Annotated in this window: 63 protein-coding genes, 2 tRNA genes and 1 pseudogene (2 of these 66 only partly in view); 55 read left to right on the forward strand and 11 right to left on the reverse strand. The window is 46.6% G+C overall.

Features of this window, described 5'->3' with window-relative positions:
• The 4 genes from EXW93_RS04275 to EXW93_RS04290 all read right to left on the reverse strand — a co-directional run.
• Positions 1-669 carry the 5' portion of a GGDEF domain-containing protein gene (locus EXW93_RS04275; protein ID WP_052017187.1) on the reverse strand. It extends 411 nt beyond the left edge of the window, so the window shows 669 of its 1,080 coding nt (coding positions 1-669); its start codon is at positions 667-669; the stop codon falls past the left edge of the window.
• A gap of 98 nt (positions 670-767) precedes the next feature.
• Complete coding sequence (locus tag EXW93_RS04280; protein WP_023467532.1) at positions 768-1,337, reverse strand: 5' nucleotidase, NT5C type; 570 nt, start codon at positions 1,335-1,337, stop codon at positions 768-770.
• 99 nt (positions 1,338-1,436) lie between these two features.
• Entirely contained in the window at positions 1,437-2,546 is a 1,110-nt protein-coding gene (gene ispG / locus EXW93_RS04285; RefSeq protein WP_023467533.1) for a flavodoxin-dependent (E)-4-hydroxy-3-methylbut-2-enyl-diphosphate synthase, read from the reverse strand.
• A 167-nt stretch (positions 2,547-2,713) separates the two neighbouring features.
• Positions 2,714-3,199 carry a hypothetical protein gene (locus tag EXW93_RS04290; protein ID WP_055966894.1) on the reverse strand — a complete coding sequence of 162 codons (486 nt, stop codon included), beginning with the start codon at positions 3,197-3,199 and terminating at the stop codon, positions 2,714-2,716.
• Between the two features lie 223 nt (positions 3,200-3,422).
• Here EXW93_RS04290 and EXW93_RS04295 point away from each other — a divergent pair, with 223 nt between their 5' ends.
• The 22 genes from EXW93_RS04295 (at position 3,423) to EXW93_RS04400 (ending at position 25,634) form a co-directional block, all read left to right on the forward strand.
• Entirely contained in the window at positions 3,423-5,066 is a 1,644-nt protein-coding gene (locus EXW93_RS04295; RefSeq protein ID WP_050678386.1) for a Na/Pi cotransporter family protein, read from the forward strand.
• A gap of 126 nt (positions 5,067-5,192) precedes the next feature.
• Positions 5,193-5,266 (forward strand) — tRNA-Met (locus EXW93_RS04300).
• Between the two features lie 11 nt (positions 5,267-5,277).
• A tRNA-Ile gene (locus tag EXW93_RS04305) sits at positions 5,278-5,351 on the forward strand.
• 116 nt (positions 5,352-5,467) lie between these two features.
• On the forward strand, positions 5,468-6,928 hold the full coding sequence (locus EXW93_RS04310) for an alpha-amylase (protein ID WP_023467536.1): 1,461 nt from the start codon (positions 5,468-5,470) through the stop codon (positions 6,926-6,928).
• A 93-nt stretch (positions 6,929-7,021) separates the two neighbouring features.
• Positions 7,022-7,630 carry a superoxide dismutase gene (locus EXW93_RS04315; RefSeq protein ID WP_016404085.1) on the forward strand — a complete coding sequence of 203 codons (609 nt, stop codon included), beginning with the start codon at positions 7,022-7,024 and terminating at the stop codon, positions 7,628-7,630.
• Positions 7,631-7,765: 135 nt separating this feature from the next.
• A complete protein-coding gene (locus EXW93_RS04320) occupies positions 7,766-9,838 on the forward strand; it encodes a peptidoglycan D,D-transpeptidase FtsI family protein (RefSeq protein ID WP_023467537.1) in 2,073 nt (690 codons plus the stop codon).
• Between the two features lie 225 nt (positions 9,839-10,063).
• On the forward strand, positions 10,064-11,008 hold the full coding sequence (locus tag EXW93_RS04325) for a PstS family phosphate ABC transporter substrate-binding protein (RefSeq protein WP_023467538.1): 945 nt from the start codon (positions 10,064-10,066) through the stop codon (positions 11,006-11,008).
• Between the two features lie 90 nt (positions 11,009-11,098).
• Entirely contained in the window at positions 11,099-12,040 is a 942-nt protein-coding gene (gene pstC / locus EXW93_RS04330) for a phosphate ABC transporter permease subunit PstC (protein ID WP_023467539.1), read from the forward strand.
• Position 12,041: 1 nt separating this feature from the next.
• The gene (pstA, locus tag EXW93_RS04335; protein ID WP_023467540.1) at positions 12,042-12,950 is read left to right on the forward strand and encodes a phosphate ABC transporter permease PstA; all 909 of its coding nucleotides are present in this window, start codon (positions 12,042-12,044) and stop codon (positions 12,948-12,950) included.
• A 99-nt stretch (positions 12,951-13,049) separates the two neighbouring features.
• Complete coding sequence (pstB, locus tag EXW93_RS04340; RefSeq protein WP_053454494.1) at positions 13,050-13,826, forward strand: phosphate ABC transporter ATP-binding protein PstB; 777 nt, start codon at positions 13,050-13,052, stop codon at positions 13,824-13,826.
• Positions 13,827-13,844: 18 nt separating this feature from the next.
• Positions 13,845-14,507, forward strand: coding sequence for a phosphate signaling complex protein PhoU (gene phoU / locus EXW93_RS04345; RefSeq protein WP_023467542.1), 663 nt, complete (start codon positions 13,845-13,847; stop codon positions 14,505-14,507).
• Positions 14,508-14,614: 107 nt separating this feature from the next.
• A complete protein-coding gene (locus EXW93_RS04350) occupies positions 14,615-15,337 on the forward strand; it encodes a DUF4912 domain-containing protein (protein WP_035398333.1) in 723 nt (240 codons plus the stop codon).
• A 32-nt stretch (positions 15,338-15,369) separates the two neighbouring features.
• On the forward strand, positions 15,370-17,553 hold the full coding sequence (locus EXW93_RS04355) for a 1,4-alpha-glucan branching protein domain-containing protein (RefSeq protein ID WP_023467544.1): 2,184 nt from the start codon (positions 15,370-15,372) through the stop codon (positions 17,551-17,553).
• A 104-nt stretch (positions 17,554-17,657) separates the two neighbouring features.
• Positions 17,658-17,807: a 50S ribosomal protein L33 gene (rpmG, locus tag EXW93_RS04360; protein ID WP_012369771.1), complete on the forward strand. Its 150-nt coding sequence runs from the start codon at positions 17,658-17,660 to the stop codon at positions 17,805-17,807.
• Between the two features lie 57 nt (positions 17,808-17,864).
• Positions 17,865-18,410 carry a 5-formyltetrahydrofolate cyclo-ligase gene (locus tag EXW93_RS04365; RefSeq protein ID WP_174316061.1) on the forward strand — a complete coding sequence of 182 codons (546 nt, stop codon included), beginning with the start codon at positions 17,865-17,867 and terminating at the stop codon, positions 18,408-18,410.
• Entirely contained in the window at positions 18,404-19,183 is a 780-nt protein-coding gene (locus EXW93_RS04370) for a DUF92 domain-containing protein (protein ID WP_174316062.1), read from the forward strand. The genes EXW93_RS04365 and EXW93_RS04370 overlap by 7 nt, the downstream gene beginning before the upstream one ends.
• 165 nt (positions 19,184-19,348) lie before the next feature.
• A complete protein-coding gene (locus EXW93_RS04375; RefSeq protein WP_023467547.1) occupies positions 19,349-20,305 on the forward strand; it encodes an L-lactate dehydrogenase in 957 nt (318 codons plus the stop codon).
• Between the two features lie 257 nt (positions 20,306-20,562).
• Positions 20,563-21,072 carry a GNAT family N-acetyltransferase gene (locus tag EXW93_RS04380; RefSeq protein ID WP_023467548.1) on the forward strand — a complete coding sequence of 170 codons (510 nt, stop codon included), beginning with the start codon at positions 20,563-20,565 and terminating at the stop codon, positions 21,070-21,072.
• Between the two features lie 161 nt (positions 21,073-21,233).
• Positions 21,234-22,271 (forward strand): M42 family metallopeptidase, encoded by a 1,038-nt coding sequence (locus EXW93_RS04385; RefSeq protein WP_023467549.1) that lies wholly within the window; start codon positions 21,234-21,236, stop codon positions 22,269-22,271.
• Entirely contained in the window at positions 22,255-22,458 is a 204-nt protein-coding gene (locus tag EXW93_RS04390; RefSeq protein WP_023467550.1) for a YqgQ family protein, read from the forward strand. The genes EXW93_RS04385 and EXW93_RS04390 overlap by 17 nt, the downstream gene beginning before the upstream one ends.
• Positions 22,459-22,541: 83 nt before the next feature.
• The gene (locus EXW93_RS04395; RefSeq protein ID WP_023467551.1) at positions 22,542-23,492 is read left to right on the forward strand and encodes an ROK family glucokinase; all 951 of its coding nucleotides are present in this window, start codon (positions 22,542-22,544) and stop codon (positions 23,490-23,492) included.
• Between the two features lie 216 nt (positions 23,493-23,708).
• The gene (locus EXW93_RS04400; RefSeq protein ID WP_023467552.1) at positions 23,709-25,634 is read left to right on the forward strand and encodes an LTA synthase family protein; all 1,926 of its coding nucleotides are present in this window, start codon (positions 23,709-23,711) and stop codon (positions 25,632-25,634) included.
• A gap of 535 nt (positions 25,635-26,169) precedes the next feature.
• Here EXW93_RS04400 and EXW93_RS04405 read toward each other — a convergent pair.
• Positions 26,170-26,349, reverse strand: coding sequence for a DUF2759 domain-containing protein (locus EXW93_RS04405; RefSeq protein WP_023467553.1), 180 nt, complete (start codon positions 26,347-26,349; stop codon positions 26,170-26,172).
• A 168-nt stretch (positions 26,350-26,517) separates the two neighbouring features.
• Between EXW93_RS04405 and EXW93_RS04410 the strand changes: the two genes are divergently transcribed.
• Positions 26,518-27,135: an MBL fold metallo-hydrolase gene (locus EXW93_RS04410; RefSeq protein ID WP_050678399.1), complete on the forward strand. Its 618-nt coding sequence runs from the start codon at positions 26,518-26,520 to the stop codon at positions 27,133-27,135.
• A gap of 42 nt (positions 27,136-27,177) precedes the next feature.
• Here EXW93_RS04410 and EXW93_RS04415 read toward each other — a convergent pair whose 3' ends face one another.
• Positions 27,178-27,441 (reverse strand): DUF2626 family protein, encoded by a 264-nt coding sequence (locus EXW93_RS04415; protein ID WP_023467555.1) that lies wholly within the window; start codon positions 27,439-27,441, stop codon positions 27,178-27,180.
• A gap of 224 nt (positions 27,442-27,665) precedes the next feature.
• Between EXW93_RS04415 and EXW93_RS04420 the strand changes: the two genes are divergently transcribed.
• The 13 genes from EXW93_RS04420 (at position 27,666) to gcvPB (ending at position 36,470) form a co-directional block, all read left to right on the forward strand.
• Complete coding sequence (locus EXW93_RS04420; RefSeq protein WP_023467556.1) at positions 27,666-28,052, forward strand: Spx/MgsR family RNA polymerase-binding regulatory protein; 387 nt, start codon at positions 27,666-27,668, stop codon at positions 28,050-28,052.
• 62 nt (positions 28,053-28,114) lie between these two features.
• A complete protein-coding gene (locus EXW93_RS04425) occupies positions 28,115-28,957 on the forward strand; it encodes an ATPase, T2SS/T4P/T4SS family (protein ID WP_058713644.1) in 843 nt (280 codons plus the stop codon).
• 14 nt (positions 28,958-28,971) lie between these two features.
• Positions 28,972-29,913, forward strand: coding sequence for a type II secretion system F family protein (locus EXW93_RS04430; protein ID WP_058265105.1), 942 nt, complete (start codon positions 28,972-28,974; stop codon positions 29,911-29,913).
• 17 nt (positions 29,914-29,930) lie between these two features.
• Positions 29,931-30,242 (forward strand): competence type IV pilus major pilin ComGC, encoded by a 312-nt coding sequence (locus tag EXW93_RS04435; RefSeq protein ID WP_023467559.1) that lies wholly within the window; start codon positions 29,931-29,933, stop codon positions 30,240-30,242.
• Positions 30,211-30,672 carry a type II secretion system protein gene (locus EXW93_RS04440; protein WP_023467560.1) on the forward strand — a complete coding sequence of 154 codons (462 nt, stop codon included), beginning with the start codon at positions 30,211-30,213 and terminating at the stop codon, positions 30,670-30,672. Before EXW93_RS04435 ends, EXW93_RS04440 begins: the two co-directional genes overlap by 32 nt.
• A 5-nt stretch (positions 30,673-30,677) precedes the next feature.
• Positions 30,678-31,037, forward strand: coding sequence for a type II secretion system protein (locus tag EXW93_RS04445; protein WP_023467561.1), 360 nt, complete (start codon positions 30,678-30,680; stop codon positions 31,035-31,037).
• A complete protein-coding gene (locus tag EXW93_RS04450; RefSeq protein WP_023467562.1) occupies positions 31,030-31,323 on the forward strand; it encodes a hypothetical protein in 294 nt (97 codons plus the stop codon). The genes EXW93_RS04445 and EXW93_RS04450 overlap by 8 nt, the downstream gene beginning before the upstream one ends.
• On the forward strand, positions 31,320-31,592 hold the full coding sequence (locus tag EXW93_RS04455; RefSeq protein WP_231925701.1) for a hypothetical protein: 273 nt from the start codon (positions 31,320-31,322) through the stop codon (positions 31,590-31,592). The genes EXW93_RS04450 and EXW93_RS04455 overlap by 4 nt, the downstream gene beginning before the upstream one ends.
• Complete coding sequence (locus EXW93_RS04460; RefSeq protein ID WP_023467564.1) at positions 31,585-32,070, forward strand: shikimate kinase; 486 nt, start codon at positions 31,585-31,587, stop codon at positions 32,068-32,070. The genes EXW93_RS04455 and EXW93_RS04460 overlap by 8 nt, the downstream gene beginning before the upstream one ends.
• Entirely contained in the window at positions 32,067-32,381 is a 315-nt protein-coding gene (locus EXW93_RS04465) for a hypothetical protein (protein WP_023467565.1), read from the forward strand. Before EXW93_RS04460 ends, EXW93_RS04465 begins: the two co-directional genes overlap by 4 nt.
• A gap of 184 nt (positions 32,382-32,565) precedes the next feature.
• Positions 32,566-33,648, forward strand: a complete 1,083-nt coding sequence (gcvT, locus tag EXW93_RS04470; RefSeq protein WP_023467566.1) for a glycine cleavage system aminomethyltransferase GcvT — start codon at positions 32,566-32,568, stop codon at positions 33,646-33,648.
• 13 nt (positions 33,649-33,661) lie between these two features.
• The gene (gene gcvPA / locus EXW93_RS04475) at positions 33,662-35,008 is read left to right on the forward strand and encodes an aminomethyl-transferring glycine dehydrogenase subunit GcvPA (protein WP_056060214.1); all 1,347 of its coding nucleotides are present in this window, start codon (positions 33,662-33,664) and stop codon (positions 35,006-35,008) included.
• Positions 35,001-36,470: an aminomethyl-transferring glycine dehydrogenase subunit GcvPB gene (gcvPB, locus tag EXW93_RS04480; protein WP_029341085.1), complete on the forward strand. Its 1,470-nt coding sequence runs from the start codon at positions 35,001-35,003 to the stop codon at positions 36,468-36,470. The genes gcvPA and gcvPB overlap by 8 nt, the downstream gene beginning before the upstream one ends.
• 66 nt (positions 36,471-36,536) lie before the next feature.
• Here the strand turns inward: gcvPB and EXW93_RS04485 are convergent, their stop codons facing one another.
• Positions 36,537-36,917: a rhodanese-like domain-containing protein gene (locus EXW93_RS04485; protein WP_023467569.1), complete on the reverse strand. Its 381-nt coding sequence runs from the start codon at positions 36,915-36,917 to the stop codon at positions 36,537-36,539.
• Between the two features lie 138 nt (positions 36,918-37,055).
• Between EXW93_RS04485 and EXW93_RS04490 the strand changes: the two are divergent.
• The 3 genes and pseudogenes from EXW93_RS04490 (at position 37,056) to hpt (ending at position 39,009) form a co-directional block, all read left to right on the forward strand.
• A pseudogene (locus EXW93_RS04490) lies at positions 37,056-37,885 on the forward strand (lipoate--protein ligase family protein).
• A 24-nt stretch (positions 37,886-37,909) separates the two neighbouring features.
• Positions 37,910-38,332 carry a transcriptional regulator MntR gene (gene mntR / locus EXW93_RS04495; protein WP_035398709.1) on the forward strand — a complete coding sequence of 141 codons (423 nt, stop codon included), beginning with the start codon at positions 37,910-37,912 and terminating at the stop codon, positions 38,330-38,332.
• 149 nt (positions 38,333-38,481) lie between these two features.
• Positions 38,482-39,009: a hypoxanthine phosphoribosyltransferase gene (gene hpt, locus EXW93_RS04500; protein WP_064300287.1), complete on the forward strand. Its 528-nt coding sequence runs from the start codon at positions 38,482-38,484 to the stop codon at positions 39,007-39,009.
• 57 nt (positions 39,010-39,066) lie between these two features.
• Here hpt and EXW93_RS04505 read toward each other — a convergent pair whose 3' ends face one another.
• Both EXW93_RS04505 and EXW93_RS04510 read right to left on the reverse strand, forming a co-directional pair.
• Positions 39,067-39,468: an SA1362 family protein gene (locus tag EXW93_RS04505; RefSeq protein WP_023467573.1), complete on the reverse strand. Its 402-nt coding sequence runs from the start codon at positions 39,466-39,468 to the stop codon at positions 39,067-39,069.
• A 20-nt stretch (positions 39,469-39,488) separates the two neighbouring features.
• On the reverse strand, positions 39,489-40,421 hold the full coding sequence (locus tag EXW93_RS04510) for a DUF1385 domain-containing protein (RefSeq protein ID WP_174316063.1): 933 nt from the start codon (positions 40,419-40,421) through the stop codon (positions 39,489-39,491).
• A 156-nt stretch (positions 40,422-40,577) separates the two neighbouring features.
• Here EXW93_RS04510 and aroQ point away from each other — a divergent pair, with 156 nt between their 5' ends.
• The 15 genes from aroQ (at position 40,578) to spo0A (ending at position 54,376) form a co-directional block, all read left to right on the forward strand.
• Positions 40,578-41,024: a type II 3-dehydroquinate dehydratase gene (aroQ, locus tag EXW93_RS04515; protein ID WP_023467575.1), complete on the forward strand. Its 447-nt coding sequence runs from the start codon at positions 40,578-40,580 to the stop codon at positions 41,022-41,024.
• The gene (locus EXW93_RS04520; RefSeq protein WP_174316064.1) at positions 41,021-42,085 is read left to right on the forward strand and encodes a M24 family metallopeptidase; all 1,065 of its coding nucleotides are present in this window, start codon (positions 41,021-41,023) and stop codon (positions 42,083-42,085) included. Before aroQ ends, EXW93_RS04520 begins: the two co-directional genes overlap by 4 nt.
• Positions 42,086-42,120: 35 nt before the next feature.
• A complete protein-coding gene (efp, locus tag EXW93_RS04525) occupies positions 42,121-42,687 on the forward strand; it encodes an elongation factor P (protein ID WP_023467577.1) in 567 nt (188 codons plus the stop codon).
• Between the two features lie 168 nt (positions 42,688-42,855).
• Entirely contained in the window at positions 42,856-43,305 is a 450-nt protein-coding gene (gene accB / locus EXW93_RS04530; protein WP_023467578.1) for an acetyl-CoA carboxylase biotin carboxyl carrier protein, read from the forward strand.
• A gap of 15 nt (positions 43,306-43,320) precedes the next feature.
• A complete protein-coding gene (gene accC, locus EXW93_RS04535; protein ID WP_023467579.1) occupies positions 43,321-44,673 on the forward strand; it encodes an acetyl-CoA carboxylase biotin carboxylase subunit in 1,353 nt (450 codons plus the stop codon).
• A 120-nt stretch (positions 44,674-44,793) separates the two neighbouring features.
• A complete protein-coding gene (gene nusB / locus EXW93_RS04540; RefSeq protein WP_023467580.1) occupies positions 44,794-45,198 on the forward strand; it encodes a transcription antitermination factor NusB in 405 nt (134 codons plus the stop codon).
• 69 nt (positions 45,199-45,267) lie between these two features.
• Complete coding sequence (gene folD / locus EXW93_RS04545) at positions 45,268-46,101, forward strand: bifunctional methylenetetrahydrofolate dehydrogenase/methenyltetrahydrofolate cyclohydrolase FolD (RefSeq protein ID WP_082627410.1); 834 nt, start codon at positions 45,268-45,270, stop codon at positions 46,099-46,101.
• Positions 46,098-47,420, forward strand: a complete 1,323-nt coding sequence (gene xseA, locus EXW93_RS04550; protein WP_023467582.1) for an exodeoxyribonuclease VII large subunit — start codon at positions 46,098-46,100, stop codon at positions 47,418-47,420. Before folD ends, xseA begins: the two co-directional genes overlap by 4 nt.
• A gap of 2 nt (positions 47,421-47,422) precedes the next feature.
• Positions 47,423-47,644, forward strand: coding sequence for an exodeoxyribonuclease VII small subunit (xseB, locus tag EXW93_RS04555; protein WP_023467583.1), 222 nt, complete (start codon positions 47,423-47,425; stop codon positions 47,642-47,644).
• Positions 47,641-48,510 (forward strand): polyprenyl synthetase family protein, encoded by an 870-nt coding sequence (locus tag EXW93_RS04560; protein ID WP_023467584.1) that lies wholly within the window; start codon positions 47,641-47,643, stop codon positions 48,508-48,510. The genes xseB and EXW93_RS04560 overlap by 4 nt, the downstream gene beginning before the upstream one ends.
• A gap of 117 nt (positions 48,511-48,627) precedes the next feature.
• Positions 48,628-50,514, forward strand: a complete 1,887-nt coding sequence (dxs, locus tag EXW93_RS04565; protein WP_023467585.1) for a 1-deoxy-D-xylulose-5-phosphate synthase — start codon at positions 48,628-48,630, stop codon at positions 50,512-50,514.
• Between the two features lie 6 nt (positions 50,515-50,520).
• Positions 50,521-51,327 (forward strand): TlyA family RNA methyltransferase, encoded by an 807-nt coding sequence (locus EXW93_RS04570; RefSeq protein WP_058265112.1) that lies wholly within the window; start codon positions 50,521-50,523, stop codon positions 51,325-51,327.
• Between the two features lie 154 nt (positions 51,328-51,481).
• Complete coding sequence (gene ahrC / locus EXW93_RS04575) at positions 51,482-51,931, forward strand: transcriptional regulator AhrC/ArgR (protein WP_023467586.1); 450 nt, start codon at positions 51,482-51,484, stop codon at positions 51,929-51,931.
• Between the two features lie 12 nt (positions 51,932-51,943).
• The gene (gene recN / locus EXW93_RS04580) at positions 51,944-53,650 is read left to right on the forward strand and encodes a DNA repair protein RecN (protein ID WP_055966852.1); all 1,707 of its coding nucleotides are present in this window, start codon (positions 51,944-51,946) and stop codon (positions 53,648-53,650) included.
• Between the two features lie 3 nt (positions 53,651-53,653).
• On the forward strand, positions 53,654-54,376 hold the full coding sequence (spo0A, locus tag EXW93_RS04585; protein ID WP_023467588.1) for a sporulation transcription factor Spo0A: 723 nt from the start codon (positions 53,654-53,656) through the stop codon (positions 54,374-54,376).
• A 36-nt stretch (positions 54,377-54,412) separates the two neighbouring features.
• Here the strand turns inward: spo0A and EXW93_RS04590 are convergent, their stop codons facing one another.
• Both EXW93_RS04590 and EXW93_RS04595 read right to left on the reverse strand, forming a co-directional pair.
• Positions 54,413-54,991: a dihydrofolate reductase family protein gene (locus EXW93_RS04590; protein ID WP_055966849.1), complete on the reverse strand. Its 579-nt coding sequence runs from the start codon at positions 54,989-54,991 to the stop codon at positions 54,413-54,415.
• Positions 54,992-55,666: 675 nt separating this feature from the next.
• Entirely contained in the window at positions 55,667-55,921 is a 255-nt protein-coding gene (locus tag EXW93_RS04595; protein WP_023467590.1) for a DUF2627 family protein, read from the reverse strand.
• 122 nt (positions 55,922-56,043) lie between these two features.
• On the opposite strand from EXW93_RS04595, the gene EXW93_RS04600 reads away from it, so the two are divergent.
• Positions 56,044-56,803: the start of a sigma-54-dependent Fis family transcriptional regulator gene (locus EXW93_RS04600; protein ID WP_023467591.1), read on the forward strand. It continues 896 nt past the right edge of the window; 760 of the gene's 1,656 nt are visible here — the first part of the coding sequence; the start codon lies at positions 56,044-56,046; its stop codon lies off the right edge, out of view.

Consider the following 56,803-nt stretch of genomic DNA (forward strand, 5'->3'; position numbering starts at 1 on the left):
GAGCGTCGTTACTTTTTCTAAAATGACATGTCGATTCGCAAGCCGTGTCAACTGATCGGTCGATGCGAGGTAGGATTGATAGGAGTACAGAACAAAGTGCTGTTGAAGGAGCGAGGATAACCGATAAAACAAAATCGCTCCACCAATCGTTAGGATAAAATAGGGAATATAGATCGTTTCCCATGCATCGACAGGAGAATTGCTTATGATCAGTCGCCAAAGAACAAGTAATGAACCGACCGTGACGATGGCGGAAAAGAAGTACCCTTGTCGTGTGATAAATCGGCGACAAATAAACGAAAGAATTAAAAAACCAAGTAGTGTGATGACAGAACTAAGTAGAACATTCAGTGAAGCGCCGTCATGAATCAAGAACCGATAAAATAGAAGCATCGTTCCTGTCACTGCGATACTGACGTTACCGCCAAATAGGGCGGATAAAGCGAGAGGTAACAATCGTAAATCGATCAGTGCCCCATTTAAATCGATGGCGTGGTGCATAAGGAGAATTCCTGTTACTCCATTCGCGAGTCCGAAATACAGGCGAGTGGACATCATCGAGTCCGGGTGAATCGGTAAGCGATCACGCAACAGATAAAAAGTGAATGTAGAGACAAGAAAGATAATACAGATATTGACGAAAAAGATATTCACTGTCGTAAGCATCATGAAACCCTTTCTATTAGAAAATCTAAATCTAATGCCATTGTATGCTATCTCATCGGATAATGGCATAGAAAATGGAAAAAACAGCCTAATCGGCTGTTTTAACGAATCGGTGCAAATTTTTGAATCTCTTGAACGGCCTCATTCCAGGAAGCGACACGAATGACATTATTCGGTACGGCTTTACGGTTATAAGGTGCATCGAACAAGATTACAGGAATAGAGGTGTCTTCTGCGATTTGTACAGCATTCTCTAATCGATCTTCCATGAATAAATCGAGTGATAAATCACGGACGACTTGTACTTTGTCGTGTGATCCCGTCATGATCAAGGAATCAAGAGGAAGTTCGTGTTGTTTGATCCACTCTTCTGTTACAGGACGAACGAGCTCCGATCGTGCTGTTACGTAATGGAGATCATATTGCTTCCGCAAATTCCATAAGTGATGACGAACATGTTCTTGAGGGATGGATTCACGATAAATGCCTGTCTCGTGACCAGAGTTCACCATGTAGTCCCAAAATTCGATTTGATTCATATCGGTATACGTATGCAATTCATACTCGGACGCCTGATTGAAGTCAATCGACGTTCCGAGATGTTTATTCATGTAAGTGAAGCAAGAGGATGGATGTGTGATCGTTCCATCAATGTCGATTCCAATTTTCATTTACAGTCACCCACGTTCTAAAAATTTTTCTTCACTTAGTATAACATAGTCGAAATCGAGATAGGAAAAAAGACTCCTCGCGAGGGAGGAGTCTTCCACTTATGCGTGATTTGCTTTTTCGGCTTCTTTTTCAGCCTGTTTTTCGAGAACGATTGCATCAATCTCTTTCTTCAATTCTTCGACCATCGTTGCTTCCGGTACTTTACGGATGATTTCTCCGTGACGGAACAATAATCCTTCGTTGCGTGCGCCAGCGATACCGATATCAGCTTCACGTGCTTCACCAGGACCGTTGACCGCACATCCAAGAACCGCGACTTTGATGTTCGCTTGGATGTTTTCGATATAGTCTTCGATTTCTGCAGCGATCGACATCAAATCGATTTCGATCCGACCACATGTTGGGCATGAGATCAATGTCGCCGCATTCGCCGCGAGACCAAATGATTTCAAGACTTCTTTTGCGACTTTTACTTCTTCGACAGGATCCGCTGAAAGAGATACACGAACCGTGTTTCCGATTCCGCGTGACAAGATCGCGCCAAGTCCCGCTGCTGATTTTAATGAACCAGAGCGAAGTGGACCAGATTCCGTGATCCCGACGTGAAGTGGATAGTCGAACGATTCAGAAGCAAGTTGATACGCTTCAAGCGCCAACTGTACGTCTGATGCCTTAAGCGAGACGATGATGTCATGGAAGTCGAGATCTTCGAGGATCTTAATGTGGTGCAACGCACTCTCGACCATACCACGTGCTGTCGGGTAGCCGTATTTTTCAAGAATGTGCTTTTCAAGTGAACCGGCGTTTACTCCGATCCGGATTGGGATGTTTTTCGCTTTGGCTGCTGTCACGACGGCTTCGACCTTTTCGCGGCGACCGATGTTACCAGGGTTGATCCGGATTTTATCGACGCCAGCTTCGATTGCCATGAGCGCAAGTTTATAGTTGAAGTGGATGTCTACGACAAGCGGAATGTTGATTCGGCTTTTGATTTCTGCAAGTGCGAGCGCATCACGTTCTTCTGGACAAGCGACGCGGACGATTTGGCAACCAGCTTCTTCAAGACGTAGAATTTCAGCGACTGTCGCTTCGACGTCGTGTGTTTTAGTTGTCGTCATACTTTGGATGATGACTTCATTATTTCCACCAATGACAAGGTCCCCTACACGAACAGGACGAGTCTTAGAGCGATGGACCATTTTCGGCATATCGAAAATCTCCTTTTGTGGCATACCGCCATATTGTTTATGTTTACCCTTCCTATCATATCGAACTATTCCCTAAAAATCGAGAAACAAGAACGAAAATCGAACATTTACAATTGTTTAATGAAAGAAGGACGTCCGTCAATCCGTCGGACGCCTGATTTTGATACTCATTGAGGTTTGCGTGAAGCGCGTGGCTTCGCGGAACGGGCAATCCATAATGGCACTAATGTGTAGACGAGGTGTCCGATTACGAGTATCCCGATTCCGAAGCGAGGATAATCGAGTTGGTATAGAAGCATACCGAGTGGGAAAGACCAGAGATTCGTCGCAACTGTGTAAGGAAACGTTTGGCGATACGCCCACGGACGGGGAAGTAACAATCGGACAAATCCCTTCGTTAGATACGCCATAAACAATACGTAAAGTAATACAGCGATTGCGATAAAGATGAAATGAAGGATGAACCAGACGACGATTGGGATGTTTTTTTGTAAAAAGAAGGAATCAATGACCGTCGTCCAAAATGAAATCCAAGCTAATCCACAAAAATAAAGGGAAACATCTGCCAAACGAAGACGCAAAAACGGACGATTTGGAATTAAAGAAGTTTGTAAGTAATTAATTAGTTGACGTAAAAATGACAAGAAAATCACTCTTTCTAATGTTTTATAACAGATTTTATTTATTCGATTTTGATTGGTAATAAAGGTTTTTTGTGTAATGGTACAGATTAATAAAACCTTAACAAACGGATGTCTCAAAAACTATTTACAAGTTCAAAAGACCTTTACATAATGGGGGAGTTGAGAAAATAAACTTTACAAACACATCAATCCACATGCACATCAATCCACATGAAATAAAGGAGCTGGCAAGATGAACTATGATTTGCAGGAAATGATTTTCACCTTCATCGGTGGACTCGGGATTTTCCTATTCGGTATTAAGTATATGGGAGATGGGCTCCAAAAAACAGCAGGAGACCGATTACGTTATATCCTCGATAAATATACGACGAACCCACTGTTAGGTATCCTAGCAGGTATCGTCGTCACGATTTTGATACAGTCGTCGTCAGGGACGACCGTCATCGTCGTCGGACTCGTTAGTGCAGGTCTGATGAATTTACGACAGGCGATTGGAGTCGTCATGGGGGCTAACATCGGAACAACGATTACGGCCTTCATCATCGGCTTTAACGTCAAGGAAGCTGCGCTTCCAGCAATCGCAATTGGTGCTTTCTTGATCTTCTTCTTCAATAAAGAACGGGTTCAATACATCGGACAGATTTTCTTTGGCTTCGGTGCATTGTTCTATGGTTTGACATTGATGGGCGACGGAATGGCTCCACTTGAGTCAAGTGTCTGGTTCCGTGAGTTGACGGTATCGATGTCGGATAACCCATTGCTTGGTGTATTCGTCGGAACGATCTTTACCGTTCTTGTTCAGTCGTCGTCAGCAACGATCGGTATCTTACAAGAGCTATACGCTGGTGGCATGATCGATATCAAAGCAGCACTTCCCGTCTTGTTCGGTGATAACATCGGAACGACAATCACAGCAGTACTCGCAGCACTTGGTGCGTCGATTGCAGCTAAACGAACAGCAGCAGCACACGTCATCTTCAATATCATCGGAACAGTATTGTTCCTGATTGCATTACCAATCTTCTCAAGCTTCATTACTTGGATCACAGGCGCGCTTGATTTAGGTCCAAAAATGCAAATCGCCTTTGCACACGGGACATTCAATGTCGTCAATACGTTGATTCAATGTTGGTTCATTGCGCAAATCGCATGGCTTGTACAAAAAATCGTACCGGGTACGGATACGACGATTGATTCAAAACCGCGTCATCTGGATCAAAATATCTTGAACCAATCTTCGGCACTAGCATTAAACCAAGCGAAGCTCGAAGTGTTGCGAATGGGAGAATTCTCGAAAGACGCACTTGCAAAAGCACACCGTTACACGCAATCGCATGATAAGAAAGATGTATCGGAATCACAACAGATTGAATATGCGATCAACCATTTAAATACAGAAGTCACGAGTTATCTCGTTAAAGTAGCGGCACATGATTTATCAGAGCGTGAATCAAATGAGCACTCGTTACTGATGCATGCCGTCAACGATTTTGAACGGATTGGTGACCACGTTGAAAACATCGTCGAATTGGTTGACTTCCAAATCGTCAACCGGATTCAGTTCACATCATCAGCGAAGCAAGAACTTGATGACATGTACGCTTTGACACAAGAAATCGTCGATTGTGCCGTTCGCGCTGTCGAAGAGGATGATGTCACACGGGCTCGAAAAGTTCTTGAACTCGAAGGTAAACTCGATGCACTCGAACGGTCATTCCGTAAGCATCACGTCCTTCGTGTTAACGCTGGCGAATGTACGGGACAAGCAGGGATGATCTTCGTCGATCTCTTGTCGAACCTCGAACGAATTGGCGATCACGCTGTCAACATCACGGATCTCGTCCTTGAACAGCGGACGGCTTTAACGAACTAAGTGAAATACGATTTATCTATGACAGCTGATTTCAAAAAATGAAATCAGCTGTTTATTTTTTGAAATAGCATATTGACAAGTTTCGCCACATCTCGTAATCTAGTAAGAGTAAGAAACATACATCATGGCGGTGTAGCTCAGCTGGCTAGAGCGTACGGTTCATACCCGTGAGGTCGTGGGTTCGACTCCCTCCGCCGCTACTATTACTTAAGGACCCTTAGCTCAGCTGGTCAGAGCAGACGGCTCATAACCGTCCGGTCGCAGGTTCGAGCCCTGCAGGGTCCATTCAGTAGAACGCTTCTCGTTGAAAAACGAGGAGCGTTTATTTTTGTTCCCCCGGGGAATAGTAAAGATATTGTAATAATATTCATACTATAGTAACTAAGGGAGAGCGAAGAGAGATGGAACGTAACCATACGATGATGCAGTTTTTTGAGTGGCATGTAGAGAATGATGGGAAGCACTGGCAACGCTTGAAAGAGCGGGCGCCTGAATTACGTGCTGCCGGCATCACGTCCGTGTGGATTCCACCGGCGTCAAAAGGTCAATCGGATGAAGATACAGGATATGGCATCTATGACGTCTATGATTTAGGCGAATTTGATCAAAAAGGAACGGTCCGTACGAAATACGGTACGAAAGATGAACTCGTCGAAGCGATCCAGGTTGCTCGTGAGAACGATATCGCTGTTTACGCGGATGTCGTCATGAACCATAAAGCAGCAGCCGATGAACTCGAGACAATCAATGTCGTCGAAGTCCATCCGGAAGATCGTTCGAAAGAAATTTCAGAAGAGTTTGAAATCGAAGCTTGGACGAAGTTTACGTTCCCGGGACGTAACGGAAAATATTCAGATTTCATCTGGACACATGAATTTTTCAATGGAACGGATTTTGATGCTCGTGAAGAAAAGACGGGTGTCTTTAAAATTTCCGGTAAAAATAAAGATTGGAATGATCAAGTTGATGATGAATTCGGAAACTATGACTATTTGATGTTCGCGAACATCGATTATAATCACCCTGAAGTCCGAGAAGAAATGATCCGCTGGGGACATTGGTTCCAAGAAACAATTGATTGCCAAGGTTTCCGACTCGATGCCATCAAACATATCAACTATGAATTCGTTCATGAATTCGCAAAATCAATGATTGAAAAAAGTGAAGGTGACTTCTATATGGTCGGTGAGTTCTGGAAATCAGATCTCGATGATTGTCGTCATTTCCTCGATAGCGTCGACTATACGATCGATTTATTCGATGTTCCGCTTCATTACAAGTTCCATGAAGCTTCGAAGCAGGGGCAAGACTTTGATATGACGACGTTGTTTGCGGATACCCTTGTCGAATCACACCCGACGAATGCCGTCACGTTCGTCGATAATCACGATTCACAACCGGGCGAATCACTGGAGTCGTGGGTGGATGACTGGTTTAAACAACATGCTTACGCGGCGATTTTACTTCGTAAAGATGGTTATCCATGTGTCTTCTACGGTGACTATTATGGTGTGCAAGGACCACATCCGGTAGAAGGAAAAAAAGAAATGATTGATGCCTTACTCTATGCACGGTATCACAAAGCGTATGGTGAACAAGAAGATTATCTCGATGATCCACATTGTGTCGGTTGGGTTCGTCGTGGAGTTGAGGAAATTGAGAACTCCGGCTGTGCGGTCTTATTGTCGAATGCCGATATGTGTGAAAAACGGATGTTTGTCGGTGAAGAACGTGCAGGTCAAGAATGGTTTGACTATACGAACCATCAAGATCACCCTGTTGTGATCGACGATGAAGGATTTGGTGTCTTCCCAGTTCCAGGTGGTGGTGTATCAGTTTTTGCTCCACGAGAAGTCGAGTAAATCCGAGGGTCTTGACTTGCGTCAACACAGGTTCTTTTGCTAGTCTTAAAGGGTATTGAAGTTTTCGAAAATAGTACAAAGGGGGACATGAACATGTCAAAATTTGAATTACCAGAACTCGGCTACGCTTATGATGCGCTTGAGCCACATATCGATGCTCGTACGATGGAGATTCACCACACGAAACACCACAACACGTATGTCACGAACGTGAATGCGGCGCTTGAGGGTACAGAACATGAAGGAAAGTCACTTGAAGAACTTCTTCAAAACTTGGATGCTCTCCCAGCAAACATTCAAACTGCAGTCCGTAACAACGGTGGCGGTCACTGGAACCACTCATTCTTCTGGAAACTGTTGAAGAAGAACGATGGTGCTGCTCCAACAGGGGAACTCGCGGCAGCAATCGACGAAGCATTCGGATCATTCGATGCATTCAAAGATGCATTCGCGAAAGCAGCAACAACTCGTTTTGGTTCAGGTTGGGCTTGGTTAATCGTTGATGGTGGGAAATTGGCAGTCGTTTCGACACCAAACCAAGATACACCAGTCATGGAAGGCAAAACACCAATCCTCGGTCTTGATGTTTGGGAACATGCATACTATCTCAACTACCAAAACCGCCGTCCTGATTACATCAATGCGTTCTTCAACGTCGTTGATTGGGATCACGTAGCGAAGCTTTACGCTGACGCGAAGTAATGTGAAAACGAGCGTATCGTTCAATTGTGAACGATACGCTTTTTTTAATGCGGAAAATGATGGGATAGGTTGTTATGGAAAGTTTCCTTCTATATAATGAAACAAGATGACTTTTGAACGATAGGGGAGTACGCCATGGCTAAACGAATCACCGTACGAGGAAGACGGCGTAATCATCTGCCGCTTCGTCTGAATTTAATGTTCTTCGTCGTTTTTTTATTGTTTGCGATTTTGATTTTCCGTTTAGGAGTCGTGCAAATCGTCAATGGTGAGAAAATTTCGCGGGAAGTTCAAAAAACAGAAATGATCGCATCAAAATATGAAGTGCCACGCGGAAAGATTTATGACCGGGATGGTCGTCTTTTGGTTGATACGATTTCTAAATACTCCATCGTCTACCGTCGCGCACAAACGACGAAAGTCGATGAACGCATTGAGATTGCACAGCGTCTTGCGGCAATCATTGATCTACCGAAAAAAGATTGGAAAGTCACGGAACGGGACATCAAGGATTTTTGGGTGGCGACGAATACAAAAGAATCGGATCGTCGATACCAAGAGGCAGTAAAAAAGAAGTATCCTTCAACAGAAGCACAAAGTAAGCTCTCGATTCCGGAGCAAGATAAAATTCGTTTAGATGCCATCACAAAAGAGGATATCGATTATGATGATCAGACAATGGAAGTCATCGCGATCAAACATAACATGGAAGTTGGTTATGCACTTGATCCGCAGCTCGTCAAACTCGGTGCATCTGCAAAAGAGATGGCGATCATCGATGAAAATCTAGAAGATTTAAAAGGTGTATCGGTGGAACCGTTTTACGAGCGTTCTTATCCATATGAAGGAACACTTCGGAATATCTTTGGGAAGTACTCGAAGATTCCAGCAGAACAACAAGCAGAGTTCAAAGCAAAAGGTTACAGCTTGAATGACCGTGTCGGAACATCATTCCTTGAACAACAGTATGAAGATCTACTGCGTGGGAAACCCGCGTACGATGTGTATGAGACGTTTAACGGAGAGCCGGTCGGTGATCCAAAACGCGAGGAAGGCGAGTCTGGTAAAGATCTCGTTTTAACTGTTGATGCAGAGTACAACAAACAAGTCGACAAAATCATGCAACAAGCCATTAAAATGGGGCGTGGCATGGGTAGTCGTTATCTAAAAGAAGGTTACGCCGTCGTCATGAATCCACAGACAGGTGAGATTCTTGCGATGTCTGGTCAAAAGTTGGATCCAGCAACCGGCAAGTTCTCAGATGTCGCAATCAATAACGTCTTGACGTCGCTTCAAATCGGTTCGACGATCAAAGGTGCAACGGTTGCGATGGGACTTGAGGAAGGTGTTATCCGTCAAAACGAAGTCATCAATGATGCTCCGATCACGATTGGTGGTACGAAAAAAGCATCGTACGTCAACATGGGAGCAATCACGGATTTGACGGCACTTGAGCGTTCATCAAACGTTTACATGTTCAATATTGCGATGCGGATGGCGAAATATCCAAGTAATGGGATCGCTGGAGCAAGTGTAGATGCAGCGGCTGCGATCATGCAGAATTACTACAGTCAGTTCGGGCTCGGAGTGACGACCGGTGTCGATTTACCGTACGAAGCAAAAGGTGTTCAAGGGACACCGGACCGTGTCACGCTACTCATGGACCGAGTCATCGGACAGTACGATGCCTTTACACCGCTACAAGTTGCACAGTATATTTCAACACTTGCCAATGGTGGCTATCGTGTTCAACCGCACTTCTTAAAAGAAGTTCTCGCGTCGAATTCGATTGAAAAAGGAACGAAACAAGTGGATTATAGCTTCAAGACGAATTACCTGAATCGGATTGAGGTCAGTCAAGATAACATTGATCATGTCCGCGAAGGATTGCATCGTGTCGTTAAAGGAGAGCGTGGTACAGCAAAAATCATTGCCCAAACCGGTATTGATGCAGCTGCGAAAACAGGTACAGCGCAGGTCAGTGTCTATGGTGATGATGGAATCGCCTTACGTGACGGAAGTGGTCAACCGGTTCGTTCATTGAACTCGAACCTTGTCGGCTGGGCACCGTATGACAATCCAGAGATGGCATGGGCCGTGTTCCTTCCTTATATGGAACAAGAAACCGTCAACTCAAAAATCGGTCACGATCTTGTCAAAGCGTATTTCAATGTGAAGGACGTACCATGGCAAACTAAGCCAAATTAACTAGAAATAAAGCGAGAGTGAGCAATCACTCTCGTTTTTTTGTTTGTATTGACCTTTTTTTCTAATGGATTTCGAATTGTAAACACTAAAAAACACGCCTTTACAATTCTTTTACGTTGGATTCATTTCGTTTTAATAGTTCATCCGTAGTATAAGTCTTGTAAGGAAAACGGATAAAAAGTCGTGACATCGTCAGCGACATACTTTCGAGGAGGAAAATTAATCATGTCTTGGATGAAAAAAACAGCACTCATCACAACGGTAGCATCAATCGCAGTAGTGGGGGCAGCATGTGGTAACGATAAAGGCGGTTCTGCTAGTTCATCTGATTTAAAAGGAAAAATCGCAATCGACGGTTCTTCTACAGTCTTCCCGATCATGGAAGCTGTCGGTGAAGAATATTCGATGGAACAACCTGACGTAGATGTCACAGTCGGTGTCTCTGGTACAGGTGGCGGATTCAAACGCTTCGTCGTTGGGGAAACAGATCTTTCAAACGCATCGCGTGAAATTAAAGAAGAAGAAGCAGCTGAAGCGAAAAAGAACAACATTGAATTCACAAAAATGGCACTCGCATATGACGGTTTGACTGTCGCTGTCAGCAAAGAAAATACATGGGTAAAAGAACTCACAATGGAGCAACTCGAGAAAATCTGGCTCGACCCGAACATCAAGACTTGGAAAGATGTCGATTCTTCTTACCCGGCTGAACCATTGAAATTCTTCAGCCCAGGGAAAGATTCAGGAACATTCGATTTCTTCTCTGAGGAAGTACTTGAGAAAAAAGACATGCGTAAAGATGTTCAATTATCAGAAGACGATAACGTTCTCGTCAAGGGTGTTGAAGGAACGAAAGGCGCAATCGGATACTTCGGTTATGCGTACTACGCTGAGAATAAAGATAAGTTGAAGGAAGTACCACTTTCTGCTGAAGGAAAAGACGCAGTCGATCCAACACCAGAAACGATCAAAGATCTCTCTTATCCACTATCACGTGAAATCTACACGTACATCAATAACAAATCGATGAAAGACAAAAAACAAGTCGCTGACTTCGTTCAGTTCACGAACGAAAACGCTGGTGATCTTGCTGAAGAAGTCGGATATATCAAAATGCCGCAAGATCGTTACGATGAAAACGCAAAAGCAATTGAAGACGCAATGAAATAAATCATCGAGTCATGAGGATGGCCCAACCGGGGAAGTCTGTACCGGTTGGGTCCCGTTCTCATGTCAAGAAGGAGTAGGGAGTGAAGAAGGATGAGTTCAACACAAAATAAATCGGTTCGCGAGCTGATTCAACAGAACCGACAGCAAAAATATAGTATGAAAAACGTCATGGAACGCGTCATGCCGATCGTGTTATTCCTTTGTGCGTTCGTCTCGGTCGTTACGACCATCGGCATCATTCTCACGTTAGTCATTGAAACAGAGCACTTCTTCGAAGTCGTTCCGTTCAAGGAATTCTTCGGCAGTACGAGCTGGTATCCACTCAACTCACAACCAGAGTATGGAATTTGGCCGCTTGTCGTCGGGACGCTTGAGATTACCGTGATTGCGATGCTAGTTGCCGTGCCGATCGGTCTCACATCAGCGATTTATTTAAGTGAGTACGCGTCAGACCGCGCACGCCGTATCTTAAAACCAATTCTTGAAGTGTTAGCAGGTGTTCCAACGATCGTCTTCGGATTCTTCGCGTTGACGTTCGTCACACCAGTACTCGTAAAATTGATTCCAGGTATTCAAATTTACAATGCGCTCAGTCCGGGGATCGTCGTCGGGATCATGATCATTCCAATGATTGCTTCGATTTCTGAGGATGCGATGAGCTCTGTTCCGAAAAAAATTCGTGATGGTGCACTTGCACTCGGTTCGACACGTCTTGAAGTCGCTTTGAAAGTCGTCGTTCCAGCTGCCTTATCAGGTATCATTGCGTCGATCGTACTCGGTATGTCACGTGCAATCGGTGAGACGATGATCGTAACGATCGCTGGTGGTTCGAATCCGACAGCTGCGATCGATCCACTCGAGCCAGTCCAAACGATGACAGCGTATATCGTTCAGGTTGCCTTAGGTGATGCTGGATTTGGAACTGTCGAATATTACAGTATCTATGCGGTTGGTACACTCTTGTTCGTCTTCACATTAGTGATGAACTTACTTGCGAACTGGATCACACGCCGCTTCAGAGAGGAGTACTAAGATGGCCTTACCAGAAAAGCAACCTGTCTCAAAAAAATTCATTGATCCGGTCGCGGTGAAGAAATCCATTAGCCAGCGACTCATCGTCAACAACGTCACAAAAGTCATTTTCCTTGCTGGACTGTTCTTCGGTCTCGTCGTCTTAGGTATTCTCTTGTTCGGCGTCATCCGTGACGGTGCGTCATGGTTATCACTTGAGTTTCTACAAAATGCACCATCACGCCGTTCGGAACGGGCTGGGATTTATCCGGCGTTAATGGGCTCCATCTTCTTGATGCTCCTCATCATCCCGATGATTTTCATCATTGGTGTCGGGGCAGCGATTTACCTAGAAGAGTATGCGAAGAAGAGTCGGATGACTTCATTCATCGAAGTCAACATCTCAAACCTTGCAGGTGTACCATCGATCGTCTTCGGTTTACTTGGTTTGACGTTCTTCGTACGTAACATGGGCTTCGGTTCAACATTGATTGCAGGAGCCTTGACACTCGCGTTGATGAGTCTTCCGGTCGTCATCGTCTCGTCTCAAGAGGCGATCCGTGCCGTTCCACAAGCAATGCGTCATGCATCACTTGCACTCGGTGCTTCAAAATGGCAAACGACGTTTAAAGTCGTTCTTCCGGCATCACTACCAGGTGTCATTACTGGGATCATCTTGGCTGTATCTCGAGCAATTGGTGAGACAGCACCACTCATCATGGTCGGAGCTGCAATTTTCATTGCTCGTGCGCCAGAAAGTATTTTCTCAGAATTCACAGCATTGCCGATTCAAATCTACAACTGGACAAGTCGTCCGCAAGCAGATTTCCAAGGACTTGCAGCTGCGGGAATCATCGTCTTAATGGTCATCCTTTTGACGATGAACTCACTTGCGATCTGGATCCGGAACCGTTTCTCAAAACGTTATTAATCGAACGAGATAGATAGAAGGGATTTCTTTTAAGGAGGAAGACAGATGATGGATACGAAGCTGAATACGAAATCAGTCGTTACAGAAGGGACAGAGCGTATGAACCAACCAGTAGCAGCACGTGAGAGCGTCTATAACGTCAAAGACTTAAACTTATGGTACGGTGACGATCATGCGCTGAAAGATGTCAATCTCGACATTAAGAAAAATGAAGTCACGGCAATCATTGGACCGTCTGGCTGCGGGAAATCGACATTCATCAAAACATTGAATCGAATGGTCGAACTCGTTCCGATCGTACGGACGAATGGTGCAATCGAGTATCACGGACGTAATATCTTTGATAAAGAATACGGTGTCGAAGAATTACGGACATCGGTCGGAATGGTCTTCCAGCAACCGAACCCATTCCCGAAATCAATCTATGACAACATCGCTTATGGTCCTCGTGTCCACGGTGTTAAAAACAAAAAAATCCTCGACGAGATCGTCGAACGCAGTTTACGCCGTGCGGCAATCTGGGATGAAGTCAAAGATCGTTTGAACGAAAATGCCTACGGTCTTTCTGGTGGTCAGCAACAACGTCTTTGTATCGCGCGTTGCCTTGCAATCGAGCCAGATGTCATCTTGATGGATGAGCCGACATCGGCACTTGACCCGATTTCTACATTAAAAGTAGAAGAACTCGTCCAAGAATTGAAATCAGACTACTCGATCATCATCGTGACACACAACATGCAACAGGCTGCACGTGTTTCGGACAAAACAGCGTTCTTCTTGAATGGTGAAGTCGTCGAGTTCGATCAAACAGACCGGATCTTTGGAAATCCGAGTGACAAACGGACGGAAGATTACATTTCAGGACGATTCGGATAAGAAGGGGAGACGAGACGAATGGCAGCGAACCGTACGATTTTTGGAGAAAATCTTGCAATACTCGATCAAAAGGTCTTTTTACTGGCTCGCAAGACGATGCAACAGATCGCAACAACGGCAGAAGCACTCGAAAAATATGATCAAGACATCGCGCGTAGTGTCATCGAAAACGATAATGAACTCGATGATCTTGAACTTGAAATCAACGATGATGCGATTCTCTTAATCGCGAAGCAACAACCCGTTGCGACGGATTTACGACGAATCATCACCGCGATGAAAATTTCGTCGGATCTCGAACGGATTGCAGATTATGCGGGGAATATCTCAAAAGCTGTTCTTCGTGTCGAAACATTCCCGTATGTCATCGATATCTCTTTGTTGAAGGAAGCATTCGAGACATTACTGGATATGACGGAAACTGCGATCGTCGCCTATCGTGACGGAGATGTCGAGAAAGCAAAAGCCTTGTCTGATCTCGATAACGTCATTGATGAGACGACATATAAGGCACTTCGCCAGTACATGCGTCACATGTCACTTCAGCCGATTGTCGTCGATGAAGTTATGCAATTCACGAACATTTGCCGCTACATCGAGCGGATGGGTGATCACTTGACGAACGTCGGGGAGCATCTGATCTATCTCGAAAAAGGAAAACATTATGATTTAAACGGATGAATCAAGTAGGCAGGAGGAATTTCCTCTGCCTACTTTTTTTGTAAAGGGATTCGAAACACGTTTGTAGAATAGGAAAGAAGTGAATAATGACAGAGAGGTGATTGGGAATGCTTGAGCAAATCATTAAATTGAAAGAACAAGGGCTGACAACAAAACAAATCGCAGCTCAATTGGATACGACTGAAGGAAAAATCAAATATGCGTGGACTAAATATCGTAAATCGTTAACAGAACAACCTTTAGTAGCGCCGAAAGTAGAATCAAAAACGGTCAAGCAGACAAAAAAGTCGACTGCACCTGTATTAGACGTCGTACCGTCTGTGCAAGTGGTACCTTCGCTAGAACGTGACGCGTTTGGAATGGCGACACATTACGAGGATGACATCCTCCACGCCATCGTTCAGTCACCGACAGCGTTATACGTCTACTGGGAATTGTCTGAACTGTCGAAACAGTTGCTAGAGACGCACTATCACACGACGTTTGATTCGTTCCGTAAAGAATTACGCATTATTGATGTCACGCTTGTTGAATATGAACAAGGACAGGCAAATCGGACGTATCAATTCGAGCTACCAGAAATGACGAATGCTTGGTTCGTTCGACCAGTCGCCCCGAATACTACATACATCATTGAATGGGGCATTCAAACGATCGACGGGGACTTTGTTCCAGTACTGCGTTCAAAACCAGTCGAAACGCCACGTGACGAGCCAGTTACGGACGGACGGTTCGCGGAAGTCGTGCATCATTGGCAATACGGAGAGGTCGAACAACCGGAATGGGTCGAAGTATTACGTCCTTACTCCTATTTCGATCGCGTCCGATAATGGAATTAGAGAGAGGGAAAGGAAGAGAAGCTATGCGAAAAGGATATTTTTCACTCGTCTTACATGCACATTTACCATATATCCGTCATGAAGAGGCGCATCGTCTAGAAGAACGGTGGATGTATGAAGCGATTTCAGAAACCTACATCCCATTATTGTGGGAGGTCGATCGCTTGTCACGTCCGCTCGGCTGGACGGTCAGCATTTCACCACCCGTCATCGAGATGCTTGCCGACCCATTGATTCAAGAGCGGTATATCGAGCATATCGAGGATACGTTACGTTTGATTCGCCAGGAACTAGAGCGAGAGCTTGCTCAAAAGGAACGAGATGCGCTTCTATTCTATCAAGACCGCTATCAAGATTTATTGAATACGTTCCTTCACTGGGAAAAAGATTTGAACCGCGCATTCCGTCATTACAAGGAGCAAGGTTATCTCGATTTGATTACGTGTACGGCGACGCACGGATTCAGTCCGCACATGTTGTCTGAACAAGCGGCACGTTCTGAAATTCAGACGGGATTGAACTGTTTCGAACGTCATTACGGATTCCGTCCATCTGGTCTTTGGATGCCAGAGTGTGCGTATACGCCCGGACTTGATCGTATTTTGTATGAAGAGGGCATTCGTTATACATTCGTTGACGAACATTCAATCTTAAACGCGGATCCGTCACCGAAACACGGAATCGGAGCACCTGTCTATTCGCCGCACGGTGTGGCACTGTTCCCGCGTGATCAAATCATTTCCGGGAAGATTTGGAGCTCTGTCATCGGATACCCGGGTCATCCGGATTACCGCGAGTTTTATCGTGACCTTGCGTACGATCGAGAGTGGGATCAAATCGCTGAGTTCATGCACCCGGAAGGCTTACGTTATGATACAGGATTGAAATTGCATCGTGTAACAGGAGAAACGGATCAAAAAGACTATTACGTTCGTGATTGGGCATGGCAACGGACAAGTGAGCACGCAGCAGACTTCGCACAAGCACTTGGTGAACATTTAGATGCGCATCAAGGACAAGACTTCCCACCGTTCCTTGTCACAGCACCATTTGATGCCGAATTATTCGGTCACTGGTGGTTTGAAGGTCCCGACTTCCTCGGTAAAGCGATGGAACGTTTAGAAGACCAAGGAATTGAGTCGATTTCACCGGCGATCTTCCTCGAACGTCACTTCCAAGACATCGACACGGCCCACGTCGCGATGGGAACATGGGGACGAAAAGGCTACGCGGAAGTCTGGATCAATGAACGGAATGACTGGATGATTCGTCATCTCCATCAGCTTGAGAAGAGACTAGCAGGAATCGTAGCTCGAAATCGTCATCAAGATGCGTTGACTGTCAAAGCGAAGCGTCAACTCATTCGAGAATACCTCCTCGCTGTCTCGAGCGACTGGCCGTTCATCCTTGATGGACAGACGACAGCGCAGTATGCTGCGAATCGTTTCCGGGAGCATATCTTACGTTTTGAAGAAACCGAGCGTCGACTGGATGCTGAGGAGCTGACGGTGGAATGGTTGGATGCTCGATATCGCGAATATCCTTTTCTTCAAGATTCAGATATTGAACCGGATGTCTTCTTGACGGCACATGATTACTACGTGGCAGTGAAGCGTGAGAAATCTTGGAATACAGACGCCATCTTATTGTTCGTCCGACAATATGATGCGTCAGACCGACCAGCTTCGGAGCTCGCTCGACGGCTCGCTGCTGCTGGTGAGAACGTCTATGTCGTCACGGAACATCCGGAAGCGTATCGATTTGAAGAAGGTGTTCACGTTTACGGAGTGCAAGTGACAGGTCTACCGCTCGTTCAGACCTATAACCAACTGGCGGCACTAAATTTAGCCTTCTTACGCCAAGCGCAAGCTTTGAGTAAGATCGTTGATTTCGCAGTCATCCACAACTTCAACATGGAGACCGCATCAGCTGCCCAAGCTATCGCGAAGATCAAAGAGTTGCCACTCGTCAGTAACGTCTACGATGTCGAAAGTGAGCGTTCTCCTGATCGTTCAGGTGGTCTGGTCGTTGCCTTAAAACGACTTGAAGGAGATGCGTTGCGCCAATCAGCGGTTGTTTATCTAGAACGAGAAGAGTCACGTCACGGGGTGGAACAAGAGTATCACGTCGAAAAGAAGCCACTGCGTTTTGAAGAGAACCTTGAAAAACCATATCAACACGTGACGAATCCGAAAAAGAACGGATGAACAGTTGCAATTCCTTTCCTTTCTTGGTACGATACTTGAGTATGCTTAACCTTATGTAAAGCAAAATCACTTGATACATCGAGAGCTAGATAGGAGGGAATCCCATGCGCGTTAAAATCACATTAGCTTGCACTGAAACTGGTGACCGTACTTATATCACTAAAAAGAACAAGCGTAACAACCCAGAGCGTCTTGAGTTGAAGAAATACAACCCACGTCTCCGTAAGCACACACTTCACCGTGAAGTGAAATAATTGAGATGGAAGCCGTCACTTCGTGTGATGGCTTTTTTTGTGGAAAGGAAGACATTCATGAATAAACAAGAAGTACGCCGTCTGATCAAAGAACGACTCGATATGATGGAGAACCGTGCGGAGAAGGAACGGTTGATTCACGAACATGTATTATTATTACCTGAATGGCAACAAGCGACTTGTGTCGCGATCACATTAGCTTTTCGAAATGAATGTGATACAAGAATGCTGATTGAACAGGCGTGGCAAGAGGGCAAGACGGTCTTGATACCAAAAGTAGTCGGAGACGAGATGATCTTTTATGAACATGGACCAGAAGATCAACTGCAAGCAAATCAGATGGGGATTGCTGAACCGATCGCTTCAGCACGTCGCGCCTCACTTGATCAAGCAGAGCTTTGCCTCGTTCCAGGTCGCGCCTATCGTCGGGACGGCTATCGTTTAGGATGGGGAGGAGGCTATTACGATCGTGCACTCGTGCCATATACAGGATGTAAAGTATCGATTGCCTTTTCTGAACAACTTCTTCCAGATTTCGAAGTGGAAGCCTTTGATATCCCCGTTGACTTGATCGTCACTGAATTAGAGGTCATCCGATGCTAAGCGCGACCATTTTGTTTTGTCTATTGCTTGCTTGGACCGGACGATCTTTTCGTTTATTGACGACAAGTGGTGCTATCATGACCCTGCTCGTCGGTAGTGGTGTCTCATTCGGATTCGGTTGGCAAGGATTAGTAGTACTCTTACTCTTCTTTGGTAGCTCGAGTCTGTTATCGAAGGTCGGACGATCTAGAAAACAATCGGTCGACTCCATCGTTGAGAAAGACGGCGCGCGTGACGGATGGCAAGTCCTTGCGAATGGAGGGGGAGCGTTCGTTGCTGCCTTAGCGTATGCCATGACGATGGATTTTGCGTATCTCTTGTTGTTTCTATTCGTCATCGCAGCATCGAATGCTGATACGTGGGCATCCGAAATCGGACCGCTCTCAAGACGTGATCCATGGTCGCTCAAAACGTTACGACGGGTACCAGCAGGAACAAGTGGAGCGATGTCGCTGATTGGAACGGTCGGTACGATCGCAGGAGCTGCGTTCATCGCGATAGCAGCGCATTGGATATTTTCTCTTTCTTTAAGAGACGTCTTACTCGTAACAAGCATCGGTGTACTCGGGAGCCTGCTGGATACACTATTTGGAGCAGTAGGGCAACGCGTTTACCGATGTACAGTTTGTGGGGAATACACAGAAAAGCGAAAGCACCATGGGCAACCGACAGCTTATGTTTCAGGTATTCGATTTTTAGGGAATGATGCTGTCAATGTCTTAACGAGTGGTTTGGCAAGTGGAATCGGGTTTATCATCGTTCGATTCTGGTAACTGGAAAGTATATGAGTATGTAATTCCTTATGTTAGGATATCAATGACACAAAACGGACAAATGTGATTAATTTCACATGATACAAATAATGTGAAAGATGTTACAATTTATTTGTGAGATAGTTAACAAACTCTTAGGATGAATGAAAGGGTGGACATAACGATATGGAATTACATGCGAAAGTGACACGGGTAGCCCTCATTGGAGCTGGTGCAGTCGGCTCAAGCTTTGCCTATCAGATGTCAACAGCTGGGCTTTGTGAAGAACTTGTCATCATTGATGTCAACAAAGCCAAAGCAGAGGGCGAGGCAATGGACTTAAACCATGGAACACCATTTAGCTCTTCACCGATGCGAATATGGGCTGGCGACTACGCGGACTGCCGCGAAGCGGAAGTCGTCGTCATCACGGCAGGCGCTCCACAAAAACCAGGTGAGACAAGACTCGATCTCGTTGCAAAGAATGCGTTGATCATGAAAGAAATGATTCGTCAAATCATGGATTCTGGTTTTGATGGGATCATCGTCGTGGCTTCTAATCCGGTTGATATCATGGCGCATCTTGCCTGGAAATATTCCGGTCTTCCGAAATCCCGCGTATTTGGATCAGGAACGGTGCTTGATACAGCACGTCTGCGTCAAATGCTTGGAGAATACTTTCACATTGACTCCCGAAATGCCCATGCCTATATTCTTGGAGAACATGGTGATACGGAATTCGCTGCCTGGAGTAACAGCCGTATTTATGGAAAAACGATTGATGAACTACTTGCTGAAGACGATCGTTATTCTCAAGCAGATCTTGATCAAATTTACATCAACGTCCGAGATGCTGCTTATCATATCATCGAGCGCAAAGGGGCAACCTACTATGCGATCGGGCTTGGGCTTGTTCGGATCGTTCGTGCCATCCTCGGAAATGAGAACTGTCTATTAACGGTCGGTGCGCATGTCGATGGGCAGTATGGCATTTCCGGTATCCACATTGGAGTTCCCGCCATCATTAATCGTCAAGGTGTGCGTGAAATCATTGAAGTCTCATTGACGGAAGAAGAGTTGAAGAAATTCCATCATTCTGCTGATGTATTGCGTCAGACGCTTGAACCCGTCTTGCAAGGATAAGCGTACGCATCATGCTGAAGGTATTACCGAAATAAAGTAGTAAAAAAACTCAAGTGTCGGACTTGCTTTATATTGTCCACACTTGAGTTTTTTTGATGTAAAGAACGAATACATAAAAAATCACATCTATTCGTCCAGTAGTAAAAAGAGAAAAATCTAGGTTTTATTTTACTAGAAAAGGGTTAAGTAAGAGATAGAAGCATTTTTACGTCATTTTTTGTACGTCATGATACCCAAAAAGGAGAGAACCGACAGTCATGTATACTTTTCGAAAACTAACTAAAGAGGATGCAGAACAATACTGGAATCTACGCCTTGAGGGATTAAAAAATCATCCAGATGCATTCGGTCATTCGTTTGATGATGAACAGCAAACCCCGCTCCGCGAAGTACAAGAAGGACTTGAGGGAGAACCCGACTCCGATGAGGTTTGGCTTGGTATGTTCGACGGTGATACGTTGTTTGGGTTTGGTCAGGTCAAACCATATGAATTGTCACGTGAATCGCATAAAGCGATGATTTCTGGAGTATACGTATCACCTGAATATCGCGGGGGTACTGGTCGCGCTTTAATGGAAGCCTTAATCGAGGAAGCGAAAAAGTTACCGGACGTCGAGCAAGTCATTCTTGCCGTTTTATCAGGAAACGAAGCCGCACAAAATCTTTATGAGTCGCTCGGTTTTGAAGTATATGCCGAAGACCCAGATTCCGTAAAATTAGAAGACGGCACATATCGTGATGATATTTGGATGAAGAAGTACGTCTAAGTTTTTCAGAGGATGTAGATTAGAAGCTGTAGCAAAAAAAGTGCTACAGCTTTTTTGCATGGTATCCGTAGGATATCAGTATCGGCAAAGAATGAATATTTGTTATCATGAGAACAAAGCGGATGTCACATCGTAGTCCGATTGAAAGGGAGCGAATGAAAATGAAAGAAGTCATACGTACGATTGAAGAGCTTGTCTCGATTCCGAGTCCAACAGGTTCGACAAAAGAAGCGATTACATATGTAGAAAAGCGATTGGTATCAGAAGGAATCACGTATCGAAAACTTGAGAAAGGAGCGATTTTAGCGACACTACCTGGTGCTTCAACGCGTACGCGGTTACTGACGGCACACGTCGACACACTAGGAGCGATGGTGAAAGAGATTTTACCAACAGGACGACTTCGTTTATCACAACTGGGGGGATATGCTTGGACAGCAATTGAAGGTGAGAACTGTCTCATTCACAAGATGGACGGTCAAACGATTTCAGGTACAATCGTGTTCCACCATTCGAGTGTTCATACGTCGCGCGAGACGAATAAGACGGAACGCTCCGCTGATAATATCGAAGTACGGCTCGATATCCGTTCAACGACAGCGGAAGAGACGCGCGTTGCGGGGATTGAAGTAGGAGACATCGTAACATTTGATCCGCGATTCCTCTACACGGAAACGGGATTCGTGAAGTCGCGCCATCTCGACGATAAAGCATCCGTTGCTTTGTTGCTTGAATTGATCAAGGAATGGAAAACAATCGAGCTGCCACACACGGTCCAGATTCTGATTTCAAATTACGAAGAAGTTGGATTCGGTGGAAATGCTGGATTCACGGAAGAAGTCGCAGAATACATCGCGGTCGACATGGGGGCACTAGGAGACGGTCAACACTCCGATGAATTCACGGTCTCGATCTGTGCGAAAGATGGTTCGGGTCCATATGACTTGGCTTTACGCCACCAGTTAACGCGTTTAGCACAACGTAACAGTATTCCATATAAGGTTGATATCTATCCATTCTATAGCTCGGATGCCTCAGCGGCAGTAAGTGCGGGACACGACGTCCGGCACGGATTGTTCGGTCCGGGAATCGAATCGAGTCATTCGTACGAACGTACACATGAGACGTCGTTACAAGCGACATATGATTTGTTGCATGCCTATGTAAAGGAGCCGATGGTTGATGAAGACACTGTATGACGTACAGCAGTTACTCAAGACATACGGAACATTCATCTATCTTGGGGACCGAGCGTCCGATATCGCGATGATGATGCTTGAACTCGATGAATTACAAGAAGCAGGCGTTTTGGAACAACGTCAGTACGATTCAGCGAAACTAATCTTACGACATGAATTAAAGCGTTCACAATCCGATAACATTTAAGATTGTGCAACCCTTTGCGCAAACGGGTTATGTCCGGTAAAATGAGGAAGCAGACATTATATGAGTATAGGGGAGACGAAGCAATGAAATGGTTACTCGGCATTGATATCGGCGGCACGACAGTCAAGATGGCAATTTTGGATTTGCAAGGGATCATCGTAGAAAAGTGGGAAATCGAGACGGTCGTTTTGAATGATGGCGTACAAATTCCTGGAGATATCGCAAAATCCTTCTTTGAGAAGTGTCAAGAGAGCAATAAACGACCAGAAGATTTCGTCGGAGCGGGCATCGGTGCGCCGGGATTCATTGATTTCAATACAGGTGTCGTTGAGAAAGCAGTCAATATCGGTTGGACTAACTTTGAACTCATCGGTGAATTCGAACGTTTGACGGGTTTACCGGCTGTGCTTGAAAATGATGCGAACGCAGCGGCAATCGGTGAGATGTGGAAAGGTGCCGGTAGTGGGGCAACCGAACTCCTTGCTGTCACACTCGGTACGGGCGTCGGTGGTGGTCTGATCACGAATGGACAAATCGTGCATGGTACAGTCGGAATGGCTGGAGAAATCGGTCATATCACGATGTTGCCTGAAGGTGGCGTCCTATGTGGATGTGGTCGCAAAGGATGTCTTGAGACGATCGCGTCAGCAACAGGGATCGCTCGTCTTGGTCTTGAGAAGCGTAAAGGGAAAGAAACGTTACTCAACGACATCAAGGCAGTGACAGCAAAAGACGTATTCGAAGCGTATGAGAAAGGAGACCGGATTGCAACGGAAGTCGTAGAAGAAGTGACGTTCCATCTCGGTCTTGCCATCTCCAACTTAGCGAACAGTATTAACCCGGAAATCATCGTTATCGGTGGTGGTGTGTCAAAAGCGGGCGAGACATTGCTTGCACCACTCCGTCAACAGTTCGAACGCTTCGCTTTACCACGGGTTTTCGGATCAACGACGTTCAAGATTGCCGAGCTTGGAAACGATGCAGGAGTCATCGGCTGTGCATGGCTTGCGAAGCAGATGTTTCTCAAAAAATGATAATATTCAATTTCAGTAAAAGGTTCGCTTCGGCGAATCTTTTTTTTGTTTACAAACGTACAGTAATTATGTGATTGTTAAGTATCTTCCGGATTCCAGTTGCATTTTTGTAAAACTAAGCGTAAAATTTTCACGTGATATGGGTATATGTAAATTATGAGGTAAGTTGTGTGAACTGAAATCAGAAAGCACATGTAAATTAGGAGGCAGGTTTTTATGCAGCAAGACGCAAACATCTGGTCGCGAATGCGCCTAAAGATGGGTCAAGGCGTTCGCAGCACCTATAAAGAGCACAAGCTCTTTTGGATTGCGACCTTATTGATTTGGTTAAAAACGTATTTAGCGTATACACTTTTCTTCAACGTTCCCGTAACAAACTCTGCGCAAGCATTCATTCTACTAATTAACCCAATTAGTTCAGCGCTCTTCATGTTCGGGTTCAGCTTCTTCTTCCGAGGAAATGTTCAAAAATGGTTCATCTACGGCACACTGTTCGTCGCGACACTCATTTTATATGCGGACATCATTTTCTTCCGCTTCTTTAATGACTATCTGACGTTGCCGGTATTGTTCCAAACATCGAATGCGGAAACTGTTTCTGCATCGCTCGGGTCACTTTTGAATTGGTCCGATTTATTGATCGTCGGTGACTTGATCATCTTACCGTTCTTCTTACGGAAAATGGACATGTCAAAAAATGTTGCGTCACGTGGACGCGCGATTCTCGCATTCGTTGCAGCAGTTGTCGTTTTCCTTGGAAACTTGACGCTCGCTGAGACAGAACGTCCAGAATTGCTCACACGTGCCTTCGACCGAGAATTGCTCGTTAAAAACATCGGAACATTTAACTTCCATATGTATGATGCTCTCATTCAGTCTAAGACATCTGCGCAAAAAGCACTCGCGGACAGTTCTGAACTGTCGGAAGTTCAAAGTTTCATTGATTCAAAACATGCTGAACCGAACCCAGCTATGTTCGGAAAGTACAAAGGAAAGAACGTCATCGTTGTTTCCTTTGAGTCGGCACAATCCTTTGCAGTTGGATTAAAAGCACCAAACGGACAAGAGATTACACCGAACCTGAATAAGTTGATCAAGGAATCGCATTCATGGGATAACTTCTATCACAACACAGGACAAGGGAAAACGGCAGATGCTGAGTTCATTCTCGAAAACTCGATCTATCCACTTGGACGCGGTGCAGCATTCTTTACGAACGGAGAAAATGAATTCCGGGCAACTCCTGAAATGCTGAAAGAAGACGGCTATTATTCAGCTGTTTTCCATGCAAACAACAAATCGTTCTGGAACCGAGACATCGTCTACAATAGCTTTGGCGTCGATCGTTTCTTCTCAGAGACGGATTATGACCTAGGTGATCCAGCAGATTTGACGGAGTGGGGCTTGCTCGATGATAAATTCTTTGAACAGTCATTGCCGATGTTGAAAGATTTACCACGTCCGTTCTATTCGAAGTTCATCACATTGACGAACCACTATCCATTTGAGATGCCAAAACCAGAAGATGAACTTGTACCACCGCTTGAGACAAGTTCTACGACGCTGAACCACTACGTTCAGGCACTAGCGTATCAAGATATGGCACTCGGTAAATTCATCGAGGGTCTGAAAAAAGATGGTACGTGGGATGATACGATCTTCATGGTCTATGGTGACCACTATGGTATCTCGACGAACCACAATGCTGCGATGGCAGAACTCATGAACAAAGATGAGTTGACGCCGTATGATGTCGCGCAATTGCAACGTGTACCATTCGTGATCCATTTACCGGGTCAAACGAAAGGTGTCAAACATGAAGACGTCGCGAGCCAAATCGACATTAAACCGACATTGCTTCATCTGTTAGGACAAGACTTCAAGAATGAAGTATTGTTCGGTACTGATCTCTTCTCGAAACAGCACAAGGATTATGCGCTGTTCCGCGATGGTTCCGTCATAACAGACAAAACGGTTTATACGCAGGAAACATGTTATGATCGTCAGACAGGTGAAGAGGTAAAAGATGGAGAGTTAGCAGAGATGTGTAAACAATCTACGAAACAATCCGAGAAGGAGTTAGGACTTTCGGATAAAGTCATCTATGGTGACTTGCTCCGTTTCCTTCAAACTTCAAAATAAGATGAAGAAAACGAATCTACTTTCGAGTGGATTCGTTTTTTTGTAGAAAGGCAAATAAAAAGAGAGATGCGCGAGGCATCTCTCTTCAGATTTTAGACAAAAGGGCTGACACCAAAAAATGACGCATCTTTTCACGCCCTTTCCTCAGGCGTGTGCCTCTAACAGCGCAAAATTGCGCTTTTTCCTGTAAGAGTGGCGTGTAACGCGTCATTCTTTTGATACTCGGAAGAAGGATCAGGGAAGCGTTTTGTTCACTCGACATCGCTTCCTAGGGAATAACAAGCAAGAGCGACCCTGCAGCGAATTGAAGCGGCGCGATGCTTGTCTCAGGAAAACGATTCGAAACGAACAAAAAAGTGCAATCCTTCTCGTTAGAGAAAAATTGCACTTTGTCTTTAGTCTCAAGGGGCTGACTCAAAAAAAGAATGACGCGTCATTCTTTTTATTACGAGATAAGGGAGGCAGATCATCAATCTGCCTCCCTTATCTTTGTAGATACTGACTTTTGAGTCAGCCTCTTTTTAGCGTATCTTGATTACGATGGAATACCGCCGTAAATCAATGTCGCAATCCCGAACCAGCCGAATAAGACGACAGTCAGACCTGCGAATACGAGTGGAAACATTTGGCGTTTCTTAAGTGAACGAACGACGGCCCAAACGCCGACGAGTGCGACGAAGAAGAAAAGCCAACCGATTGGTTGATCCAAATGCATGACGTACTCCCCCTTAAACAATCACGTTATGAATTTCACGAAGATTTCACTTAAATCTCACTTTTTAGTTTATCCGACTCGCGGGATAAAGTCGAGAGGGCGTTGCAGGAACTTTCGACAATTTCGTGTATAGTAGGAGAAGAGTCTATTGTAAAGGGGTTTTATAGAATGGAAATCGTAATGATCACTTCCGGTATGGCATCTGAGAATGGTTATTTATTATTTAAAGACAAGGAATGTCTTGTCATTGATCCAGGTACAGAAGATATGCGGTTTTTCGATGAGATTGAAAGTCGGGGAGCGACTTTAAAAGCGATTTTGTTGACGCATGCGCATTTTGACCATATCGGAGGTGTCGATATGTTACGACGCTTCACGGAAGCTCCTGTCTACGTGCATACGGAAGAAGCAGGATGGCTCGGTAATCCAGAATGGAATGGTTCGGCAAAATTCGGAATGCCGCCGATGCGGATGAAACCAGCAGACCATTTGTTGCAACCAGGACGGCTGACGGTCGGTAGCTTTTCGATGCATGTTCTTGAGACGCCAGGGCACTCACCAGGAAGTGTGACGTTCTACTTCAAAGGAGAGCGGATCGCGTTCGGTGGAGATCTCTTGTTCCAGCAAGGCGTCGGACGGACGGATCTTCATGGTGGGGATCAAGACGTATTGATGCGTTCACTGGATCGACTCATCGCGGAACTACCGGCAGATACGACGATCTATCCAGGACATGGTCCGAGTACGACGATTCGTCAAGAAATGAAATCGAATCCATTCCTCTGACTAAAAAAACTCGCCATCCAAAAGGATGACGAGTTTTTTTCATTACATCTGGAAGTTTGACCAGTACGTAAAGACGATGAAAAATACAGTTAAGTAAGCTCCAAAGATATAGACATACGTTTTTTCAGTTAAGCGCAAGTAACCAAGCGCTGCAAAAAAGACAGTTTGTGCTAAGAAGACGAAGCCCATGACTAAAAATGAATCCGTATGCTCACTTGAGCTTGCATCGCCACCCAATGCGCCGATAAATGCCATGACTGCGATGATACCAGTCCAGAAACCGAGTACGCGGTACATTCTCCCCATTCCTATAACCCCCTAAATCCGACAGATAGTCAATATACGTACTTATTTTACCAAGCAAACAATCATCCGTCCATCCTGTTCTAGTGATTGTTAAGGAATAACTGTGAACAAAAGATGAAGTTTCAAAAAAAGTTGTACAATAGTTGTACAAAAGGTGTACAAAGTCAAATTGACGTGCTATAGTAACTGTAATGAAACCCCACACTTTGAGAGGAGGAGCAAAAATGACGAATGAGTTAGTCTTTTTCACATACCCAAGCTGTACATCATGTCGTAAAACGAAATCATGGTTAAAAGAGGAACATGTTGATGTAGAGGAACGTCATCTGTTCAGAAATGCTCCAACAGTTGATGAACTCATGGAACTGTTGAAATTATCGACGGATGGGATTGAAAGTTTGCTCGCAACACGCAGTCAAGCCTTCAAGGATCTCGGCATTGATATTGAAGACATGAAACTCAGTGAGTTATTACGCCTCATGAGTGACAATCCGAAATTATTACGCCGCCCAATCATCACTGATGGAAAACAACTTGTTATCGGATACGATAAACCAGGTCTTGAGACATTGGCGAAGCGTAAACATCGGACAATCGCACACGTATCGTAAAGAAGCCGGTTTGGTCGGCTTCTTTTTTTTGTGTATTGTTTGCGGTAGGGAGGTGAAGAGAAATGAAGGAATGGACGACACAACTCATGGAACGATTCGAATCACTTGGTGCAACAGATGTTCATTTCGTACCGAATGAAGCTTGCGTCCGAATAGTTTGTCGAACGGGTGATGGTTTGTGTGAACAAGAAGAGGTGGAACTGACACGTTACCGGACACTTGTCAGTCATGTCCGCTATGAGGCGAACTTAAAGGAACAGAATGAGCGGATTCCGCAAAGTGGTTTGTATCCGCACGGGAAAAAGGGCATGCGTGTCTCGTTGTTGCCGAGTCGACAAGGGGATGCGATGTCGTGGCGATTTTATCGATCAACGGTCTCTCAAGAAACAGCTTTACGAACGTTACACAATCAATTGGACTTCACTTGGTTAGCTGAACAACGACACGGGTGTATCGTCATTTCTGGATCGACAGGTGCAGGAAAGACGACGATGTTATATTCCTTGATGAGTGCAATGGAAGAAAAGCGAATTATCTCGATTGAAGATCCGGTGGAATGTACGGTACCAAACGTCTTACAACTGGAACTAAATGAAAAGGCAGGCTTCACTGCTACGCGATGTTTTGAGGAAATATTGCGAGCGGATCCGGATTGGATTGCTTTTGGTGAGGTGCGGACGAGAGAGGCAGCACGTTTGACGATGAATGCCGCACTTAGTGGTCACGTCGTGTTATTTACGTTACACGCTGGAAGTATTGATGAGGCGCGATTGCGATTGCGTAGTTTAGGGATCGAAGAGTCAGAACTAGCTGTCTGTCAACGCATCATTCATCTCGAGCGAAAAGGAGAGGATGTCCGCTGTACCGTCAGAAACTTACAAGCCGCGATCAAAGTCGGTTCTTAAAACGATATCACCGTTTGTTATCAAAAGGCATTTCCGCGAAAGAGACGTTACTCATTTTAAAACGATTCGAGCGTCAGCCGTTCGCGGAAGTAGTCGGAGAAATGGAACAACGTCTTGAGAAAGGAGACTCCTTTGCAGCATCGCTTGAACCGCTTGCGTTAACGAATACCTTAAAACGACTTCTTTTCGTTGGAGAAAGGACAGAGCGACCATTACTCGTTCTTCGCCAAATCGTGAAACTGCTCGACCTCGAAACAGAAATGCGATCGAAGTTTTGGAAGATGATTCGGTATCCGCTTGTTCTAGCGACCAGTCTATTCCTTCTGTTCTTCTTTTACGCCCTCTACGTATTTCCGTCTCTCCTCGAGATGTCGGACCCGAAGACTCTCCCCTCATTTCTGCATCTCCTTCTTCACCCCTCTGCGAAATATCTGCTCGCAAGTATTCCCGTTATTTTGTTGACCTCCGGGTACCTCTTTTTTCGCTTCTTTCCGTTAAACCGTATTTTACGACTGAAACCGCTACAGCGTTTGATTCGCCTCTACTACAGCTATTTATTCACGATCGAAGTAGGATCGTTCATCGATGCTGGCTTCTCGCTCGAAGAGACCTTTCGCCATCTAGAGCAAGGACAAGCGAATAAAAAAGGGCATCTCTATGCTCGTCTACATGCTAAACAACAGGCAGGGGAACCACTTGCAGAAGCGCTTGGCGAAGATGAGATCATCGAAGCCGAGACGATTGGAATCGTCCATTTGGCGCGGGAAAGTGGCGATCTTGGACCGTTATTGCTTGAACAAGCGACACTTTTGCATGAGTCGATGGAAGAGGAACTAGAGAAAAAGTTGTTATGGATCGAGCCGATTTTGTACGGTGGATTGACGATCATGACGGGAACGTTGTTTCTCATCTTGTATTATCCGATACAGCTAGCGATACAGCAGCTTCCATTCTAAACAGAGGAGACGATACGATGAAACAATTCTTAAAGCGACAGGATGGATTCACCTTACTTGAGATGGCAGCCGTCTTATTGATCATTTCGTTATTACTGCTCGTTTTGATTCCAACGATGACAAGTGGAAAGGACCAGGCGAAAGGTGTGAGTTGTGAGGCGAACATTCGAGTCATTCGGTCAGAAGTAAACCTTTACTATGCCAAAGAGAAGAAGTACCCAGAATCGCTTCAGACGATCAATCGCGGAACAGCTGATAAACCGAATGCTCTCGTCTGTGATCAGGAGACGTATACGTATGATCCGAAGACTGGCGAACTTACGAAGTGAACGTGGATTTACCTTATTTGAGATGACGGCGGTGCTGACAATCATTGCTTGTTTACTTGTTTTTTTATTACCGGCACTGTTTGAAAAACGACCGGACTGGATTCCGCTTGAACAAGAGGTTCGTCTGATGGAACAAGATATTCAGACACTTCGACTGATGCAGTACTCAAAGCAAGATCAATCATTGATGCAGTTTCGATTTCGAGGAGACGGTGCAGGATACCTTGTCCTTGCGGATGACCGGTTGTTATGGCAACGGACATTCCAAAATGGTCATACGTGTACCGTTCCACCCTCGAATCGCATCATCTATTTTAAAAGCTATCACTCGATTTATGCAGCGACTTGGTCTTGCCGTTCGGCAACAGCCGAATATGAAATCAAATTCTTACTTGGGAACTATCAAATGGCAATCCGTAAAGTGAGGTGAGAAGGATGCAGAACGAACGCCAAGCGGGCTTCTCTTTGCTTGAAGTGATGCTCTCGATCGTTGCAATCGGTATCTTTATGATGTTAGCGATTGATCCTTATCTCGATTTACGGACGAAACAAATGAAATGGGAACAAGAGACGGAACAGCTTGAGCAGATGGCGACGGATCAAGTTGAAAACCGAACAGCGTCCTATGTCCTGAAACAAGGAGAGTGGTGCAATGAAACGATGTGTCTTGCGAGCGGAATCCGGAATGACCCTTCTCGAACTCTCATTCGTCCTATGGCTGAGCCCACTTCTTCTGCTGGCAATCTTGACATTGACCCCTCTCGTTCGTCCGCCGGAAGTCAACCGAATGAATGAAAAATTGTTCTTTCATACCGTGGAACGACTGATGTGGCGTAGTACGATGTGTGAGCGCGTCGGAGACGAGATTCGTGGAATGGACGTCAATCCGGGAGAGACGGCTGAAAAGTGGCGTCTCGTCCGTGTGCAAGATCAACTGCGTCTCAAGAAAGAACAGGGAGGTGAACTGACATACGCCCGCGACGTCAAACACTATACCGTGACAGGGGATGCCGAGATTCTCTCGATTCAGTTGAACGACAGCAGACGTTCCTTCCGATGCGTCAGGAAGGATTCATCTTGATTCAAACGTTACTGTTACTTCTAGGAATGGGAGTCGTGCTCTTGATTTCTTGTCAGCAAATTGACGAAGAGATGCGGCATCATCAGTTAGAGCAAGAAGCCCTTCAACTCGAGTCTCTCATCCGAGCGGCGAAAGCAGATTGTACGAAGGACGAGACCCTCCGCTACCCAATCGGACAAGTCAGCTGTACAGCGACCGATAAAGGCTTTAAAATGGAAGCGAGATTAGAGAATGGTCAAAGAATCGAGGCGGTCGTCACACATGAGTAAGGTTTATTTGATTGGGTTTATGGGAACTGGTAAAACAGCCGTCGGACATCGATTGGGTTCACAATACGAGGTCGACGAACTGGATGAACGGTTCGAACAGGAACATGGACAAACGATTACCGCTTTTTTCGCTGAGCATGGCGAAGCAGGGTTTCGTACACATGAAAGCGAATTGTTGAAGAGTAGCAAAGCCGAAGTGGTCGTCACAGGTGGCGGGATCATCGAACGAGAAGAGAACCGACTGTACATGCAGGAGTCCGGAACAGTCGTCTGGATCGATACACCCTTTGATTTGATTTGGGAACGGATCGCCGCTGATCCGAATCGTCCACTCGTGACAGAACGGGAACAAGTGAGACGATTGTTTGAACGTCGCTATTCCTTATATGCTGGAGTAGCTACTGTCCGACTTGAAGGAACGGCATCAATCGAAGAATTAACGCGTGCGATTGAAACTGTATTGGAGGAGAAGTCATGATTTGGATTACGTTAGGTATTATTTTATTGGCTATCATAGGACTCGTGTTGTTTGGATTCAGTCTTTACAAAAAGAAGCTGTCTCAGGATATTCGGCAGTTAAAACAACTGATGGAGCGCTTTACGATTCGTCAGCAAACCTTGCAGACGAACATTGATCATACGACGCAGCGAATCGATCAAATCAAAGGGAATATCAATCGAATCACTGAAGAAGGAAATCGTGTGAAGCAAGGAGCGAGCCAATTGGTGACGGAAGGTCGTCGACTCCAGGAAGAAATCAAACGAACTGCCGGAATCAAACAATTTTGAAATGGCTTTCATGGGAAGAATATGAAACAATAGGAGAGAAGGGACAGGGTCCTTTCTCTCTTTTTCGTATGTTCCTTTTTCCGAATAATACTAGATAATTATGATTTTAATTGGTAAGATGGATTTGAAAATGGAACATTAAAGAGAAGAGAGAGTGAAAACGTTCGTAAATAGGGGGATTTGTATGAGTCAAACGACATTGAAAAGAACACCGTTATTCGAAACGGTTTCGCAAACCGGTAAGATGGTGGATTTTGCGGGATTTGAAATGCCAGTTTTGTTTTCCTCGATTAAAGAAGAACACGTTGCAGTAAGGGAGAACGTCGGCATGTTCGATGTCTCGCACATGGGAGAACTGTTCGTCAGCGGACCGGATGCTCTGACGTTTTTACAAGCTACATTATCGAACGATATTTCAAAGATTGCGGTGGGGCAAGCGCAATATAACGTCTTATGCCAAGAAGACGGTGGGACAGTGGATGATTTACTCGTCTATCGTTTGGCAGAAACGGACTATCTTCTCGTCGTCAATGCTTCGAACATTGAAAAAGACGAACAACATTTACGTCACTATCTAACAGGGGACGTTACGCTTGAGAATCAATCGGAACAATATGGTCAAATTGCGGTCCAAGGACCACGTGCGGAAGCCATCCTTTCCGGCATGACACCACTTGTCTTATCAGAGATCGGATTTTTCAAGTTCCAACAGGGGACGGTTGCAGGAGTGGAAATGATCGTCTCACGCAGTGGGTACACAGGGGAAGATGGATTCGAACTCTACATGGCAGCTGGTGACGCACCTGCTGTCTGGCAAGCATTGCTTGAGCAAGGTGTCGTACCATGCGGTCTTGGGGCACGTGACACATTACGTTTTGAGGCATGTCTGCCACTTTACGGACATGAATTATCAGCAACGATTTCACCAATCGAAGCGGGAATGGGCTTTGCGGTCAAACCACAAGTCAAACCGTTCGTCGGTTCAGAAGTCTTGTTGCAACAGAAAGAACAAGGAGCACCGCGTCGCTTGATCGGTCTTGAATTACTCGATAAAGGGATTGCGCGTCAAGATGCACCGGTTTGGCATGACGGGGAAGTCGTTGGTGTGGTGACGACAGGTACGTTGCCGCCGACAGTCGGAAAAGCGATTGCTTGGGCACTCGTTCCTGCAGAAGTAGCGGAACAAGAGCAATTTGAAGTGGAAGTACGCGGAAAACGTTTAGCAGCGAAACGAACAGCGACACCGTTTTATCGTCGCACGAAATAAGGGGGATATTTCTATGGATTTTCGTTATTTACCAATGACAGCAGAAGATGAGCAGGCGATGTTACAGACGATCGGTGCAGCATCGATCGAAGATTTACTCGCTGATATCCCGGCATCCGTCCGTGATAACGGTACATTGGAAGAAGTCGGTGTGCCACTTCCGGAAACGGACTTGATTCGGACGCTATCGAAGCTTGCCGACCAAAACATGAATACGAAACAATATCCATCGTTCCTTGGCGCAGGCATCTATGATCACTATGCACCTGCTGTCGTCAATCATATGTTACTGCGCTCAGAGTTTTACACTGCTTATACACCATATCAGCCAGAGATTTCGCAAGGTGAGCTACAAGCGATTTTTGAATTCCAATCGATGATTTGTGAATTGACAGGGATGGATGTCGCGAACTCGTCGATGTATGACGGGATCACGGCGTTAGCGGAAGCGGCCATGCTTGCGTGTGCCCATACGAAGAAAAAGACGATCGTTCTTTCAGACGGCGTTCATCCGGAAGCGCACGATGTCGTTCGGACGTATGCGAACGGTCCAGGACTAAACGTCGAGACGTTGGCGCTTGAGCAAGGTGTCACACGGATCGATCAACTCGATGCCATCGAAGACGTCGCCTGTGTCATCGTGCAGTATCCGAACTTCTACGGTCGTGTCGAAGAACTACAAGCATTGGCCGATGCGACTCATGCTCGTGGTGCGCTGTTCATCGTCTCTGCGAATCCACTGGCACTCGGTATCTTAGAAGCGCCAGGTAAACTTGGCGCTGACATTACGATCGGAGATTGCCAACCGTTCGGAATTCCACAAAGCTTTGGTGGACCGACATGTGGTTATTTCACGACGACAAAAGCGTTGATGCGTAAGATTCCGGGACGTCTCGTTGGACAGACCGTCGATGAGAATGGGAAACGCGGTTTCGTTCTGACGTTACAAGCACGTGAACAACACATTCGCCGTGACAAGGCGACATCTAACATCTGTTCGAACCAAGCGTTGAATGCACTCGCTGCTTCGATCGCGATGAGTGCACTCGGAAAACGGGGTATCCGGGAACTCGCGACACGTAACTTGCAAACGGCACATGCATTAAAACAAAAGCTGAAACAGGCTGGCTTTACGATCGTTGACGATGGACCGAGCTTCAATGAATTCGTCGTTACGCTACCAATCGACGCGACACGTGCGAGTCAACAATTGCTCGATCACGGGATCATCGGCGGTTTACCGTTAGGATCGTATGACGCAGCGCGTCAAAATGAAATGCTTGTTTGTGCAACGGAATTACGGACGAATGAAGAGTTGGATCAATTCGTGACAGCGTTAGGGGGACTCACACATGAATGAGCAAACATTGATTTTTGAAATTTCTAAACCGGGTCGTATCGCCTATAGCTTACCGTTACCGACTGTCGATGAGGTGGCAGTAGAAGAATTGTTACCGACCTCGATGTTACGGAAGGAAGACGTGGCGCTACCGGAAGTATCTGAACTGGATCTCGTCCGTCACTACACGGCACTCTCGAACCGTAACCATGGTGTGGATTCTGGATTCTATCCACTCGGGTCATGTACGATGAAATACAATCCGAAAATCAATGAAGATATGGCACGCCTCCCTGGGTTTGCACACATTCACCCGCTTCAACCAGTCGAAAGTGTCCAAGGGGCACTCGGTTTGATGTATGATCTGCAAGAAAAACTCGCAGTCATCACAGGAATGGATGAAGTGACGCTTCAGCCGGCGGCGGGAGCACACGGTGAATGGACAGGCTTGATGCTGATTAAGGCCTACCATCATGCACGTGGTGACTTTAAACGGACGAAAGTCCTCGTACCGGACTCGGCACACGGAACGAACCCCGCATCGGCATCTGTCGCTGGATTTGATACCGTGACGGTCTTATCGGATGAACGTGGTCTCGTTGATTTAGCGGACTTAAAGAAAAAAGTCGGTGACGATACAGCGGCACTCATGTTGACGAATCCAAACACGCTCGGTTTATTTGAGTCGGATATCGTCGAAATCGCCAAAGCGGTTCATGAGGCAGGCGGAAAACTGTACTACGATGGTGCGAACTCGAATGCGATCATGGGCATCGCTCGACCAGGGGACATGGGCTTTGATGTCGTTCACTTGAACTTGCATAAGACGTTCACAGGACCGCACGGTGGCGGCGGACCAGGATCGGGTCCAGTAGGGGTCAAACAAGATTTGATTCCGTATTTACCGAAACCAATCGTCCGCAAAGAGGAAGAGCGTTATGTCCTCGACTACGATCGTCCGGAAGCAATCGGTCGTGTCAAACCATTCTACGGTAACTTCGGCATCAACGTTCGTGCCTATAGCTATATTCGGACGATGGGTGGAGCAGGTCTTGCTCGCGTCTCGAAAGAAGCGGTCTTGAATGCGAACTATATGTTGGCTCGTCTCAAAGGTGCGTATGACGCGCCATACGACGTCTATTGCAAGCACGAATTCGTCTTGTCGGGTAAACGTCAAAAAGCACTAGGTGTCCGGACGCTTGACATCGCTAAACGTCTGCTTGACTTTGGATACCATCCACCAACGATCTACTTCCCGTTGAACGTCGAGGAGTGTATCATGATCGAACCGACGGAAACAGAGTCGAAAGAAACACTCGATGCCTTCTGTGATGCGATGCTCCAGATTGCAAAAGAGGTCGAAGAGACACCGGATGTCGTCTTGAACGCACCACACACGACGGTCGTCAAACGGATGGACGAGACACTTGCTGCTCGAAAACCAGTCTTACGCTACGAACCAAAACAAGAAGTACACGCATAAGCTGTTTCATAAAAAAGAGGACCTCTCCGACGAAGGAGAGATCCTCTTTTTGCGATGAACGAAGCATTAGCTCCGTTTGATTTTTCCTGACCACTGCTTGAATCCGCCTTTTAACTGATACAGATTCGTATAGCCTGCTTTTTTCAAGACTTTTGCAGCCTGTGAAGAACGCATGCTCCCTTGACAATACAAGTAAATCGGCATGTCTTTTCGTAATTCCTTCGAGCGCATCTTCATTTGGCTGACCGGGATGTTACGGGCACCTACGATGTGTCCACCTTTGAATTCTTGTGTTTCGCGAACATCGACGATTTGTGCTTTACGATAGTTCGCACGGAATTCTTCTTGCGACAATTTCGTGATGCCTTTGACCGGCATGAAACGCCAAGCGATGTAGGCGATCAGCGCGACCCATAATACGATCGTAATGATAGTTCCAGTTTCCATATTCGACTTCCAACCCCTTCGTTCGTTTAACCTCTGTTTCATTATAGTCAACGAAATCGATTTCGGCAATCGACTCGTGATTGCGCGACCGAGAATGGGTTTGATACACTAAGACGGAAACGTTTTGGGGGTGCTCAAGTGAACAGAGAGTGGCAAGTGTTGACGACGCCGGCGATGGAGCCGGCAATGAACATGGCAATCGATGAAGCATTGATTCAGTTCGTCGGGCGGGGGAGATCGCACCGACGCTTCGTTTTTACTCATGGGAACCACGTGGATTAAGTGTTGGTCATTTTCAACGGGCAACCCGTGATATCGATCGAGAGCGGATTGCAGAGCTCGGGATTCCGATCGTGCGTCGGATGACAGGAGGGCGCGCTGTCTTGCATGCAGACGAGTTGACATACAGTGTCGTCATCCCGGAAGATACAGAAGGTTTACCACGCACGGTCATCGAAAGTTATCGGATGTTGACGGAAGGGATTCGCAAAGGATACCATCACCTCGGCATTCCGGTCGAATTTTCCGTTCCGTTGACGGAAGAGGAAAAAGAAGAATTACGGAAGCCGAAATCAGCCGTCTGTTTTGATGCAGCATCGTATTATGAACTCGCTGTAGGAAAACGGAAAGTCGCAGGAAGTGCACAAGTCCGCCATCAAGGCGTTGTCTTACAGCACGGTTCGGTCCCACTCTCTGTCGATGAAGGTGAATTGTTTGATTGTTTCTTGTATGATGATGAGTCGACGCGCGAGCGGATGAAAGCGCGTTTTTCAGGAAAAGCTGTCGCTTTGAATGAGCTAGCAGGTCGCGCTGTCGCATTTGACGAGGTACGAGAAGCGTTCACGAAAGGCTTCGAAGAGGCGCTTGATTTGTCGTTCGTTCCGTTGACATTCAGGAGTGAGCAGTGGCAGGAGATTGAGCGTCTTGCCGAGAAATACCGTAGTGATGAGTGGAACTGGAAACGCTAATGAATGAAATGGGAAGGTGATGTCGTGCCAACTCCGAGTATGGAAGATTATTTGGAACAAATTTATAAACTGATTGAAGATAAAGGATACGCTCGCGTATCGGATATAGCGGAGTCGTTAGGAGTTCACCCGTCCTCGGTAACGAAGATGGTTCAAAAGCTCGACCGGGAGACGTACCTTGTTTACGAAAAGTATCGGGGTCTCATGCTGACACCTAAAGGACGCAAAATCGGAAAGCGTCTCGTGGAACGACACGCCTTACTTGAAGATTTTCTTCGTCTCGTTGGTGTGGATGAAGAACTGATTTATAAGGATGTCGAAGGAATCGAGCATCATATTAGTATCGAAGCGTTGGATAAGATTAACGGAATGATTCAGTTCTTTGCGGAACGTCCTGGTTTGAAAGAGGAACTGCATCGCTATCAACAAGCCCATCCAGAGGATTGAGGCTTGTTTTTTTATAGTTCCTTGCTAAAAAAAGTTCTCAAACACGAACGATCCATTACATTTTTATGATAAAGTGCGCATTTTAAGTTAGATATGCTATACTGAGCCTGAAAATGGACGAAGGGGGTGGCGGGTGTTCGCACCTTGTCATGGAAATCACGATTAAAGAAAAATTAGTGTCGGAGTCACAACTGAAAGAAAAGGTTCGTGAATTAGCACAACAGATCGAAGTGGATGCGGCTGGGCGTCAAATCGTTCTCGTCGTCGTGTTAAAAGGGTCGATGGTCTTTGCTGCGGATTTGATGCGCGAAATCAAAGGAAGCGTTCAAATTGATACAGTCGCGTGCTCTTCTTACGGAACAAAGACCGTCTCTTCCGGGCGTGTTCAGTTGAAGAAAGATCTCGATCTCGATGTGCAAGGGAAATATGTCGTCGTCATCGAAGATATCATCGACACAGGGCGGACGCTCCATTTCTTATGTGATCACATGAAATTGCATCAACCCGGAGTTCTCAAAGTATGTACATTGCTTGATAAACCGGCACGTCGTGAAGTAAAACTCGACGCAGACTATGTCGGTTTCGAGATTCCGGATTACTTCGTTGTTGGGTACGGAATCGATTGTGCGGAGGAATATCGCAATCTACCGTATATCGGTTGGGTCGAAACGGATTGAACACGAAAAAAGGAGGTTCGTCGCATGACGAATCTCCTTTTTAATGTACTTCTGAAATTAAAAAGCACGTTTTTTCTTTTTGCCTTTTTTTCCTTCGATCACTGTCAGATGAGGCGCTTTTGAACGATCGCGCAACGGTCTGACTTTATTCGATGCCGGCGCTTTTGAGGACTTGACCGGTTTTTTCTTAAAGTCTGTCCGGCGAACAGAATTCGAAGAGCCATGCATTTTTTTTGATTGAGCGACGGATTTTCGGTACTGAGCATTTGCGCCCGTTCCGACGCTTCGATTACGAGTCAGGAACTTAAAGAGCAAGAAGATGATCCCGGCGGTAATCCCGAAGAACAGCAATTGTGAAAACAGACTACTTGGATTATTGACGAGTTTATATCCGAAGCCGACAAAAGCGAACAGTAACACGACGAGTGCAAATGTAGAACCAATGCGTTGTCTGATCATAATATCACCCCTGTTATCGATTAACCCAGTGCATTCTCATGTAGGTTATGTTCCTGTTTTTCCAATGCTTCAAACGCATAAATCGCAACCTCGATCTGTGCATCGTCCGGTTCTTTCGTCGTCAAGTATTGTAACCATAGGCCAGGCAAGGCGATGACGCGAAGTCCTTTGATGTACTGCGCTTTATTCGTCAGCTGTAACACTTCAAATGAAAGACCGATGACGACCGGTAATAAGGCGATCCGACAGACGAGACGCAACCAAAGCGGATCCGTTGGCACGATCAGATAGACGAAAAATCCGACGATGACGGTGAAGATCAAGAAACTCGAGCCGCAACGGTAATGAAGACGACTGCTGACGCGAACGTTTTCGACCGTGAGTGGGCGTCCTGATTCGACGCAGTTGATGACCTTATGCTCTGCACCGTGATATTGAAAGAGTCGTTTGACGAGCGGAGTCAATGAAATCACGTAGAGGTAACTGAACAAAAGCGTTAATTTGATTGTTGCTTCGATGACATTTTGAATGACATGTCCCGATAAAGCAGGGAACACATCGAATAGTGACGCAAGGAAAGCAGGTAGTAACGTAAAGAGTAATTTACCGAAGAAGAATGATAGGATCCCGACGACAGCTACGCCGAGCCATTTCGTCAAAGGGCTGGCAGTCGTTTCTTCCGGCTCTTCTTCACCAGGTTTGACACCGTATCGGTCACTTGCGAAGTTCATATGACTGGCGCCATTCGCTGAGGACTCCATTAAAGCAAACAAGCCACGCAGAAGTGGGATTTTTTTACCTTTAGCGATTCGTGGTCGAACCGGCTTTTGTTGGGCGAACGTCTCGATCGACTCATCATTTCGACGAATCGCAGAGACCGCGTGGGTCGCATTTTGGAACATGACGCCTTCGACGATGGCTTGACCACCGACCGGCGGATTAGTCGTTTTCATAATAGAACGCATCCCGTCTTCATTAAAATTAGGTGTATCGTCAGTGTACTTGATTTACGACAAAAAAACTATGTTCGACTCGTCAAAACGAGGTAATCTTTAGGAGTCGGAAATCGGGTTATGATACAATGAAAAGGAATTCGAGGAGGTGTTTTTTTGCGTGTCTTGATATTAAACGGACCAAACTTGAATTTACTCGGAACACGCGAACCGGATACATATGGAACGGCGACATTAGCCGACTTAGAACACGACCTTCGCACTTATTTTCCGAACATTCAGTTTCGGTTTGAACAATCGAACCATGAAGGACGACTGATTGATGTTCTTCACGAGGAACGGGGAGCGGACGGCATCGTCTTCAATGCGGCTGCCTACACGCATACGAGTATCGCGTTACGTGACGCGATTGCTGCAATCGAAGCGCCCGTCATCGAGGTCCATCTATCGAATGTCCATGCACGTGAATCCTTCCGGCATCATTCGATGATCGCACCCGTCTGCCAAGGTGTCATCGCTGGACTTGGCATGACGGGATATCGTCTGGCAACGGAGGCACTCCAAGCTTTACAACAATCGGAACAAGGGGGAAATCAATCATGAAACAACGGATCGAGGCGTTACAAGCAGCTTTAAAGGAACGGGACCTTCCAGGATTACTCGTCACGAAGGCAGAGAATATTCGTTACATTTCCGGCTTCACTGGCTCAAGTGGTGCATGTCTCGTAACAGAAGAGCAAGCGTACTTCGTGACGGATTTCCGTTACACGGAGCAAGCGGCAGACCAAGTTAAAGGAATGGAGATCGTCCAAATCGAACGGTCGATTCCAGAGACGATGGGCGAATTGATGGCAGGAGCGCGTGTTCGCGCGGTTGGTGTCGAAAAGGATGCGATGACACTTGGTGCTTTTGAAGCATACGATCAAGCTTCGGCAATCGAGCTTGTTCCGACGACAGGAATCATTGAAAACCTACGCTTGATTAAGGATTCGTCAGAGATTAAGATGATTAAGGAAGCGGTGGAGCTCGCGGACGCGACCTTCCAAAACATCTTGACGTACATTCAACCAGGACGAACGGAACTTGAAGTATCAAATGAACTAGAATTCTTCATGCGGAAGCATGGAGCGACGTCTTCTTCTTTCGATACGATCGTGGCATCGGGCTATCGTTCTGCCTTGCCGCACGGTGTTGCCAGCTCGAAGGTCATTGCGACGGGTGAACTCGTCACGCTTGATTTCGGAGCGCTCTTGAACGGTTATGTTTCAGATATCACACGGACTGTCGCAGTCGGTCCGATCAATGCCGAGTTGCAGAAGATCTACGATACGGTCTTGCAAGCGCAACTAGCGGGTGTCGACGGCTTAAAACCAGGCATCACTGGGATCGAAGCGGACGCATTGACACGTGATATCATCAAAGAAGCAGGTTACGGTGAGTACTTCGGTCACTCGACGGGACACGGTATTGGTCTAGAAGTACATGAAGGACCTGGCTTGTCGTTCCGCTCTGAGACGAAACTTGAACCGGGCATGATCGTTACGGTCGAACCAGGTATCTACGTGCCGCAAGTTGGCGGATGCCGGATTGAAGATGACGTTTTGATCACGGAAACAGGTCGAGAAATTCTTTCGTCTTCACCAAAAGAACTGATCACTCTCTAATTCAGAGTGACGGGACATTTTAGGAGGAACCATTCATGGTATCAGTAAACGATTTAAAAACAGGATTAACGATTAAGACTTCAGACGGTATGATTTGGCAAGTACTTGAATTCCAACATGTTAAACCAGGTAAAGGGGCAGCGTTCGTTCGGACGAAAATGCGTAACATCCGTAACGGAAACATCCAAGAGATGACATTCCGTGGTGGTGAGCGTGTCGAGCGTGCACACATCGAGCGTAACAAGATGCAATACCTTTACCCAATGGGCGAGACTTACGTCTTCATGGACACAGAATCGTATGAGCAATTGGAATTGACGACGGCACAAGTCGAAGCAGCTCTTCCATACTTGCTTGAAAACATGGAAGTTCAAATCGCGGTTTACAACGGCGAAATCCTCGGTCTTGAATTGCCGAACACAGTCGTCATGACGATCGTTGAAGCAGAGCCTGGCGTTAAGGGTGATACAGCTTCGAACGTCAAGAAAAATGCGACAGTGGAGACAGGTCATATCATTCAAGTCCCACTCTTCATCGAAGCAGGCGAAAAAGTAACGGTTGATACACGTACAGGTGATTTCACAGGTCGTTACAACGGATAATATTGAAACGACAAGACGTCTCTCACCTTCTATCAGGTCGAGAGACGTCTTTTTTCATCCAGCTTGACTTGCATCCAATGGTATGACCAGTTAATATAAGTATTTGAGTAGGCATTAGCACCTGGTATAATAATTGTGAATACAGCATAGATGGGGGAAGAATGACAGATGAAAATCGATCAGTTGAAACAAGTACTCGAAATGCTCGATCAGTCGAGTGTAAATGAACTCTCACTCGAGACGGATACGTATAAATTGAAGTTGAAGAAACAAGGAGAAACAGTAACGGTCTCGCACCAAGCACCTGCTACTCCAGTGGCGGCGCCAGCTCCTGTGAAGCAAGCGGCAGCACCAGTCGAGGAAGAGGTGACTACGGATGATACGGTCACGATCAATGCCTTGATGGTCGGAACGTTCTATTCGCGTCCGAATCCAGATAAACCTGCATACGTCAAAGTCGGTGATCAGATTGAAGTGGGTCAGATCGTTTGTGTCCTTGAAGCAATGAAACTCTTCAATAACTTAAACTCGGAAGTATCTGGAACGGTCGTCGAGATTCTTGTCGCCGATGGAGATCTCGTTGAATTTGGTCAACCACTCTTCCGGATCCGTCCGTAAACGGGGGTGAACAGCATGGAAAAATTATTGATTGCCAACCGTGGAGAAATCGCCGTCCGCATCATTCGAGCGGCAAAGGAACTTGGAATACAAACCGTTGCTGTCTACTCGACAGCGGATAAGGAAGCCTTACACGTTCGTTTAGCCGATGAGGCGTACTGCATCGGTGAGGCGAGTTCTGCTTCATCTTACTTAAACGTTACGAATATCCTCGCGGTCGCAACGAACCGTCAAGTGACGATGATCCACCCGGGTTACGGTTTCCTAGCAGAAAACGTTGATTTTGCTGAGATGTGTGAAGCGTGCGGGATAAAGTTCGTTGGTCCGACGTCGGATGCGATCCGTCAGATGGGGATCAAGGACGTTGCGAAGAAGACGATGATCGAGTGTGGAGTGCCCGTCGTGCCTGGTTCAGATGGAACGGTCACGGACGAAGAAGCGGTCGCACTGGCGCAAGAAATTGGTTATCCGGTCATCATCAAAGCAACAGCAGGTGGTGGCGGTAAAGGGATTCGGGTCGCTCGTTCGGAAGAAGAGCTGATCAACGGGCTAAGTGAGACACGCCGTGAAGCAAAACAAGCTTTCGGAAACGGGGATGTCTATTTAGAACGCTTCATCGAAGAGTTCCGCCATGTCGAGGTACAGGTCCTCGCCGATCGTCACGGGAATGTCATTCACCTCGGTGAACGGGATTGTACCGTCCAGCGCCGGATGCAGAAACTGATCGAGGAAGCGCCGTCACCTGCGGTCAGTGAAGCGACACGATTGAAGATGGGAGAGGCTGCCGTAAAAGCCGCAAAAGCGATTCAGTATACAGGAGCTGGGACGATCGAATTCATCTTCGTCGAAGAGACGGAAGAGTTCTTCTTCATGGAGATGAACACGCGCATTCAAGTCGAACACCCGGTAACGGAGATGATCACTGGATTCGACCTCGTTCAAGCACAATTGCAAGTGGCGCTCGATCATCCGCTTGCCGTCAAACAAAAGGATATCAAGTTCCACGGTCATTCGATCGAATGCCGAATCAATGCCGAGGATCCAGACCATGATTTCCGTCCGTCTGCTGGACGCGTCACACAATACGTGACACCAGGCGGAATGGGCGTACGTATCGATAGCGCGGTCTATCCAGGATATATGATTCCACCATATTATGACTCGATGGTTGCGAAGTTGATCGTCCATGCGGAAACACGGGAAGAAGCATGTGCGAAGATGGAACGTGCACTAGCTGAATTTTGGATCGAAGGTGTCAAGACGACGATCCCGTTCCACGAACGTGTTCTCAGTCACCCGGTATTCCGGCGTGGCACGTTCACGACGAAATTCGCAGAGCGTGAGCTAAAAGGTACGATCGTTAACTGAATCAGGACGGGAGTTTGTGCGACGAACTCCCGTCTTTTTTTGGCGTTCTCTATGTTTTTTAAAAGAGGAATGTGCTAAACTAACTGATTGAGAACGACAAAAAAAGGAGCACGCAAAATCATGATGAAACGACACATGGCACGCGAACTCGCAGTCCAATCTTTGTTCCAAATGGAGCTTTCGGATCTGACTGCACAAGAGGCCATTGAATTCGCGGTAGAAGGTAAGGAATACGACACATTCGTCGAGCAATTGGTGAACGGTGTCGAAACGAACAAAGCAACGATTGACCAACACATCCGAGAAGCACTGGTCAACTGGTCATTCGAACGACTCGGAAACATCGAGCGGACGATTCTTCGCTTAGCCGTCTACGAATTATTATTCGAAACGAACATTCCAGTTCGAGTGACGATCAACGAAGCGATTGAATTGACGAAGGCGTTTGCTGACGAAGAAGCGACAAAAATCGTGAACGGTGTTCTCGGTAAGGTTGCACAAGGCGTCGTTAAAGAAAATTCATAAACGTGTAAAACTGAATAGAGACAAACAGACAGAAGAGTGAATCGAACTTTTTGGGGGAGTGGACAAATCATGGCAGTAGTAATCGATGGAAAACAGGTAGCCCATTCATATCGTATGAAGCTGAAAGAAGAAGTCGCACGTCTGAAAGAACAGCGGATTCAACCGCAATTGACTGTCATCCTGATTGGCGAAGATCCTGCTAGTCAGTCCTATGTACGTGGTAAAGAAAAGGCGGCGAAGGAAATCGGCATGGATTCGGAGTTGATCCGACTTCCGGCAGAAACAACGGAATCAGAGCTTCTTCACTTGATCGACCGTCTGAACGTTGATGCGAGTGTCCATGGGATTCTCGTCCAATTGCCGTTGCCTGACCACATTGATGAGAGTAAGGTCATTTTTGCGATTTCTCCTGAAAAGGACGTCGATGGTTTTCATCCTGTCTCTGTCGGGAAAATGATGATTGGTGAACCGACATTTTTACCGTGTACACCAAACGGCATTCTTCATCTCGTCAAAGAGATGAACGTACCGATTGCTGGTCAACACGTCGTTGTCGTCGGTCGTAGCCAAATCGTCGGTAAACCCGTCGGTATGTTGTTCTTGAATGAATCGGCTACCGTTTCCTATTGTCATTCCAAGACAAAAGATCTCGGTGCGATGACGCGTCAAGCGGATATCTTGATCGTCGCAGTCGGCGTACCGAAGCTGATTACGGCGGATATGGTGAAACCGGATGCTGTCGTCATTGACGTTGGTGTCAACCGTGTCGATGGCAAACTCGTCGGTGATGTCGAGTTTGATACGGTACAAGACGTTGCATCGATGATTACACCTGTTCCGGGTGGCGTTGGTCCGATGACGATCACGATGCTACTGCATAACACGATCGAGGCTGCGCGATGAGCGAACCTCTTCACGTTTCCGATTTAGTCCACTATGTCAAACGTGAACTAGAAGGCGACGCCCTTCTGCAACAAGTCCAGGTGGTGGGAGAAGTGTCGAACTTTAAACGACACTCTTCCGGTCACCTTTATTTTACGTTGAAGGACGAGCAGTCACGGATGAAAGCCGTCATGTTTGCCCGGGATGCGAGTCGAGTCAAAGCAGACGTTCGCGATGGGATGCGTGTCGTCGTCACCGCGCGCTTATCCGTTTACGTCTCTTCTGGAGAGATGCAACTCTATGTCGAACGGATGACGGAAGATGGTGTAGGAGCGCTATATGAGGCGTTCTCACGCTTGAAGGTGGATCTTGAAGAGCGTGGTTGGTTTGATCCAGCAATCAAACAATCGTTGCCAGCTTTTCCAGAGCGCATCGGAATCATCACGTCGCCAAAAGGAGCAGCGCTTCATGATATCGCAACGACACTCCGGCGCCGCTATCCGCAAGCAGCCATCGTCTTCGCCCCGGTCCTTGTACAGGGAGCGGACGCGGCACCACAAATCAGTCGTGCCATTCAGCTGATGAATGAGCATGCTGCCTGTGATGTGTTGATCATTGGTCGTGGTGGTGGTTCGATTGAGGAGCTGTGGGCATTCAATGAGATGTCTGTCGTGACAGCCGTGTTTGAATCCCGCATTCCGATCGTCTCTGCTGTCGGTCACGAAACGGATTTTACGATCAGTGATTTCGTCGCCGACGTTCGTGCGGCTACACCAACGGCAGCGGCAGAACTCGTCACTCCGGAAGCAGAGGCACTCACTCGACGTGTGCAGGATGTAGAGCGACGTTTAGAACGAACGTATGCACAACTCCTCAAAAGTAAACAAGAGCAAGTGACACGGCTTGCCGCGAGCTATGGTCTGAAATCACCACGCGTCCTACTCGGACTGAAGCAGGAACAATTGGACCGGGCAGAGATGTCACTCCAAAAGGAGATCAAGCAAGTAGTAGCGCAACACCAGCAACAGGTGGAGCGTCTTGACACACGCTTAATGCGTGTGCCGATGCGGGATCGCTTCGTGCAACAACGGGCGACGATTGAACAATCACGACGTCGACTCGAAATCGTTCGTCGACTTTTACAATCGAAGCAACAACAGGTGCGTCATGTGCTCGCGCGACTCGACTCCGTCAGTCCTACGCATGTTCTGATGCGCGGTTATACGTATGTCGAACAGGATGGACAAATCGTCCGTTCCGCGAAGGCATTGACAGCGTCTTCGTTCGATATCCGATTCCATGATGGAACGATTCGTGCTAAACGAGAGGATGGGGAGTAAGAATGGAGACGGAACAATCTTTTGAAGAAGCACTGGAACGATTAGAAGAAATCGTCACGTTACTCGAAGAGGGCGAAGCTCCTCTTGAACAAGCGATGGCTCTATATGAAGAAGGCGTCAAACTGACGGCTCTTTGCCAAGGAAAGTTATCCGTTGCTGAGAAAAAACTCGATCAAATCCTGGAGCAAGATGGTACGCTTCGGGAAAAAGGAGGAGCGCAATGATTGCTTTGAATGAGTGGAAGACACAAGTCGAAAATAAAATGGAAGAGTTCATGGAGCGACTCGACGCACCGGATCGTTTACGCGATTCGATGCGGTATTCACTCGATGCGGGTGGGAAACGAATTCGCCCAGCCTTGATTTATGCGGTACTCGATGCTTTTTCCATCGATCGTTCAAAAGGTGACGCGACTGCTGCGGCACTTGAGATGATTCATACATACTCACTGATTCACGATGACCTTCCAGCAATGGACGATGATGATCTGCGTCGAGGGCGTCCGACGAATCATATCGCTTTTGATGAAGCAACAGCGATTTTAGCAGGAGATGCCTTGCTCACGAACGCCTTCAGCTGTCTTCTTGAGGCACCAGCTTCGCCGGAAGTAAAGCTTGCACTTGTCGAACGGTTGGCAACAGCAGCGGGCGCTACGGGTATGGTCGGTGGTCAGCTCGACGATATGCTCGGTGAGCGTGGCGGCATCAATGACGTAGCGGAGCTTGAGTCGATTCACCGTCGGAAAACAGGAGCACTCCTCGTCTTTGCAGTCGAAGCGGGTGGTTTGCTTGCCTCGGTCAGCTCGACGGATCTTGATCACTTGAAGCAATACGGTCGCCATCTCGGAATCGCATTCCAAATCCAAGATGACATCTTGGACGTAACAGGCGATGCTGAAAAAATCGGCAAACCGGTCGGTAGCGACGAAGGGAACGAAAAAGCAACGTACCCAAAATTACTGGGTCTTGAAGGAGCGAAACGCGCACTGACAGCTCAGGTGGAAGCAGCGGAACAAGCGATTGATGCATTATCAGTCGAAGCGACGACACTTAAGGAACTGCTCGACTTCGTGGTCAAGCGCGACCATTAAGCAGGACGACGCATCTGCGTCGTCTTTTTCTATGCTGACAATGGCGCTCGATAGATTGTTCTAGTACAATGTAGGGTACAAACCCTATAAGATTGTAAGGAAAAGAGGCGGTAAGGTATGAAATTGACAGAAATACAGGATCCGTCATTTTTAAAGCGTATGTCGGTCTCCGAACTCGAAGTACTCGCAGGCGATATTCGACGCTTTTTGATTGAAGAATTAGCGACGACAGGTGGACACTTGGCACCGAACCTCGGTGTCGTCGAGTTGACGCTTGCGTTGCATCGTGAATTCGACAGTCCGAATGACAAGTTCGTCTGGGATGTCGGGCACCAAGCATACGTGCATAAGATTTTGACAGGACGTGCGAGCCAGTTTGATACGCTCCGTCAGCACAAAGGACTCTGTGGGTTCCCGAAACGCAATGAGAGTGTGCATGACGTCTGGGAGACAGGACACAGCTCGACGTCCTTGTCAGCAGCAATGGGGATTGCTGTCTCGAACGAACTGAGCGGTAAGAGTGATCGTGCAGTCGCGATCATCGGTGACGGTGCTTTGACAGGTGGTATGGCACTTGAAGCATTGAATCATATTGGAGCAGAACAACAAAACGTCATCGTCATCTTGAACGATAACGAGATGTCGATTGCACCAAACGTTGGGGCGATGCATCAAATGCTTGGACGAATTCGTTCATCACGTAAAGTGCGTTTTGCCCAAGACGAGCTTGAAACGTTGATCAAAAAGATTCCGGTCATTGGCGGACGTCTTGAAAAAGGAAGCGAGAAGTTGAAGGAAGCCGTTAAAGGCGCACTTGTTCCTGGCATGTTCTTCGAAGAGCTCGGCTTCAACTATTATGGTCCAGTCGATGGGCACGATCTTGATGATTTAATCGAACAGCTCAATTACGTGAAAAAAGAAGAAGGTCCTGTCCTGCTTCATGTCATCACGAAAAAAGGGAAAGGCTATCGTCCGGCAGAGTTCGATGGTGTCGGCACATGGCATGGTCTTGGACCGTACAAGATGGAGTCTGGCGAAGTCATCAAAGGGAAATCAAAAGCACCTAGTTACTCCTTTACGGTAGCGGATACTTTAACAAAGATGGCACGCGATGATGAAAAGCTGACGTTGATCACGCCGGCGATGAGCGTCGGTTCAAAACTCGATTGTTTTGAAAAAGAATTCCCAGAGCGGATGTTTGACGTCGGGATTGCAGAACAACATGCTGTGACGTTCGCAGCTGGTCAAGCGACGCAAGGCATGAAACCTGTCGTATCGATCTACTCGACCTTCTTCCAACGTGCATACGATCAGCTCGTTCACGACGTGGCTCGTCAAAATCTAGATGTGACGTTTACGATTGACCGGTCAGGTCTCGTCGGTGCGGATGGTGAAACACACCAAGGCGTCTTCGATATTGCCTTCATGCGTCACGTACCGAACATCCGGATCGTCATGGCGAAGGATGAGAACGAACTGCAACACTTGCTCTATTCGGCCGTCAAATATGAAGGACCAATCGCCGTTCGTTTCCCACGTGGAGAAGGTATCGGTGTACCAATGGACGAGACACTGCATGAAATTTCGCTTGATACATGGGAAGTCGAACGTGAAGGAACGGACGTCGCGATCCTTGCGTTCGGACCACAAGTACAAGATGCGCTCAAAATCGCGGATCTCCTAGCAGACGAACTGTCGGTTCGTGTCATCAATGCTCGGACGATCAAACCGCTTGATGAGAAGATGCTGAATGCCCTTTACGCAGAAGGCATTCCACTCGTGACGCTCGAAGAAGCCGTCTTAAAAGGTGGATTCGGATCAGCTGTCCTTGAGCATGCGAACGAGCAGGAAGCATTCCCACGCGTCAAACGCTTTGGTATTCCAGATTGGTATATCGAGCATGGCGGTGTGAACGAATTACTGGAAGAAATCGGATTATTACCTGGACAAATCGCAGAAGAAGTACGCGCTTTCGTCAATCAAGGAAAGAAACAGAGTGTGTGACGATTCATGGAAAATGTAAAAAAAATCCGCCTCGACGTTCTTCTCGTCGAGCGCGGTTTGTTTGAAACGCGTGAAAAAGCAAAGCGATCGATCATGGCTGGACTTGTCTTTAGTGGTACGGAACGATTAGAGAAGGCCGGTGAGAAGGTCAAATCGGACATCGATCTGCACGTCAAAGGTCAGTTGATGCCTTATGTCGGTCGTGGAGGCTTCAAGATGGAAAAGGCACTTCAAGTATTCGATTTCGATGTCACGGGTAAAACAGGTCTCGATATTGGATCGTCAACGGGTGGCTTTACCGACTGCTCCTTACAAAATGGAGCAGCACATATGTATGCGCTGGATGTCGGTTCCAATCAGCTGGACTGGAAGCTTCGCTCGGATGACCGTGTGACGGTGATGGAGAAAACGAACTTCCGGCATGCGACACCAGACATGTTCCCTGTTGCGCCGCAGTTTGCGACGATTGATGTCTCATTCATCTCGTTACGGTTGATGCTTCCACCTCTGAAGACGATCCTCGTCGAAGGAGGAGATGTCATGGCGCTCGTCAAACCGCAATTCGAAGCGGGGCGTGATGATATCGGTAAAAAAGGCATCGTGCGGGATGAACGGATTCATGTCCGCGTCCTCGATGAGATGGTTGAATTCTTCATTCAACAAGGGTTCTATGTGAAACAGCTCGACTATTCGCCGATCACCGGTGGAGAGGGGAACATCGAGTTCTTATTGCATGCGCGCCTTGGTCAACCAGGACTTGATCCATCTGTCCATGCGACAGAGACAGTCAAGCAAGCACATGCTAGTCTTTAAACGAACAGATGAAAACGAGGACGGATCCGGTTCATGGGTCCGTCCTCATTGTTGTTCGGAGCGACGAAAACCGTATAATAAAATGGCAAACGTGGACTTTTAATGATTTATTGGATTACAATAGTAACATCGAAGAATACTGTGAGGTGCAGGAATGACAAAGGGGCAACGGTTGATTAAGATTCGGGAGATCATCACCCAGTCGGAAGTAGAAACCCAAGATGAATTGGTAGAGGAATTACGGAATGCAGGATATAAGGTGACACAGGCAACGGTATCACGAGATATCAAGGAACTTCATCTCGTTAAGGTTCCGTTGAATGATGGACGTTATAAATACAGCTTACCCGCCGACCAACGCTTCAACCCACTCGGGAAATTGCGGCGTCTGCTCGGTGACAGCTTCATCTCGATTGATTCTGCTCAAAATCTGATTGTCATGCATGTCCTGCCGGGAAATGCGAACGCAGTCGCCGTCTTACTGGACCATTTGAGCTGGAACGAACTGCTTGGCACGGTGTGTGGGGACGATACGATCCTATTGATCGCACGAAGTGAGGAACAAGCGAAAGAAGTGACCGAACGAATTTTAGAAATGCTGTAAGGAGTTGACAGGATGCTAGCTGAATTATCGATCAAACAATTTGCGATCATTGACGAGCTACAGATCGACTTTAAAAAAGGAATGACCGTCTTGACTGGGGAAACAGGTGCCGGTAAATCGATCGTTCTCGACGCGATCGGATTATTGATTGGTGGACGTGGATCCGCGGAATTTGTTCGATACGGGGAAGATCGAGCGGAGCTAGAAGGATTGTTTCTGATTGAAGACGACCATCTCGTCTATGATCTCGCAGAAGAGTATGGTATCGATATCGAAGATGGATTGATCATCTTACGACGTGATCTGTTCGCGACCGGGAAAAGTGTCTGTCGCGTCAACAATAAGCTGGTCACACTGACGATCTTACGGGAGTTCGGGCGTGTCCTCGTCGACATGCACGGGCAACATGAACATCAACATTTAATGGACAGTACGTATCATCAAGCGATTCTCGATGACTTCGCGCAAGAGACGATTGCACCGCTCCTTCAAGCCTATCAATCCGGTTATCAAGCGTATGAAGAAAAACGGACGGCGCTACAATCGCTCGCGCAAAGTGAGCAAGAACTCGCTCAACGGATTGATTTACTATCGTTTCAGACGGAAGAAATCGAAGGCGCAAAACTTCGAGCACATGAGGAAGACGAGTTGCTCGTCGAACGAAATCGTCTCGCGAATTTCGAGAAGCTATATGCGTCACTGAAGACAGCATACGATGCTTTGCATGATGAGATGCGCGGCATCGACTCTGTCGGAGACGCGATGCGTGAACTACAACAAGCATCAAGCATCGACGAACAGTTTTCGCAGCAGAGTGACGCGATCGCAAGCGCTTTTTATGGACTCGAAGAAGTCGGGTATGCGATTCGAGATCAACTTGAAACACTTGAGTTCGATTCCAATCGACTCGATGAGATCGAACAACGTTTATCCGTCTTTCAACAACTGAAACGAAAATACGGGGCGACGATCGAGGAAGTCATTGCGTATGGGGAAAAAATTCGAGTTGAACTTGATACGATGACGAATCGAGATGAACGGATTGAGCGCTTAAAAGCCGAAGTCGAACAGCTCGAAGTCGAATTGTTTGAGATAGGTGGGCGTCTGTCGCAACAGCGTCGAAAAGCGGCCGTTCAATTAAGCGAAGCGATTCATCTGGAGTTACGTGAGCTCTACATGGAAAAAGCGCGGTTTGAAATTCGTTTTCTTCAAGACGGAAAGACACCGATGCTACGCAAGAACGGGATCGATCAAGTGGAGTTCTTCATCATGACGAATGCGGGAGAACCATTCAAGTCGCTCGGAAAAGTCGCATCGGGCGGGGAGTTATCTCGTATCATGCTCGGACTGAAGTCAATCTTCTCGCGCTCGGTCGGAGTTGCTTCGATCATTTTCGATGAAGTCGATACAGGAGTATCGGGTCGTGTCGCACAAGCGATGGCTGAAAAAATCTATCGTTTATCGGTAGACGGACAAGTGCTTTGTATTACGCACTTACCGCAAGTCGCTTCGATGGCCGATCAACATCTCTATATTCGGAAAATCGAGGAGACGGATCGTACGACGACACAGGTCAACGTCTTGTCTCAGTCAGATCGAGGAAACGAACTAGGACGGATGATTTCCGGTGCACATATGACGGATTTGACGTTACGCCATGCCGAGGAATTGATGGATCAGGCGAAGACGATGAAAGAATCGCTTAAAAATGGGGTGTAAGGATTGATTAAAGTCGGGATAGCAGATGATAATCGCGAAATGGTCGAACTGATTCGCCAGCATATCTCTGCGCAAGAAGACATGGAAGTCGTTTGCGTCGCCTACAATGGCGAGAGTTGTCTCGAACGTATGAAAGAACATGAAGTGGATGTATTGCTTCTCGACATCATCATGCCTCATTTAGATGGGCTTGGTGTTCTCGAGGAGTTGATGAAGAAAAAGAAGAATCCTGCTGTCATCATGTTGAGTGCTTTCGGTAAGGATGAGGTCTCACAACAGGCGGTCACTCTCGGAGCATCGTACTTCTTACTTAAACCGTTCAGCATGGATCAGCTCGTTCAAAAAATTCGTCTCGTGACGCATCAAGGACAAGCACCGATCGTCGAAACGATTGATTTAAAAGTCGGTACGACACTGCGAGAAGTGGGGATTGCTCCGCATATTAAAGGCTTCACGTATTTAAAGGACGCTGTCTTAATGGTGCTAGAACGGGAAGATTTACTTGGATTGATCACAAAGGAACTCTATCCGACGATTGCGAAAAAACATCAAACGACGGCATCTCGCGTCGAACGAGCGATGCGTCACGCCATCAAGTCCGCTTGGAACGAAGGAATGCAACAGCACGAGCTCTTCAATGGTCGAATCGAACAAGAGAAAAGTCCGAAGAACTCGGAATTCATCTCGTATGTTTCAAGTCATATGAATCAAGAACAATCTGGTTAAAGGAAACACACCGTCTAATGGATAGACGGTGTGTTTTTAGTTCCGATCCCGCTCATAGCAAGCGATCAACACGCCGTTATCAAACGTGTGTCGTTTCGTGACGTTCCAAGTGAGGGGCGTCATTCCGTTGTCTGGAAATAGACGTTTACCAGAACCAACGATAACTGGATAGTGGATCAATCGAAGTTCATCGATCAGATCAGCTTCATAAAGCGTATGAACGAGTTGACTACTCCCCCAGACGTGAAGCGGTGGTCCGTCCTGTTGTTTCAAGCGTATTAGTTCAGAAGTCGGTTGATTCAAATATGTCGTCGGCTGCCAACGAATAGGTGGTGTATGACGCGTAGCAACATACTTCATGGCACGATCGGCAACTGGCCAGATATCGGCATGGAGTGGCCAGTAACTCGACCATTGCTCGTAAGTCGCGCGACCGAGTAACAGGGCGCAATCCTCTTGCATCCATCCACGGATGACCTGACCGATCTCAGGATGTTGAAACGGAGCAGTCCATCCACCGTGCTTGAAGTCGTTGCTCACATCCTCATTCTTTCCGCTCGGTGCTTGAATGACACCGTCTAACGATAGATGTTCGAATACGATGATTTTTCGCATGAAGGGTCTCCTTTCGATTACGATCTGCTTATAGCATACCGTAAAGCTAAAAATATATAATAGCGCTTGCAAATAAATATTGCATAAACTGAAATGTTTGTTATAATAAAGGTACCAAATGATTTGGCAAGACGTCAGATGAACGTCGAGTCGACAAGGACTCCGGAAATCCTGTTGATGAACATCATCTCAGAACGCCAACTGTAAATGGCTCAAGAATGCCGGACGACATTCTCTTGGTAGAAGTCGTACCAAGGTATCTTGTTCATTCTAGATGGGAAATCTCGAATGAATGGGAGCTTCCATGATTTCGAAGCTAGGGAAAAGTGGAAGGTAACGGATCGTCTAAAATGAAAAGTACAGTTCGTGAAAAGGAGTGTTGTCTAGCAGTGATTGTTAGCAACCGAATGTTTGACTGCTTCAAGCGGATGACATTACGCTCCACCTAGGTCCCGAGTACAGTCAGATGATGGAACTGAAACACCATTCTATCGTTAGCCCGATAGCCAGATCTGATTTCTTTCTACCTCTTCATTAAGAGGAACACCTAAGGTTTTGGAGTACACGAATAGTTCTAACTATGAGAGGAGTTCATCCGTAAGTGAAACCAATTTTATATGAGTAAAAGGTCCCGCGCTTGAAATGAGTTCAAGAGATGGGGACCTTTTTCTGTGTTCATTTTTTTTGATAGCGATCGGAGACTTTTCCACGTTTTCGATCGCGATAAAAGACATATCCTGCGACAAATCCAATGCCACCCATCGCAAGAATCAAACCAACGAGACCTTGCAATACATATACGTAAGCCGCATCGCCTAAGTATTTAAACGGCACTTGCGCAATTAGAAAAACACTATCACGCATGAGCTTAATACCAATCGCGCCGATGATGCCGGGGATTAATAATGAGAGCAAACCAATGATACGCATAGGACGCCACTCCTTTCCAAGCGTATTGTATCAAAAAATCGATCGTTCTGCGAATCGGGTTTGCTTCCCTATTTTATTCCGAGTACGATAGAAATGTAAGCAGTTTCAAAGGGGGAATTCATATGCATCATCTACTCGTCGTCGGGGCTGGTCAAGGGGGAACAGAAGTCCTGCATGCGTTTCAACGTTCACCATTATTAACGGTCATTGGTCTTGTCGATCCAAACATGGATGCGCCTGGGGTGGCGCTTGCACGGCGTGCGGACATTCGGATTGAAACGAACTGGTCAGCTTTTGAAGGAGCTGATGTCGATTTCATCATTGACGCTACAGGAGAAACTGGCGTACTTGAGCAATTGATTCATGATTTTCCGGGAGCGGCGGTCTTACCGGGTGAATTCGTCAGAGTGTTGCTTGAGCGATTGACTGAAAAAGAGAAAATGCTCGAAGCAATCATTCATTGTACGAGCGAGGCGATTTCCGTCGCCGATCAAGACGGACAGACGATGCTGATCAATCCAGCATATACGCGTATGACTGGTTTCACGGAGCGAGACGTCGTCGGAAAACCGGCAAGTGCCGATATCGGAATGCAGGAATCCGTTCATTTGAAAGTCTTGAATACGGGCGAGAACGTGCGGGATGTTCGCATGAAGATCGGGCAAGATCAACGTGATATCATCGTCAATGCGGCACCCGTCATCGTCGATGGACAAGTCCGCGGTTCCGTTGGGGTCATTCGGGATATTTCGGAAATGAAGGCACTCGCCAAAGAATTGAAGGCAGCGCGCCAAAAAATCCGGACGCTCGAAGCTAAATATACTTTTGACGATATCATCGCTGAGAGTGAAGCGATGCGCTTCGTCGTCGATCAAGCAAAGC

This window comes from Exiguobacterium sp. JMULE1, from assembly GCF_013337175.1.
In the GTDB taxonomy this organism is placed as follows: domain Bacteria; phylum Bacillota; class Bacilli; order Exiguobacteriales; family Exiguobacteriaceae; genus Exiguobacterium_A; species Exiguobacterium_A indicum.

Excerpts from the sequence above, each read along its gene's own strand:
- gcvPA (WP_056060214.1), top strand. The coding sequence starts at position 33,662 with ATGGATTTTCGTTATTTACCAATGACAGCAGAAGATGAGCAGGCGATG.
- pstB (WP_053454494.1), top strand. The coding sequence starts at position 13,050 with ATGAACCAACCAGTAGCAGCACGTGAGAGCGTCTATAACGTCAAAGAC.
- EXW93_RS04570 (WP_058265112.1), top strand. The coding sequence starts at position 50,521 with ATGGAAAATGTAAAAAAAATCCGCCTCGACGTTCTTCTCGTCGAGCGC.
- EXW93_RS04380 (WP_023467548.1), top strand. The coding sequence starts at position 20,563 with ATGTATACTTTTCGAAAACTAACTAAAGAGGATGCAGAACAATACTGG.
- gcvT (WP_023467566.1), top strand. The coding sequence starts at position 32,566 with ATGAGTCAAACGACATTGAAAAGAACACCGTTATTCGAAACGGTTTCG.
- efp (WP_023467577.1), top strand. The coding sequence starts at position 42,121 with ATGGTATCAGTAAACGATTTAAAAACAGGATTAACGATTAAGACTTCA.
- ahrC (WP_023467586.1), top strand. The coding sequence starts at position 51,482 with ATGACAAAGGGGCAACGGTTGATTAAGATTCGGGAGATCATCACCCAG.
- EXW93_RS04385 (WP_023467549.1), top strand. The coding sequence starts at position 21,234 with ATGAAAGAAGTCATACGTACGATTGAAGAGCTTGTCTCGATTCCGAGT.
- EXW93_RS04510 (WP_174316063.1), bottom strand. The coding sequence starts at position 40,421 with ATGAAAACGACTAATCCGCCGGTCGGTGGTCAAGCCATCGTCGAAGGC.
- EXW93_RS04310 (WP_023467536.1), top strand. The coding sequence starts at position 5,468 with ATGGAACGTAACCATACGATGATGCAGTTTTTTGAGTGGCATGTAGAG.
- EXW93_RS04445 (WP_023467561.1), top strand. The coding sequence starts at position 30,678 with ATGCAGAACGAACGCCAAGCGGGCTTCTCTTTGCTTGAAGTGATGCTC.
- EXW93_RS04465 (WP_023467565.1), top strand. The coding sequence starts at position 32,067 with ATGATTTGGATTACGTTAGGTATTATTTTATTGGCTATCATAGGACTC.
- EXW93_RS04365 (WP_174316061.1), top strand. The coding sequence starts at position 17,865 with ATGAATAAACAAGAAGTACGCCGTCTGATCAAAGAACGACTCGATATG.
- nusB (WP_023467580.1), top strand. The coding sequence starts at position 44,794 with ATGATGAAACGACACATGGCACGCGAACTCGCAGTCCAATCTTTGTTC.
- EXW93_RS04450 (WP_023467562.1), top strand. The coding sequence starts at position 31,030 with ATGAATGAAAAATTGTTCTTTCATACCGTGGAACGACTGATGTGGCGT.
- EXW93_RS04375 (WP_023467547.1), top strand. The coding sequence starts at position 19,349 with ATGGAATTACATGCGAAAGTGACACGGGTAGCCCTCATTGGAGCTGGT.
- EXW93_RS04485 (WP_023467569.1), bottom strand. The coding sequence starts at position 36,917 with ATGGAAACTGGAACTATCATTACGATCGTATTATGGGTCGCGCTGATC.
- EXW93_RS04320 (WP_023467537.1), top strand. The coding sequence starts at position 7,766 with ATGGCTAAACGAATCACCGTACGAGGAAGACGGCGTAATCATCTGCCG.
- phoU (WP_023467542.1), top strand. The coding sequence starts at position 13,845 with ATGGCAGCGAACCGTACGATTTTTGGAGAAAATCTTGCAATACTCGAT.
- EXW93_RS04520 (WP_174316064.1), top strand. The coding sequence starts at position 41,021 with ATGAAACAACGGATCGAGGCGTTACAAGCAGCTTTAAAGGAACGGGAC.
- EXW93_RS04595 (WP_023467590.1), bottom strand. The coding sequence starts at position 55,921 with ATGCGTATCATTGGTTTGCTCTCATTATTAATCCCCGGCATCATCGGC.
- xseB (WP_023467583.1), top strand. The coding sequence starts at position 47,423 with ATGGAGACGGAACAATCTTTTGAAGAAGCACTGGAACGATTAGAAGAA.
- dxs (WP_023467585.1), top strand. The coding sequence starts at position 48,628 with ATGAAATTGACAGAAATACAGGATCCGTCATTTTTAAAGCGTATGTCG.
- EXW93_RS04390 (WP_023467550.1), top strand. The coding sequence starts at position 22,255 with ATGAAGACACTGTATGACGTACAGCAGTTACTCAAGACATACGGAACA.
- pstC (WP_023467539.1), top strand. The coding sequence starts at position 11,099 with ATGAGTTCAACACAAAATAAATCGGTTCGCGAGCTGATTCAACAGAAC.
- EXW93_RS04405 (WP_023467553.1), bottom strand. The coding sequence starts at position 26,349 with ATGCATTTGGATCAACCAATCGGTTGGCTTTTCTTCTTCGTCGCACTC.
- accB (WP_023467578.1), top strand. The coding sequence starts at position 42,856 with ATGAAAATCGATCAGTTGAAACAAGTACTCGAAATGCTCGATCAGTCG.
- EXW93_RS04415 (WP_023467555.1), bottom strand. The coding sequence starts at position 27,441 with ATGGGGAGAATGTACCGCGTACTCGGTTTCTGGACTGGTATCATCGCA.
- recN (WP_055966852.1), top strand. The coding sequence starts at position 51,944 with ATGCTAGCTGAATTATCGATCAAACAATTTGCGATCATTGACGAGCTA.
- accC (WP_023467579.1), top strand. The coding sequence starts at position 43,321 with ATGGAAAAATTATTGATTGCCAACCGTGGAGAAATCGCCGTCCGCATC.
- rpmG (WP_012369771.1), top strand. The coding sequence starts at position 17,658 with ATGCGCGTTAAAATCACATTAGCTTGCACTGAAACTGGTGACCGTACT.
- EXW93_RS04295 (WP_050678386.1), top strand. The coding sequence starts at position 3,423 with ATGAACTATGATTTGCAGGAAATGATTTTCACCTTCATCGGTGGACTC.
- EXW93_RS04400 (WP_023467552.1), top strand. The coding sequence starts at position 23,709 with ATGCAGCAAGACGCAAACATCTGGTCGCGAATGCGCCTAAAGATGGGT.
- EXW93_RS04395 (WP_023467551.1), top strand. The coding sequence starts at position 22,542 with ATGAAATGGTTACTCGGCATTGATATCGGCGGCACGACAGTCAAGATG.
- EXW93_RS04325 (WP_023467538.1), top strand. The coding sequence starts at position 10,064 with ATGTCTTGGATGAAAAAAACAGCACTCATCACAACGGTAGCATCAATC.
- EXW93_RS04315 (WP_016404085.1), top strand. The coding sequence starts at position 7,022 with ATGTCAAAATTTGAATTACCAGAACTCGGCTACGCTTATGATGCGCTT.
- EXW93_RS04560 (WP_023467584.1), top strand. The coding sequence starts at position 47,641 with ATGATTGCTTTGAATGAGTGGAAGACACAAGTCGAAAATAAAATGGAA.
- hpt (WP_064300287.1), top strand. The coding sequence starts at position 38,482 with ATGGAAATCACGATTAAAGAAAAATTAGTGTCGGAGTCACAACTGAAA.
- EXW93_RS04350 (WP_035398333.1), top strand. The coding sequence starts at position 14,615 with ATGCTTGAGCAAATCATTAAATTGAAAGAACAAGGGCTGACAACAAAA.
- EXW93_RS04590 (WP_055966849.1), bottom strand. The coding sequence starts at position 54,991 with ATGCGAAAAATCATCGTATTCGAACATCTATCGTTAGACGGTGTCATT.
- pstA (WP_023467540.1), top strand. The coding sequence starts at position 12,042 with ATGGCCTTACCAGAAAAGCAACCTGTCTCAAAAAAATTCATTGATCCG.
- EXW93_RS04280 (WP_023467532.1), bottom strand. The coding sequence starts at position 1,337 with ATGAAAATTGGAATCGACATTGATGGAACGATCACACATCCATCCTCT.
- folD (WP_082627410.1), top strand. The coding sequence starts at position 45,268 with ATGGCAGTAGTAATCGATGGAAAACAGGTAGCCCATTCATATCGTATG.
- EXW93_RS04460 (WP_023467564.1), top strand. The coding sequence starts at position 31,585 with ATGAGTAAGGTTTATTTGATTGGGTTTATGGGAACTGGTAAAACAGCC.
- gcvPB (WP_029341085.1), top strand. The coding sequence starts at position 35,001 with ATGAATGAGCAAACATTGATTTTTGAAATTTCTAAACCGGGTCGTATC.
- ispG (WP_023467533.1), bottom strand. The coding sequence starts at position 2,546 with ATGCCGAAAATGGTCCATCGCTCTAAGACTCGTCCTGTTCGTGTAGGG.
- EXW93_RS04505 (WP_023467573.1), bottom strand. The coding sequence starts at position 39,468 with ATGATCAGACAACGCATTGGTTCTACATTTGCACTCGTCGTGTTACTG.
- EXW93_RS04425 (WP_058713644.1), top strand. The coding sequence starts at position 28,115 with ATGAAGGAATGGACGACACAACTCATGGAACGATTCGAATCACTTGGT.
- EXW93_RS04370 (WP_174316062.1), top strand. The coding sequence starts at position 18,404 with ATGCTAAGCGCGACCATTTTGTTTTGTCTATTGCTTGCTTGGACCGGA.
- EXW93_RS04435 (WP_023467559.1), top strand. The coding sequence starts at position 29,931 with ATGAAACAATTCTTAAAGCGACAGGATGGATTCACCTTACTTGAGATG.
- EXW93_RS04410 (WP_050678399.1), top strand. The coding sequence starts at position 26,518 with ATGGAAATCGTAATGATCACTTCCGGTATGGCATCTGAGAATGGTTAT.
- xseA (WP_023467582.1), top strand. The coding sequence starts at position 46,098 with ATGAGCGAACCTCTTCACGTTTCCGATTTAGTCCACTATGTCAAACGT.
- EXW93_RS04355 (WP_023467544.1), top strand. The coding sequence starts at position 15,370 with ATGCGAAAAGGATATTTTTCACTCGTCTTACATGCACATTTACCATAT.
- EXW93_RS04420 (WP_023467556.1), top strand. The coding sequence starts at position 27,666 with ATGACGAATGAGTTAGTCTTTTTCACATACCCAAGCTGTACATCATGT.
- EXW93_RS04440 (WP_023467560.1), top strand. The coding sequence starts at position 30,211 with ATGATCCGAAGACTGGCGAACTTACGAAGTGAACGTGGATTTACCTTA.